The following is a 57055-nucleotide window of genomic DNA, read 5'->3' on the forward strand; positions in this document are numbered from 1 at the left end:
GCCAACTTCTGCCGACGAATTTCTGACGCAGGACACTAGTCCGGTCGCCGAGGTCCGCGGTCGCCTGGGCCTGCCAGCTGCCTAGTCCAGTCGCCCGGGCCGCGGCCGCCCGGGCATGCCAGCTGCCTAGTCCGGTCGCCGAGGTCCGCAGTCAACTGGGCCTGCCAGTTGCCTAGTCCGGTCGCCGAGGTCCGCGGTCGCCCGGGCCTGCCAGCTGCCTAGTCCAGTCGCCCGGGCCGCGGCCGCCCGGGCATGCCAGCTGCCTAGTCCGGTCGCCGAGGTCCGCAGTCAACTGGGCCTGCCAGTTGCCTAGTCCGGTCGCCGAGGTCCGCGGTCGCCCGGGCCTGCCAGCTGCCTAGTCCAGTCGCCCGGGCCGCGGCCGCCCGGGCCCGCCAGCTGCCTAGTCCAGTCGCCCGGGCCGCGGCCGCCCGGGCCCGCCAGCTGCCTAGCCCAGTCGCCCAGGCCCGCAGTCGCCCAGGCTCGCCAGCTGCCCGGGCTCGCCCGGCACTTCGATCTGCCTTCCGATCAACCGGCCCGGCCGACCAGCCCGCGCCGCCCCACCGAAATCCGGCCAGCCAGACCCTGCCGGAACAGCCGCTTATTTATTCACCTTGAACGATTTCAGGATCTCGTCCTTGTCCGCCGCGGTCAGGTTCCGGTACCCGTCGATGGTCAAGGTCGGATCCATCAGGTAGTAGCAGATCACGGCGGTCACCGGTTTCCCGCTGGAATCCTTGGCGGGCAGCGCCACGAAGACCATGCCGTTGTCGAAATCGGGATCGGTGTTGACACCGCCGTCGCAGTCGGCGACTCCGTGGTGCGCGGGACGGACGGAATACTTGTACCCCTGGACCCCATCGATGTTCACCTCTCCCCATCGGCCGTGCTCGCCGTTGTTGACGTCTTGGAATTTGAAGCCGGTGGTCATCTCGTAGAACGACGGGATGATCTGCTGGAACAGCTTCAGCGCCGCGTCCTTGCCGGCACTGGCGCTGGCCGGGTACGCGGCGGTGAAGATGGACGCCTTGGTGACCTGGGCCTGGGAGGGTTTCCCGTCCTTCGTGCCGTGGCAGTCGCCGATGCCGTACTGCAGCATCTTCCATTCGCCGCCGCCCATGGTCAGCCGGGCGGAGAAGGGGGTCCACTCGTCGCTGACCTCGTACTGAAGGCCGGCCGCGTCGTCCGCGACCGGCTGGACTCCGGTGATGTGCGTCCAGTTGACCACGACGACGAGTGCGAGAAAAGCCGCGCCGAGAGCGAATACGAGGCCGGACGGGATGAACACCAACAGCTTCTTCTTGCGGCTCCACTTCTTCCGCGGCTTCTTGCCGGTCTCGTCGCCCTCCGGACCGGTGTGCGGCGAAGAAACGCCGACGGGATTCCACTGTTCCGCTGCTGGCCCGGGAGGTCCCTGGGGAAAGTGCGGCCGCGTCGGCGGTTGTCCCGGATACCCGCCCTGCCCCTGACCGGGATACCCGGGATGCCCGGAATGCTCCGGATAACCCGGACGGCCGGCTTGCCCTTGAGGGTTCTGATACGGCGGATACCCGCTTGGCTGCATTGCGCGATTCCTCCCCTGGCCGCCTTCCGGCGCATCGCGGAAGTGCGTGTTGATCAAGGAAGCTTATGAGGTCCGGGAGCGGCTGTACCGCGTTCGGCGATAGTCGGCGCCGCCCGGGCCGGAGGCAACCGGGGGCGGTCCGCGCCGGGCGCCACGGACCGGCGGCCACGGGGAGTCCGGAAGGCCGCGGTCCGTCGGGGACCGTCCCGGCCACCCGCCCGACAGCGTGAACCGGGGCACCAAGACCGATCAAGCCACTGGTCCGCTCCCGCCCCCTGGCACCGCGGGAGCCCGCGCCCCGTTTCCGGTCCTCACCCGGCTGAGCTGGGTTCTTAATCGATTCTTGACGTCTCCCGGCAGTGGTGGAAGTCTCGTCAGGGCAGTCCGGGGCAACGGGGCCCGCACGCTAGGGTTGCACCGATTCCGGAAGTCGCAGAAGTCGTCCGGGGCGGGCGCCCCGGGGAACTTCCGCAGTGACCAACTTCAGCGGTCGGCGGCCGGCGCGCCGCCGCCGTGATCAACACCAGAGGAGTGGCAGCAGTGACCGTTCGCGTAGGTGTCAACGGCTTCGGCCGGATCGGCCGCAACTTCTTCCGTGCCGTGAAGGCGAGCGGTCACGACATCGAGGTCGTCGCGTTCAACGACCTCGGCGACGTCGCCACCATGGCCCACCTGCTCAAGTACGACTCGATCCTCGGCCGCTTCCCGGGCGAGGTCAGCGTCTCCGACGAGGGCATCGTCGTCGACGGCAAGACCATCAAGGCCCTCGCCGAGCGCGACCCGGCCAACCTGCCCTGGGGCGACCTGGGCGTGGACGTCGTCGTCGAGTCGACCGGCTTCTTCACCAACGCCGACGCCGCCAAGGCGCACATCGCCGGCGGCGCGAAGAAGGTCATCATCTCCGCGCCCGCCAAGGGCGAGGACCTGACCGTCGTCCTCGGCGTCAACGACGACAAGTACGACGGCTCGCAGACGATCATCTCGAACGCGTCCTGCACCACCAACTGCCTCGGCCCGCTGGCCAAGGTCCTCAACGACGCCTTCGGCATCGAGCAGGGCCTGATGACCACGATCCACGCCTACACGCAGGACCAGAACCTGCAGGACGGCCCGCACAAGGACCTGCGCCGCGCCCGCGCCGCCGCCCTGAACGTCGTCCCGGCCTCCACCGGCGCGGCCAAGGCGATCGGCCTCGTGCTGCCGGAGCTGCTCGGCAAGCTGGACGGCTACGCGCTGCGCGTCCCGGTCCCGACCGGCTCGGCCACCGACCTCACCGTCACCCTCAAGAAGTCCGCCACGGTCGAGGAGATCAACGCCGCCTACAAGGCCGCCGCCGAGGGCCCGCTGGCCGGCATCCTGAAGTACTCGGTCGACCCGATCGTGTCCTCGGACATCGTCACCGACCCGGCGTCCTGCATCTACGACTCGCCGCTCACCAAGGTGATCGGCGACCAGGTCAAGGTCGTCGGCTGGTACGACAACGAGTGGGGCTACTCCAACCGCCTCGCCGACCTGATCAAGCTCGTCGGCTCGAAGCTCTGAACCTGATGAGCGTCAAGAACCTCGACGACCTGCTGGGCGAGGGCGTTCAGGGCCGCTACGTGCTGGTGCGCAGCGACCTGAACGTCCCGCTCGACGGGTCGGCCATCACCGACGACGGCCGGGTCCGCGCCGCGCTGCCGACGATCAAGAAGCTCGCCGACGCGGGCGCGAAGGTCGTCGTCACCGCGCACCTCGGCCGCCCCAAGGGCGAGCCGGACCCGAAGTTCACGCTCGCCCCGGTCGCGAAGCGGCTCAGCGAGCTGCTCGGCGCCGAGGTCCCGCTGGCCGGCGACCTCGTCGGCGAGTCGGCGAAGGCGCTGACCGCCGGTCTGGCCGACGGCAGCGTCGTCCTGCTGGAGAACGTGCGTTTCGACGCCCGCGAGACCAGCAAGGACGCCGTCGACCGGTCCGAGCTGGCGGCCGAGCTGGCCGCGCTGACCCCGGGCGGAGCGTTCGTCTCCGACGGCTTCGGCGTCGTGCACCGCAAGCAGGCCTCGGTCTACGAGATCGCCGCGGTGCTCCCGGCGTACGCGGGCGGCCTCGTGCTGGCCGAGCTGGACGTGCTGAAGAAGCTCACCGACGACGTCAAGCGGCCGTACGTGGTCGCGCTCGGCGGCTCGAAGGTGTCCGACAAGCTCGGCGTCATCGCGAACCTGCTCACCAAGGTCGACCGGCTGCTCATCGGCGGCGGCATGGCGTACACGTTCCTCAAGGCCAAGGGCTGCGAGGTCGGCACGTCGCTGCTCCAGGAGGACCAGCTCGACCAGGTCAAGGGCTTCCTCGCCGAGGCCGAGAAGCGCGGCGTCGAACTGGTGCTGCCGGTCGACGTGCTCGCGGCCGACGGGTTCGCCGCCGACGCGGCGCACGAGGCCGTCGACGTCACCGCGATCCCGGCCGACCGCATGGGCCTCGACATCGGCCCGCGCAGCGCCGAGCTGTTCGCGCGGAAGCTCGCCGACGCGGCGACCGTCTTCTGGAACGGCCCGATGGGCGTCTTCGAATTCGAGGCGTTCGCCGGCGGCACCCGCGCGGTGGCCGAGGCGCTCGTCAAGAGCGACGCGTTCACCGTGGTCGGCGGCGGCGATTCGGCCGCCGCGGTGCGGCAGCTGGGCCTGCCCGAGGACGGCTTCTCGCACATCTCCACCGGCGGCGGCGCCTCGCTGGAGTACCTGGAAGGCAAGGAGCTGCCCGGCGTGGCGGCGCTGGAGGGGAAGAACTAAGTGGCACGCAAGCCCCTGGTGGCAGGCAACTGGAAGATGAACCTCAACCACCTCGAGGCCATCGCCCTGGTGCAGAAGATCGCCTTCGCGCTGCCGGAGAAGTACTACGCGAAGGTGGACGTGGCCGTGCTGCCGCCGTTCACCGACATCCGCAGCGTGCAGACGCTCGTCGACGCCGACAAGCTCTCCCTCACCTACGGTGCGCAGGACCTGTCGCCGCAGGACTCGGGCGCGTTCACCGGCGACATCTCCGGCCCGATGCTGGCGAAGCTGGGCTGCAGCTTCGTCACCGTCGGGCACTCGGAGCGGCGCGCGATCCACGGCGAGACCGACGAGCTGGTCAACAAGAAGGTCAAGGCCGCGCTCAAGCACGGCATCACGCCGATCCTGTGCGTGGGCGAGGAGCTCGAGATCCGCGAGGCGGGCGAGCACCTCGAGCACACCCGCAACCAGCTGATCGAGGGCCTCAAGGGGCTCAAGGCCGAGCAGGTGCAGGCCGTGGTGATCGCGTACGAGCCGGTGTGGGCCATCGGCACCGGCAAGGTCGCGACCGCCGCCGACGCCGAAGAGGTCTGCAAGTCCCTGCGCGGGACGCTCTCGGAGAAGTACGGCGACGAGGTCGCCACCGCGGTCCGCGTGCTCTACGGCGGCTCGGTGAAGTCCGGGAACGTCTCCGAGCTGGTGGCCGCGGACAACATCGACGGGGCGCTGGTCGGCGGCGCGAGCCTCGACGGCGAGGAGTTCACCAAGCTCTGCGCGCTCGCCGCCGGTGGCCCGCTGCCCTGATCGTGGGCACTACCGGGTAGCCTGTGTGTTCGGTCCGTCACTAGAGCAGTGGACGAGTCCAGGGGTACGGTGAAGATCCGCACGCTGTGCGGGTTCGGCCGTACCCCTGCATGCTCCGACAAGCACAGAGGATGACATGAAGCTGTTCCTGCAAATCCTGTTGATCGCCTCCAGCGTCCTGCTGGTGGTGGCCGTGCTGCTGCACCGCGGCCGGGGCGGCGGCCTGTCGTCCCTGTTCGGCGGCGGGATGCAGTCGAGCCTCGCGGGGTCCAGCGTCGCCGAGAAGAACCTCGACCGGATCACGCTGCTGCTCGGGGCCATCTGGCTGATCAGCATCGTGGGTCTCGGCCTCCTGCTCAAGGTATGACCGGGTCCCCGGAAGGGGACTTGCGATCGGCGTGCCTATTGGGGGGCGCGCCGCCGATTCCAACGGGTGAGGATTCATGGTTGGCGGTAACGCGATTCGCGGCACCCGCGTGGGTGCCGGTCCTTCGGGCGAATCGGAGCGGGGTGAATCGGCGCCACGGCGCCGGGTGTCGTATTGGTGCGCGAACGGGCACGAGGCTCGCCCGTCGTTCGCGATGGACGCGGAAATCCCCGACGAATGGGACTGCCCGCGCTGCGGGCTCCCGGGCGGTCAGGACGAGCAGAATCCGCCCGCCGCGCCTCGTACCGAGCCGTACAAGACACATCTGGCTTACGTGAAGGAACGCCGCAGCGACGCCGACGGCGAGGCCATCCTCGCCGAAGCGCTCGAGCGCCTCCGCCAACGCCGCGAATTGATCTGAGGCACGGTTTCTCCGGGACCACCGGCTTCCCGTCCGCGAGGGCGAGGGCCGGTGGTTTTTTAGTTCCCGGGGGTGGTCTGGACCGAGGCAGGTCCAGACCATCCCCGGGGCGCTCCCGTGCGGTGGGGATGCCTCGGCGGTCTGGACCGCGGCCGGGTCCGGCCGTTCGGTTCGGTGGGGATTGGCTGTCGTCCGGGCGGTCCAGCCGGGCGAGAAGACGGGCGGGGACCTGTGGTGCGGTCCGGAGCGCGGGGCGTCGCCTGCGTGGTCCGGACCTTCAGGACCTCCGCAGGCCCGGAGGCAACCGGTTTGCGCCGGGGGAGTGGCTGTCGCCCGGGCGGCTCAGCCCGGCGGAGAAGCTCCCGCTCGGACCGCCGGGACTGGATGCCGCCCAAGTGGTCCAGACCGCCCAGGGGTAGGTCTAGACCTCCGGAAAGGCCCGATTCCCGCCCTGTCGCCAGCAAGACCCGGCGCGGCCAAGGCTCTTGACCGGTCCAGACCAATCCTCGCCAGGTTCAGCGGTCCAGCGGATACCGTGCCCGCACCCGGAATCCGCCGTCCTCCGTCCCGGACGTTTCGAAGCTTCCGCCCAGCAGGCGGGCGCGTTCGGCGAGTCCGGTGAGTCCGTGGCCGCCCGACGGGAAGGCCTCGCCCGCACGGCAGGCGCGGGCGTTCTCCACCTCGATGTCCAGCGCGCCGCTCGCCGCGTGGATGCGGATGGTGGCCGTCGCGCCGGGGGCGTGCTTGTGGACGTTCGTCAGGCATTCCTGCACCGTCCGGTACGCCGCCGCCGAGACCTGGCTCGGCAGGGTGTCCGGGAGCTGCTCGACGGTCAGCTGCACCGGGACGTCGCACTCGCGGATCAGGTGGTCCAGCTCGCCGATGCCGGGCCGCGGGCCGTCGTCGCCGGAGCCGGAGCGCAGCACGCTCACCAGCGAGCGCAGTTCCTCGAGCGTCCGCGTCGACAGCTGGCGGATGACCTGCGCCGTTTCCAGCGCCGGACCGTCCTTCGCCTGTGCCTGCAGCGCGCCGGCCTGCATGGCGATCAGCGTGATCTGGTGCGAAACCACGTCGTGCATCTCGCGGGCCAGCCGGGCGCGTTCCTCGGCGCGCACCGCGTCGGCGTGGAAGCGGCGTTCGCGGTCGCGGCTCTTGGCCAGCTCGCGCAGTTTCGCCGAGATCTCCGCGCGCGCCCCGATCAGCAGGCCGATCGCGATCGGCATCCCGGCCACCAGCACGCCGTAGATCCCGTCGAGGACGTGTTCGCGCCAGCTCAGTTCCGCGAACTCCGACAGCGGCCACCGCACGAACCGGCAGGTGAACACCAGTCCCGCGCCGACCCAGGTCTGCCAGTGCAGCTGCCGCCGGGTCGCGAGCATGCCGAGGTTGAGCATCGACGCGAGCTGCGCCCATCCGGCGAAGAACCCCGGTGCCGCGGCGAGCACCGCGAGGAACGGGAACCGCCGCCGCACCACGACCGCGAGGCACGCGGCGGCCGACAGGTAGAGCGAATAGGGCTGTGCTTTCGGCGGCACGACGAGCCAGACGTCGAGCACCGCCAGCAGCACGACCACCGCTTCGACGGCGATCGTCGCGACGAGGGGCTTCCGGAACACGGCGAACGCCCCGGTCAGGCTGACTCGCCTGTCCCGCCGGGCGGCTCCCGCGGCGGAGCTGCTCATCGAGATGCCAGGAATCGAGAGTCCCTCAGTGCTCATCGCGGCGACCCCATTCGTCTTGTGGACTTAGTGATGAGATGCTCCGGCCACCCGATCGGGACGCGCGGCGGTGAACAAATGTGCGGATGCTAACGGGAACGTGTGTGTTGCCAGTAAGTTTCACCCAGAGTGGTTCTTGTGGTGTTGTAATCTCCACAACTGCTCCAACAGGATGAACATAGCGCGGTCGACATCACCTTGTGTCGATCACATCACCTTATGTTCACCATACGGCGGTTCCCACATACTGGTGAGCCGCTTTTTGGCGCAGTGTCAGTTACTCCGTTTGCCGCCCAGGTCGACGCCGGGTCCGTGCCACGCGTACAGGGGAGAGATCACCCGTGCGGGTGGGTGGGACGTGTCGCTGCGCAATCGAAGGCCGCCGCGTCGTGGCGAGCACGGACGCGGCGGCCGGGTAAGCGGGCGGGCTGAGGCTTACGCGGGCGTCTCCGCGGTCGCGACGAGAACCGCGCGGCCGAGCACGTGGCCGAACATGGTGAACCCGAGGACGGCGGGCGTCGCGTCGGCCGGGACGCCGATCGACGCGACATCCAGGGCGTGCACGACGACGAAGTAGCGGTGTTCGCCGTGACCGGCGGGCGGGGCCGCGCCGATGAAACGGGCGGCACCCGCGTCGCCGCGCAACTGGAACGCGCCCTCGGGGAGTCCGGAGCCGGTGTCGTCGCCCGCGCCTTCCGGCAGGTCGGCGACGGTGGCGGGGATGTCGGCGACGGCCCAGTGCCAGAAGCCGGAACCGGTCGGAGCGTCGGCGTCGTACACCGTGACGGCGTAGCTCTTCGTGCCTTCCGGAGCGCCGGACCAGGACAGTTGCGGCGACGTGTCCTTGCCGCCGGGCACGCCGAAGATCCCGGAGAACTGCTCGGCGGACCAGGCCGCGCCGTCGGCGACGGTCGTGCTGGTGACGGTGAAGCTCGGCACCTCGGGAAGGTGCGCGAACGGGGAGTTGGCGGACATGGGTTCCTCTCAAGGGAAGCGGTACGTCATCGACTATAACACTAATAATCGATGATTTGAGGGATCGTCTATCCTGAGGGCATGAAGCAGATGCTGTCCGAGCAGATCTACGACCAGGTCCGCGACGCGATCATGCGCGGCGAGGTCGAGCCGGGGCAGGCGCTGAAACCGCAGGAACTGGCGGCGCGGTACGAGGTCAGCCTGGCCGTGGTGCGGGAAGCGCTGGTGCGGCTGGTCGGGGAGGGCCTGGCGGAACGGCTGACGAACCGCGGGTTCGCGGTGCCCTCGCTGGCGGATCGGCGGTGGCAGGAGATCGTCGAAGCGCGCCAGACGGTCGAGCCCGCGATGCTGCGGTTGTCGGTCGCGCGCGGAGACCTGGAGTGGGAGACGCGGGTGCGCGCGGCGGGGCATCGGCTCGCCCGGACGCCGATGTATGTGCCGGACGAAGGCAGCTACTACTCCGCCGCTTGGGCGGAGGCGCACCGGTTGTTCCACCGCACGCTGCTCGACGGCTGCGGGAACGCGGTGCTGCTGGAGAATTTCGACCGGATGTGGATGGCGAGCGAACTGGCCCGGCGCTGGACGGTGCACCCGGCGTACCGGCTGCCGGTGGAGGACGTGCTCGCCCAGCACGAGGCCTTGGAACGGGCCGCGCTGAGCCGGGATCCGGAGGAGGCGGCGGGACTGCTGACGGACCACCTCGGGGCGACGGCGGCGCTGCTGACGGGGGCGGAGGCGGCGGGGGAGTAGGGGATTCCTTGCGGCGCGAGGGAGATGGGTCCGGCGGGAGTTGCTGGCAGGCGCTGCTGATCGGAGGGCAGTCGGCGGATTCGTTGCCGCGCAACGGATTCGGGCGCGGCAGGAATGTGCGGGAGTTGCTGGCGAACCATTCGGCGGCGATGCTGCGCGGCGGGAGAGTAGCGGATTCGTTGCCGCGCGGCGGAGAAGAACTCAGCGGCAATGCGCGAGGAGTCGCTGGCGAGCCATTCAGCAACCGCCTTGCACCGCAACGAAAAAGGCTCCCCGCGCCACACGCGCGAGGAGCCCTTCCCGGCAAACCGTCTTACTCGGCAGGCGGCTGATACACCTTCGTCAGCTTCCCGGCTGCCTCGCGGTCGAGGAGCCACAGCGTCCGCCGGTAGCCGCGGGCGCCCGAGACGGGGATCTGCGTTTCCGGCGCACCGGCCAGTGCCTGCGCGACCGCGTCCGCCTTGGCGGTTCCTGCCGTCATCAGCCACACCTCGCGGGCGCGGCGGATGGCGGGCAGCGTCAGCGATACGCGCGTCGGCGGGGGCTTCGGGCAGTCGCGGACCGGCACTACCGAGCGCTGCGTTTCGCGCACCTCGGCGGTTTCCGGGAACAGCGACGCCGTGTGGCCCTCGCCGCCAAGGCCCAGCAGCATGATGTCGAACTCCGGGACATCCGCGCCGGGGCCCGCCGCGTCGGAGAGGACCTTCGCGTAGGCCTCGGCGGCAGCGTCGACGTCGTCGCCGAATTCGCCGTCCGACGGGGCCATCGCGTGCACCCGCTCCGGAGCCAGCGGCACGTGGTCGAGCAGGGCCTCGCGGGCGCCCTTCTCGTTGCGCTCGTCCGAATCCGCCGGGACGAACCGTTCGTCGCCCCAGTAGATGTCCAGCCGCGACCAGTCGATCGCGTCCCGCGCGCTCGACTCCCGCAGTTCGCGCAGCACGGCGATGCCGGTGCCGCCGCCGGTGAGCACCACCGACGCGGTGCCGCGGGCCGCCTGCACGTCGACGATCCGGGTCACCAGGCGGGCCGCGGCGGCCGCGGCGAGCAGGTCCGGGTTTTCGTAGACGACGACCTCGGTCCGGCTCATGAGCTGCTCTTTTCCGCCGTCTTGCGGGCCGTCTTCGGCTTCGCGGCCGCAGCGGGCTTAGCGGCGGCGGCGGGCTTGGCGGCAGCGGGCTTCGACCCGTTGGAAGCGGCGATCTTGTGCAGCCCGTGCAGCGCCGCCTCGTAGATCTCGTCCGGGTCGAGCCGCCGAAGTTCCTCGACGAGGCATTCCGGGTTGCTGCGCCGCTGCAACGCGATCCGCCGCGTCGGCTGGCCCGGCTGGGTCAGCGTGCCGACCCGCCCGTCCGGCCGCGTCAGCTCCACCGCGCCCGACTTCCGCTCCAGCTTCACCGAGATGATGCCCTGCGCGCTCGAGCTCTTGACCCGGTGCACCGGAGCCTTGAGGTACTCGGCGAGCCAGCCCGCGAGCAGTTCGGTGGACGGCGAATCGGCCTCGCCGGTGACCGTCGCGCTCGTGATCTTCTCGTACGGCGGCAGGTCCAGCGCCGACACCAGCTGCGCCCGCCAGCGGGTCAGCCGAGTCCACGCCAGGTCGGTGTCACCCTCCACATAGGACTTCGCGCGCGTGGTGAGAGACCTTATCGGGCTCTTTTCCGCGGCCGAGTCGGTGATCCGCCGCTGTGCCAGCTGCCCGAGCGGGTCCTCCGCGGGAGCCTTCGGACCGGCGCCCGGCCACCAGGTGACGATCGGCGCGTCCGGCAGCAGCAGAGGCACCACGGCGCTCTGCCCCTGCGCGGCCAGCGGACCGTACAGCCGCAGCACGATGACCTCGCTCGCGCCGGCGTCGCCGCCCACGCGGATCTGGCCGTCTATCCGCGCCGCGGCCGTGCGCGCGCCCTTCGCCACGACGATCACCCGCGACGGGTGCTCGCGGCTGGCGTCGTTCGCGGCCTCGATGGCGTCCTCGAGCTTGGCGTCGTCGTCCGCGACGATCACCAGCGTCAGCACCCGGCCGAGCGCGACCTGGCCGCCCTGCTCGCGGATCTCCACCAGTTTCTTGTTCAGCGCCGACGTCGTGGTCGACGGCAGGTCGATGATCACGGACGCCTCCAGTGCCTGCCGGTACGCTCCAGCATTTCGTCAGCCGACTTCGGTCCCCAGCTGCCCGGCGGGTACTGCTCCGGCGCGGTGCCGAGCTTCGCCCAGTGCGACAGCACCGGGTCGAGGATCTCCCACGACAGCTCGACTTCCTCGTTCACCGGGAACAGCGACGGCTCGCCCAGCAGCACGTCCAGGATCAGCCGCTCGTAAGCCTCCGGCGACGATTCGGTGAACGCGTGGCCGTAGCCGAAGTCCATCGTGACGTCGCGGACCTCCATCGTGGTCCCCGGCACCTTCGACCCGAACCGCAGCGTGATGCCCTCGTCCGGCTGCACGCGGATGACCAGCGCGTTCTGCCCCAGTTCCTCGGTGGAGGTGGAGTCGAACGGCAGGTGCGGCGCGCGCTTGAACACGACCGCGATCTCGGTGACGCGGCGGCCGAGCCGCTTGCCGGTGCGCAGGTAGAACGGCACACCCGCCCAACGGCGGTTCTGCACCTCCAGCGTCACCGCGGCGTACGTCTCGGTCTTCGAGTCCTTCGCGAACCCGGCTTCCTGCAGCAGCCCCGGCACCTTCGTGCCGCCCTGCCAGCCGCCCGCGTACTGCCCGCGCGCGGTGGTCTGGTCGAGCGGCAGCATCGGCTTGGTCGCCGCCAGCACCTTGGCCTTCTCCGACCGCAGCGCCTTCGGCTCGAACGACAGCGGCTCGTCCATCGCGGTGAAGGCGAGCAATTGCAGCAGGTGGTTCTGGATGACGTCGCGCGCGGCGCCGATCCCGTCGTAGTACCCCGCGCGGCCGCCGAGGCCGATGTCCTCGGCCATGGTGATCTGCACGTGGTCGATGAAGTTCGCATTCCAGATCGGCTCGAACAGCTGGTTCGCGAACCGCAGCGCCAGGATGTTCTGCACCGTCTCCTTGCCGAGGTAGTGGTCGATGCGGAACACCGACTCCTCGGGGAAGACGTCGTTCACGATCGCGTTGAGCTCCTTGGCGCTCTTGAGATCGTGCCCGAACGGCTTCTCGATGACCACGCGCCGCCAGGTGTTCTCGTCGGCCTGCGCGAGGCCCGACCGCGCCAGCTGCTTGGTCACCACGGGGAACGCGCCCGGCGGGATCGACAGGTAGAACGCGGTGTTGCCGCCGGTGCCGCGTTCCTCGTCCAGTTCGCGCACGGTCTTCGCGAGCCGGTCGAAGGCGTCGTCGTCGTCGAAAGTGCCCTGGACGAACCGGATTCCTTCGGCGAGCCGGTTCCACACCGACTCCTTGAACGGCGTCCGCGCGTGCTCGCGCACCGAATCGTGCACCAGCTCGCCGAAGTCCTGGTGTTCCCAGTCCCGGCGGGCGAAGCCGACCAGCGAGAACCCGGCGGGCAGCAGCCCGCGGTGCGCGAGGTCGTAGATGGCGGGCATGAGCTTCTTGCGCGCCAGGTCGCCGGTGACGCCGAAGATCACCAGGCTCGACGGCCCGGCGATCCGCGGCAGCCGCTTGTCGCGGGGGTCCCGCAGCGGGTTGCGCCAGGTGGTCACTGAGCGGCCTCCTGCACTGCCCGCACGAGCTCGGCGAGCCCGGCGGCGCGGTCGGTCAGGTGCAGCCGCAGCACCGGGCGCCCGTGCTCGGCGAGCACCTGCCCGTCGCCGAGCGCCTGCGCGTGCTGGAGCTGCCCCAGCGTGTACGGGCGGTCCGGCACCGACAGGTCGTCCTCGACGGCTCCGGTGATCTGCAGGAAGCTGCCGTTCTGGTGGCCGCCCTTGTGGTACTGCCCGGTGGAGTGCAGGAACCGCGGGCCCCAGCCGAACGTGGTCTGCACGCCGGTCCGCTTGGCGATTTCGCCGCGCAGCAACGAAGTCGACGCGTCGTCCAGCCGGTCGAGGTAGGCCTGCACGGCGATGTACCCGCCGTCGGCCACCGAACCGAAGAACGCGCGCAGGACGTCGGCGAGCTTGCCGTCCGTCGAAACTCCTTCGCTGCCAAAGACTTCGACGGCACCGTCCACAGTGGCCGGTTCCTCGCCGCCCTTCAGCTTCTCCGGGTCGTCCAGCAGCGCACGCGCCGCCTTCTTGGCCGCCTCGACGTCCGGCTGGTCGAACGGGTTGATCCCGATCAGCCGTCCGACGAGCGCGGTCGCGAACTCCCACAAGAGGAACTGCGCGCCGAGCGGGCCGGTCACTGAGATCTGCGCCGCGCCTTCCGGGGCGCCGATCGCGACCGCGGTCGCGTCCTTGCCGTGGTCGGCGAACCCGGGTGCGTCCGGGCCCTCGACGGCCACCGGCAGCAGGCCGGTGCCGAGCTTGCCGGTGGACTCGGCGATCAGCTGCTCCGCCCAGTCCGGGAAACCCTTGATGCCCGAACCGGTGTCGGCCAGCACGACCTTCTCCGCACCGGCTTCGTGCGCCGCGCCCCACGCCGCCGCCAGCTGCACGGCCGGGTTCTCGGGCGCGTCCTCGGCGAGCGTTTCCGCCACCGACGCCGCCTGGTCGAGCAGCCGCGCGACGTCCGCGCCCGCGAGACCGGCCGGCACGAGGCCGAACGCGGTCAGCGCGGAGTAGCGGCCGCCGACGTGCGGGTCGGCCAGGAAGGTCTTGCGGTAGCCCTCTTTCTCCGCCAGCTCGGAGAACGGGGAGCCGGGATCGGTGACGACGACGATGCGCCGCGCCGCGTCGATCCCGGCGTCCGCGAACGCCTTGGCGAAGATCCGGCGGTGGCTGTCGGTCTCGACGGTGCCGCCGGATTTCGACGACACCACGATGACGGTGCGCTCGAGGTCGCCCGCGAGCGCGTCGGCCACCTGGCCGGGGTCGGTCGTGTCGAGAACCGTGAGCGGGACGCCGGCGGTGGCGGTGATGACCTCCGGCGCGAGCGACGAACCGCCCATGCCGGCGAGCACCACGCGGTCCACGCCCTCGCTGCGCAGTTCCGCGCGCAGCGCTTCGATTTCCCCGATCAACGGACGCGACGACTTGTGCAACGTCGTCCAGGACAATCGGATCGACGCTTCGGACTCGGCGTCCGGACCCCACAGGGTGGAGTCCTTGGCGGCGAGCTTGGCAGCGGCGCCGTCGGCGGCCAGCCGCTGCGCCAGCGGCGCTGCCTTTTCTGCCAGTTCGGCGTCGACGATCACGACGCCGGTTTCGTCCCCGCTCATGGTCTCTGGTTCAGCCCCTCGCTTTGTTCAGCTGCCCGGTCACCGTGTCCAGCAGTTCCTGCCAGGACTTCTCGAACTTCTCGACGCCTTCGGTCTCCAGCGTCACGAACACGTCCGGCACGTCGATGCCGGCCGCCGACAGCTTGTCGAAGATCGCCTGCGCCTGCTCGCCCTTTCCGGAAACCGTGTCGCCGGTGATCTCGGCGTGGTCGGCGACCGAGTCCATGGTCTTCTCGGGCATCGTGTTCACGACGTCCTTGACCACGAGCTGGTCGACGTACCGGGTGTCGGAGTAGGCCGGGTCCTTCACGCCGGTGGAGGCCCACAGCGGACGCTGCGCGTTCGCGCCCGCCTCGGCGAGCGCCTTCCACTGGTCCGTGGCGAACAGCTTCTCGAAGGCCGCGTACGCGAGCCGCGCGTTGGCGATGGCCGCCTCGCCCAGCAGCGCCTTGGCCTCGTCGGTGCCGATCGCATTCAGCCGCTTGTCGACCTCGCTGTCCACGCGGGACACGAAGAACGACGCGACCGAGTGGATGCCCTTGAGGTCGTGGCCGTTGGCCTTCGCCTGCTCGAGACCGGCGAAGAAGGCCTTGATGACGGCCTCGTAGCGCTCGACGGAGAAGATCAGCGTGACGTTGACGCTGATGCCCTCGGCGAGCACCGCGGTGATCGCGGGAAGGCCCTCTTCGGTCGCCGGGATCTTGATCATCACGTTCGGCCGGTCGACGGTCTTCCACAGGTCCTTGGCCTCGGCCACCGTCTTGTCGGTGTCCTTCGCCAGGCGCGGGTCCACCTCGATGGACACGCGTCCGTCGACGCCGTTCGTGGCGTTGTACACGTCGCGGAACAGGTCCGCGGCGTTGCGCACGTCGGTGGTGGTCAGCTCCCGGACGGTGCCGTCGAGGTCCGCGCCGCGCGCGGCGAGGTCGTTGACCTGCTCGTCGTAGGCGGCGCCCTTCGACAGCGCGTTCGCGAAGATCGTCGGGTTGGTGGTCACGCCGACGACGTGCTTGTCGCGGATGAGCCCGGCGAGGTTGCCCGAGTTCAGGCGCTCCCGCGAGAGGTCGTCCAGCCAGATCGAGACGCCTGCTTCGGACAGCTGCGCGAGTCGGTCAGTCATGATTGCACTCCCTTCAGTTCTTGGTGTTGGCGATCGAGCGGCGGGCGGCGTCGACCACGGCTTCGGCGGTGAAGCCGAACTCGCGGAAGAGCGTCGCGGCGTCGGCCGAGGCGCCGTAGTGCTCGATCGACACGTTCTCGCCGGCGTCGCCGGTGAAGCGCTGCCACGGCATCGCGATCCCGGCTTCGACCGAAACGCGGGCCTTGACCGTCGGCGGCAGGACGGCGTCCTTGTAGTCCTGGTCCTGCGCGTCGAACCACTCGACGCACGGCATCGAGACCACGCTGGCGGGGATGCCGTCGGCCTCGAGGGTCTTGCGCGCCTCGACGGCCAGCTGGACCTCGGAACCGGTCGCGATCAGCACGACCTCCGGGGCGCCGTTGGACGCCTCGGCCAGCACGTAGCCGCCCTTCTTGACGCCCTCGGCGTTCGTGCCCTCCAGCACCGGCACGTTCTGCCGGGTCAGCGCGAAGCCGGACGGGTGGTGCACGTCCTCCAGCACGGCCTTCCACGCGTACGCGGTCTCGTTGGCGTCCGCCGGGCGGACGACGTTGAGGCCCGGGATGGCGCGCAGCGCGGCGATCTGCTCGATCGGCTGGTGCGTCGGGCCGTCCTCGCCGAGACCGATCGAGTCGTGCGTCCACACGTAGATGACCGGGGCCTTCATCAGCGCGGCGAGCCGGACCGGCGGGCGCATGTAGTCGGAGAAGGTGAGGAAGGTCGCGCCGTACGGGCGGGTGCCGCCGTGGAGCGCGATGCCGTTGAGGATCGAGCCCATCGCGTGCTCGCGGATGCCGAAGTGCAGCGTGCGGCCGTACGGGTTGGTCTTCCACATGTCGGTGCCGGCCGCGGCCGGGCCGAACGAGTCGGCGCCCTTCATGGTGGTGTTGTTGCTCTCCGCGAGGTCCGCGGAACCGCCCCACAGCTCGGGCAGCGGCTCGGCCAGCGCGTTGAGCACCTCGCCGGAGGCCTTGCGGGTGGCGATGCCCTTGGCGTCGGGCTCCCACGACGGCAGGTTGTCCGCGAAGCCCTCGGGCAGCGTGCGGGTCGACAGCCGGTCGGCCAGCTTCTTGCGCTCCGGGTTCGCCGCGGCCCACGCCTCGAAGCGCTCCTGCCACTCGGCGCGCTGCTTCTCGCCGCGTTCGATCGCCTGGCGGGTGTGCGCGAGCACGGCCTCGTCGACGTCGAAGTTCTTCTCCGGGTCGAAGCCCAGCGCCTTCTTGACGCCCGCGACCTCTTCCGCGCCCAGCGCCGCGCCGTGCGCCTTGCCGGTGTTCATCTTCGTCGGGGCCGGGTAGCCGATGATCGTGCGCAGCTGGATGAAGGACGGCCGCGTGGTCTCGGCCTGCGCCGCCTTGATGGCCGCCTCGATCGCGACGACGTCCTCGCCGCCCTCGACGGTCTGCACGTGCCAGCCGTAGGCCTCGTAGCGCTTCGCGACGTCCTCGGACAGCGCGATGTTGGTGTCGTCCTCGATGGAGATCTTGTTGTCGTCGTAGAAGACGATCAGGTTGCCCAGCTCCTGGCGGCCCGCGATGGACGAGGCCTCGGAGGTGACGCCCTCTTCGATGTCGCCGTCGGAGGCGATCACGTAGATGTGGTGGTCGAAGATGCTCTCGCCGGCGGGGGCGTCCGGGTCCAGCAGGCCGCGCTCGCGCCGCGCCGCCATCGCCATGCCGACGCCGTTCGCGAGGCCCTGGCCCAGCGGGCCGGTGGTGGTCTCGACGCCCTTGGTGTGCCGGTACTCCGGGTGGCCCGGGGTCTTGGAGCCCCAGCGGCGCAGCTGCTCGAGGTCTTCCAGCTCCAGGCCGAACCCGGCCAGGTACAGCTGGATGTAGAGGGTCAGGCTGGAGTGCCCGGCGGAGAGCACGAACCGGTCGCGGGCGGGCCACTCCGGGTCGGCGGGGTCGTGCCGCATCGTGCGCTGGAACAGCGTGTACGCCAGCGGCGCCAGGCTCATCGCAGTGCCCGGGTGCCCGCTGCCGCATTTTTCGACGGCGTCCGCGGCCAGCACGCGGGCGGTGTCCACGGCGCGGGTGTCGGTCTCGGTCCAGTCGGCCGGCACGTTGCGCCGGAGCAAGGGGTTGGTCTCGCTGCTAGAGGTTTCGGACACTGAACTCGAACTCCTGCGTCGGTGAAGTGGTGGCTGTATTCCGTGCGTGCCGCTCAAGTGCTGCGGTGTGCGCCCTCAGTTATCTCAATCGATCCCGAAGGGACGATATTCCTGCTGGCGGCGCTGTGCAGGCGGAGCGAGCGGCCCGTCGCTGTCACCCTAGTGCGTACGCGTGCGCGCGAGCGCGGGCGCGCACCCTGCGGGTGAGGTGATCCTGCCCGCCTGTCTGTCTCCGGCTACCCGCCGCGGGCCGTCCCGACTCATCGCGGCCCGCCGCGGCGGACGTGACGGAGGGAACACCGCCGGGCGTGTCCCGGACCCGCGGGCGTCGGGCCGGTCCGTCACGTCTAACATCGATCGCGGGCCAGGCACGGAAGTTCTCCATGAGCACCACCTCTTCTTCCGCGCCGCCCGGCCCAGGACTGACTCAGGGAGAGAAATGTCGTTGGTGAACGCTGCGCACGGACGCAGTGAAGACACCAGCGCCGTACCCCCGGACGGCGGACGGCCGAGCGGGGCCCGGCGAAGCTTCCGCCAGGTGGCCGGCGCGTACGCCGCGCTGGCGAAGCCGCGCGTGATCGAGCTTCTCCTCGTCACCACGATCCCCGCGATGTTCCTCGCCGGGCGCGAGGTGCCGAACCCGTGGCTGGTGGTCGCGACGCTGGTCGGCGGCACCATGGCCGCCGGCAGCGCGAACGCGCTCAACTGCGTGATCGACAGCGACATCGACAAGGTCATGAACCGCACCAAGCGGCGGCCGCTGGTCAAGGACGCGGTGCCGAGGCGCAACGCGCTGATCTTCGGCCTCGTCCTGGGCATCGCCTCGTTCGCCGTCCTGTACTTCACGGTGAACCTGCTGGCGGCGGTCCTCGCGATCGCGACCATCCTGTTCTACATCTTCGTCTACACCCTCGGCCTCAAGCGGCGGACGTCGCAGAACGTGGTCTGGGGCGGGGCCGCGGGCTGCATGCCGGTGCTGATCGGCTGGGTCGCGGTCACCGGCACCGTGCAGTGGCCTGCGTTCGTGATGTTCGGCGTGATCTTCTTCTGGACGCCGCCGCACACCTGGGCGCTGGGCATGAAGTACCGCGACGACTACGAGCGCGCGGGCGTGCCGATGCTCCCGGTCGTCGCGACCGCCGAGCACGTGGCCCGGCAGATCGTCATCTACTCGTGGGTGATGGTCGCCTGGACGCTGCTGCTGCTCCCGGTCACCAGCTGGCTGTACGCGACCTTCGCGATCCTCGCCGGCGGCTGGTTCCTCTTCTACGCGCACCGGCTGCAGGCCGCCGTGCACCGCGGCGAGGAGACCAAGCCGATGGCGCTGTTCCACCGGTCGAACACGTACCTGATGATCGTGTTCGTCGCGCTGGCGGTCGACTCGGCGATCGGCTTGCCGGTCCTCGGCCTGCCTTTCTGACCCGACCCGTTCGCACCCGATCCGCGCCGGGCAGGAATGGCCCGGGATCCTCGCCGGTTGCACTCTTCCGGCCCCGATCCCGACCTGAAAGCAGGACCTTTCCTTGCCCGAGGAACCGGCCTACGAAGCCGAGCTGCGCCGCGAGCAGGCTTATGTCGACGCGCTGTTCGCGAAGCTCGACGCCGAACGCACCCAGACCCAGCGCCGCCTCGACGAGACCCTGCGCCAGACCGGCGGGACGCCGCAGGCGCGGACCGAACGCGAAGCCGCCACGAACCTGCACAGCGACCGGCTCGCCCAGCTCGGTTCGGTCGAACAGGGGCTGTGCTTCGGCCGGCTGGACTTCGGGCCCGGCAGCGCCTCCGAAGACACCGAGGAAACCGCCTACATCGGACGGCTCGGGCTGTTCGACGAGGACGACGACTACCGGCCGCTGCTGATCGACTGGCGCGCGCCGGTCGCGCGGCCCTTCTACCTCGCCACCGCCGCTTCGCCGGACGGCGTGCGCCGCCGTCGCCACCTGCGGTCGCTGAGCCGTCGCGTCACCGGGTTCGACGACGAGATCCTCGACCTGACCGCCGCCGACCAGGGCCAGGACCTCGGGCTCGCCGGCGAGGCCGCGTTGCTGGCCGCGCTGGAGCGCCGCCGGACCGGCGAGATGGCCGACATCGTCGCCACCATCCAGGCCGAACAGGACCGGATCATCCGCGCGCCGCTCGGCGGGGTGATGGTGGTGCAGGGCGCGCCGGGCACCGGCAAGACCGCGGTCGCGCTGCACCGCGCGGCGTACCTGCTCTACACGCACCGCCAGCAGCTGACCACGCGCGGCGTGCTCGTCGTCGGCCCGAACTCGACCTTCCTCCGCTACATCGGCCAGGTGCTGCCGTCGCTCGGCGAGACGGGTGTGCTGCTGTCGACCATCGGGCAGCTGTGGCCGGGCCTGGACGCGGACGGAGTCGAGTCGCCGGAAGCGGCCGAGGTGAAGGGCCGGCTGGTGATGGCCGAGGTGCTCGCCAAGGCGGTCCGCGACCGGCAAGGTGTACCCGATCCGGTGATCGAGATCGAGCACGAACGCGAGATCCTCAAGCTCGACCGGAAGACCTGCGCGCAGGCCCGCACCCGGGCCCGCCGTTCGCGCCGGCCGCACAACCTCGCGCGGCGGCTGTTCGTCTCCGACGTGCTCGACGCGCTCACCCGGCAGGCCGCGCGTGCGCTGGGCGAGGACTTGCTGGACGCGCAGGATGTCCAGGACATCCGTGCCGAGCTCGCGTCGAGCCCCGCGGTGGCCGCCGCGCTGAACTCGCTGTGGCCGAAACTCACGCCCGCGGGCCTGCTGGACGACCTGTTCGCCGAGCGCGAACACCTCGACCGGGCGGCGGGCGAGCTGCTGTCCGAAGAGGACCGCAAGCACCTGGAGAGCGGTCGCGACGCGAAGTGGACGCCCGCCGACGTGCCGCTGCTCGACGAACTGGCTGAACTGCTCGGCAGCGACGACTCCGAGGAAGAGGCCGAGCAGAAGCGCCAGGAACGCGTCGAGCGCGCGTATGCCGAAGGCGTGCTGGACATTCTCGAGCAGGACGAGGAAATCCAGGACGAGGAGATCCTGCGGGTGTCCGACGTGCTGGACGCCGAACTGTTCGCCGAACGCCAGCAGGCGCGCAGCGAGCTGACCGCGGCGCAACGGGCGGCGCAGGACCGGACGTGGACGTTCGGGCACGTGATCGTGGACGAGGCGCAGGAACTGTCCGCGATGGACTGGCGCCTGCTGATGCGCCGCACGCCGAACCGGTCGATGACGCTGGTCGGCGACGTCGCGCAGACCGGGGCCGCCGGGGGAGCGCGGACCTGGGACGAGGTGCTGTCGCCCTACGTCGCGGACCGCTGGCGGCTCGAGCAGCTGACGGTGAATTACCGCACCCCGGCGGAGATCATGGCGGTCGCGGCGGGCGTGCTCGCCGAACTCGACGTGGACCTGGCCGCGCCCGCGTCGGTGCGGGAGACCGGGGTGCCGCCGTGGGGCGTGGAGGTCGCTTCGCTGGACGAGGAACTGCCGTCGCTGGTGGCCGCGGAACTGTCCGCTGTGGACGGTGGGACGGTCGCGGTGCTGGTGCCGGGTTCGCGCGTGGACGAGGTGCGGAAGCTGCTTCCGGAGGACGACCGGCTGAGCGTGCTGACCGTCGATCGTTCCAAGGGACTGGAGTTCGACGGGGTCGTGCTGGTGTCGCCGGACGAGATCGTGGCTGGCTCGGCGCGCGGGCTGAACGACCTGTACGTGGCGCTGACCCGGGCGACGCAGCGGCTCGGCGTGGTGCGGACTGGTCCGGCGGTGGCTGCGCTCGGCGGGCTTGGTTAATCGCCAGAGTCCGCTTTCGGGTGTTCCTCACGGAAAGTGTTGACCACGCCGCCGTCAGTGCATACCGTCACTGAGGAGCGAGGTCGCGAAATGGCGTATTCGGATGGTCTGGTCTACGTGGGCCGAGTCAGGCAGTGGGACATTGACAACGGGTGGGGAGTTGTCGAATCCGACAGTTTCAGCGATCCGATTTGGGTGCACTACTCGGTTGTCGATCCGGCGAGCTGGGGCGTGCTCGACAGCGGATTTCGCCAGCTCTACGTGGGCGACGAAGTCCGATTGATCGTCGAGCACGCCGAGCAGGACGATTTTCGCCTGCGGGCTTCGTGGATCATGTCGACGAAGGAGCGCGGGAATGGGCCGGAAGAAAGCCGCTGAGGCGGTAGCCGTCGGCGCCGCCGTCCTGGCAGCGCTGGCGCTGGCGGCCGGGACGGCGAGTGCGGACCACTACCACACCTTTACCCAGGACAACACCACGTTCGACGCGACGGATGCGAACGGGCGGTTCACCGGCCAGGCGGTGACATTCCCTGGGAGGGAAGTTCCGATGGCGTGGTCTTTCCGGATCTCGCCCGCCGTCCAGGCTATCGCGGTGAGCTCGATGAACTGCACTGCCGGTCATATGCAGCTCCCGTACCACGATGCCCACAGCAATATCCCGGTCGACTATTTTTGGCATTCGACGGTCCAGGGAAACAAATCCGACAACACTCCCTACGACCTCTACGGGTCCTGTGTCTTCAAAGTGAAGAACAACGGGACCGCGAACTTGAAATTCGTCTTTCACTACCTCATGCTGTGCGGACCTTGCGGTCCTCGCCCGGCGACCTGGCCCGAGCAGCGTTTGTCCACGCGTCTGGACATCGATTACCGACGGTGATCCCGAGCGGGGCGGCGTGAGCGCCGGGACTGCTGCCACCCCGCTCCGGGCCAGGCCGAGTCAGGGAATCAGCAGCAGCTTCCCGGTCGTCCGGCGTCCCTGCAGGTCCTCGTGGGCCTTGCGGGCGTCGGCGAGCGGGTAGCGGCCGCCGATGCGGACGTTCAGCGAACCGTCCTGCACGGCGGCGAACAGTTCGCCGGCGCGCCAGTCGAGTTCCTCGCGCGTGCGCAGGTAGTGGCCGAGCGTCGGGCGGGTCAGGAAGAGCGAGCCGCCGGAGTTGAGCCGTTGCGGGTCGACCGGCGGCACCGGGCCGCTGGCCGCGCCGAACAGCGCCAGGGTGCCGCGGATCTTCAGGCTCGCGAGGCTGCTATCGAAGGTGCTCTTGCCCACGCCGTCGTAGACCGCGGCGACGCCTTCGCCGTCAGTCAGCTCGCGGGTCACGGCGGCGAAGTCCTCGCGGTCGTAGCGGATCACGTGGTCCGCGCCGGCGCCGCGGGCGAGCTCGGCCTTCTCGTCGGTGGACACGGTGCACAGCACTCGCGCGCCGCGCGCCTTCGCCAGCTGCACCAGCAACAAACCGACGCCGCCGGCTGCCGCGTGGACGAGGATGTCGTCGCCCGCCTGGACTTCGTAGGTCGAACGCACCAGGTAGTGCGCCGTCATGCCCTGCAGCATCGTGGCGGCGGCGAGCTCGTCGGACACTCCGTCCGGCACCTTCACCGTGGCGCTCGCCGGGACCACCGCGCGCTGGGCGTAGCTGCCGAGCACGCCCTGCCAGGTCACACGGTCGCCGGGGGCGAACTCGGTGACGCCCTCGCCGGTCTCCACGACGGTCCCGGCGCCCTCGGAGCCGAGGACGAACGGCAGGTCGATCGGGTAGATGCCCTGGCGCTGGTAGGTGTCGATGTAGTTGACGCCCGCGGCGGCGAGGTCGACCAGCAGCTCGCCCGCGCCGGGCGGGCCGGGCTCGATCTCGGCCAGTTCCAGCACTTCCGGGCCGCCGGTCCGGGTCACCTGCACTGCGGTCGGCATCGTTCCTCCTCGAGATGGGCGCGTCTGGCGTCCACTATGGCCGAGAACACGGTCGGGCCGCGGGGGCGGGGGTCTCGGGTTAAGCTCCGGACGTGGCTGAGGAGACCGAAAACACGCCGACCGCGCCGACTGCCCGCCAGCTGGCGTCCGCCCGCGACTTCGTGGCGAAGCACGGGAAACCGTCGCGCGCCGTGGTCGAGAACATCGGCCTCGCCGGCGCGCGGGTCGTGCTCGTGGGCCCGGACGGGGCGATGGGCGACGTGCTGGTCGCCGGCGTCGAAACCGGGAACACGCTGGTCGAGCAGGTCGACGACCTCGAGGCCGCGGAGTGGGACAGCGAAACCGTGAAGACGGTCAAAATCGGTGCCGCGCACCGGCGCAAGATGGCCGGGCCGCGAGCAGGCCGGTGACCAGCTCGGCGATTTTCGTCGGCTGCGCCGCGCTGCCCGAGGGCGACGGCGACGAGGCCGCGGTGCTGCCCGCGCTCGCGGACCTCGGATTCACCGTGAGCTGGGCGGCCTGGGACGCGGCCGCGGACTTCGCCTCGGCGGACATCGTCGTGCTGCGCGCCGCCTGGGACTACCCGGAGCGGCGCGAGGAATTCCTCAGCTGGTGCGAGGACGTGCCCGGGCTGAGCAATCCGGCCGCGGTCGTGCGGTGGAACACGGACAAGACGTATCTCGGCGAACTGCTCGACGCCGGGGTGCCGACGGTGCCGGTCGAGATCGTGCCGCCGGGGGAGAAACCGCGCTGGCCGAAGAAGCCGTTCGTGGTGAAGCCTTCGGTGGGCGCGGGAGGCCGCGGCGCCGCCCGGTTCTCCGCCGCCGGCGCGGACGCGGAGCAGCATCTGCGCACTTTGCACGACGAGGGCCGCACGGGTCTGGTGCAGCCGTATCAGTCCAGTGTGGACGCTCAGGGCGAGATCGCGGTGACCTATTTCGGCGGCGTTTATTCGCACGCCTTCACGAAATTCGCCCCGCTGGAGTCCTCAATGGACAGTTCCGGGCTGTACCGGGAGGAGCGCCTCGCGGCCGCCGTCCCGGCCCCGGAGGTGCGCGCGGTGGCGGAGGACGCGCTGGACGCCGCTTGCGGGCTGCTCGGGATCTTGCGGGCGGAACTGCTGTACGCACGGGTCGATCTGGTCCGCGGGGACGACGGGCGTCCGCTGGTGCTGGAGCTGGAATTGACCGAGCCGTCGCTGGGTTTCCGACACGCGGACGCGGGCGCGCCGTTGCGGTTCGCGTCGGCGGTGCGGCAGCAGTTGGCCTAGCTCGGGCAGGCTGCACAGCGTTTCGCGGGGAGACTTTGCGCTCAAGCTGAGCGGATGTGAGTCGCCCGCTTGAGCTGCGCGTTACGCAGGCTCGATTCGTGTCGGCGATGCGGCAGCAACTGGCCTAACTCAAGCCGTCCGCCGCTTGGCCGCCAGCCGTTCCGCTCGGGGCCACCGGACGTCCGTCGCCCAGCCGAGGCGTTCGAAGGCCCAGATCACCCGCGCCGACACGTCCACCTGGCCGCGCAGGACGCCGTGCCGGGCGCAGGTCGGGTCGGCGTGGTGGGAGTTGTGCCAGGACTCTCCCATGGACAGCAGCGCCAGCGGCCAGAAGTTCGCGGCGCGGTCGCGGCTCGCGAACGGGCGGTCGCCGATCAGGTGGCACACCGAGTTCACCGACCAGGTCACGTGGTGCAGGAACGCGATCCGCACCAGCCCGGCCCAGAAGAACGCCGTCAGCGCGCCCTGCCAGGTGCCGCTGAACGCCCAGCCGAGGGCGGCGGGCAGGGCGAGGCTGAGCGTGATCCACAGCCAGAAGAACCGGTTCACCAGGCGCAGGTCGCGGTCGCCGACGAGGTCGGGCGCGAAGCGGTCGGCGTTGGTGACCTCGCGCTGGAACATCCAGCCCATGTGCGCGTGCCAGAACCCGCGCAGCAGCGCCGTCGGCGAGGTGCCGAACAGCCACGGCGAATGCGGATCGCCCTCGCGGTCGGAGAACGCGTGGTGGCGGCGGTGGCTCGCGACCCAGAAGATCACCGAACCCTGCACCGCCATGCTGCCCGCGATGGCTAGCGCGATCCGCAGCGGCCGGCCCGCTTTGAACGCGCCGTGGGTGAAGTAGCGGTGGTACCCGACAGTCACGCCGAGCGTGGCGAGCACGTAGAAAACGGTCGCGAGGATCAGGTCGGTCCAGCCGATGCCCCATCCCCACACCAGCGGCACGGCGGCGATCAACGCGGCGAACGGCACGAGCAGGAACGTCTTGAGCACGAGCATCTCGGCGGTCCCGCGCCGGCCGGAGAGCAGGGGTTTGGCGGCACGGGCAGGGGCGGTCGGCATGGCGGCACCTCGGGCTTTCGGAAAGCCGGACGGCGACGACGGTAAGCCGCCGACCTGTCCGTCGGGCCGACTCGCAGTTACGCCCGGATGACCGTCAGTTCGCGGTGGCGAGTTCCCGCTTCTCGGCGGGCTCCAGCGACGTGACCGGACCCCGGTCGCGAGTGCCGGTCCACAGCACCGCCGTCACCACGATCACGAGCGCCGAGCCCAGCACGTGGAAGGACACCATCGCCTCGGGCACGCCCAGCGCGTACTGCACGGTCCCCAGAACACCCTGCAGCAGCGCGACAATCCACACCCACGCGTACCGCTGCCACACGCTCTTCGGCGCGCCGACGCGCATCAGCGTGAGCCCGAAGACCCCCAGCACGACGAGGTACGCGATCAGCAGTCCGCTGTGGATCCGGGCCAGCTGCTCGATCGGGGCGTCGAGGCGATGCGTGTTGACGTCGCCGCCGTGCGGGCCCGCGCCGGTGACCGTGGTGCCGGCGATGAGCACCGCCCACATCAGCACCGTCAGCAGCACCAGCATCTGCCGTCCCAGCTTCGGGACCAGCGGGCGCGCCGGTTCGTCTCCTTCGCGGAACGCCTTCAGCAGCAGGACCGCCAGCCACACGAGCGGCGTCGACGCGAGGAAGTGGATCGCGACCGTCCACCATTCCAGTTTCGCCAGCACCGTCAGCCCGCCGATGACCGCCTGCAGCACGACGCCGCCGGGCATCGTCCAGGCGAGCTTCACCAGCCGCTTGCGCTCCGGGTGGTCGACCTGGATCCGCCACGCGGTGAGCACGGCGAGCGCGGCCACCACGATCACGACGCCGGTCAGCATCCGGTTCGAGAACTCGATCCACTGCGTGACCGCGTCGATGCCGGAGTGCCGCACCGGCACCAGGCTGCCCGCGACGCACTGCGGCCAGGTCGGGCATCCCAGCCCGGACCCGGTCACCCGCACCACGGACCCGGTGACGCCGATGCCTGCCTGCGCGACCACCGCGGCGATCCCGACCGCGCGCTGAACCGCGGCGGACGGATACGGCAGGCGGGCGATCAAACTGCGAAGGGACACGCCGAAAGAATACTCGCGCGCGTTTTCCCGCCTGCACGCGGCGGTATTGTTCCACCCGGATTTGCCAGCGTGCGCAAGGAATCGGGTGCGGCGGCGGTCACATTCCGGTGCGAAATTCCGCGCGGAAATCGCGGTGTGGGATTCAGGTGAGTTTTGTGGTTCGCGTCGCCAGCACCCCGGCCACCGCCGCCCACACCACCAGCACCGCGGCCGGTCCGAGCGGGAACTGGCCGTCCACCAGCGCCGCGCGCATCCCTTCGGCCAGCGCGCCGGAGGGCAGCAGCGACACCACGAACCCGACCCCGGACGGCAGCGCCGACGGGGCCAGCAGAATCCCGCCCGCCAGCAGCAGCACGAACCACACGATGTTCGCCAGCGCCAGCACGGCTTCCGCGCGCAACGCGCCGCCCAGCAGCACGCCCAGCGCGCCGAACGCCAGCGTCCCCAGCACCAGCAGCACCACCGCGGAACCGATCCCGGCGGCCGACGGGGACCAGCCCAGGAAAGCCGCCACGATGCCGAGCACCACGGACTGCAGCGCCACCACGACCAGCGCCGCCACGACCCGTCCGGCCACCAGCAGCCAGCGCGGCAGCGCCGTCGCCGAAAGCCGCTTCAGCACGCCGTACCGCCGGTCGAAGCCGAGCGCGATCGCCTGGCCGGTGAACGCCGACGACATCACCGCCAGCGCGAGGATCCTCGGCGTCATCCAGTCCACTTTGGACGTCGAACCGAGCTGGCTCGCCGGGAGGATGTCCAGCAGGCTCAGGCCGATCAGCAGCGCGAGCGGAATGATCAGGGTGAGCAGCAGCTGCTCGCCGTGCCGCAGGGTCAGCGCGGCCTCGACGCGCGCGTGCGTGCGCAGCATCTTGCCGAGCGAACCGCGGCCGGGCGCGGGGGCGAAAGTGCCCGCGGGGAACGGAGAACTCATGCGCGCAGCTCCCGTCCGGTGAGTTCGAGGAACACTTCTTCGAGCGTCCGCCGTCCGACTTGCAGTTGTTCGGGCAGTACGCCCTGTTGCGCGCACCAGGCGGTGACGGCGGAAACCACCTGCGGGTCGACCGCGCCCTCCACCAGGTACGAACCGGGCGCGGTTTCGCTGACCCGGTAGCCCTCCGGCAGCGCGGCCGCGAGCAGCGTCGTGTCGAGTTTCGTGCGGGCGCGGAACCGCAGCTGCGCCGCCTCGCCCGCCTCCAGGGTCAGCGCATGCGGCGTGCCTTCGACGACCACCTTGCCGTGGTCCACGATCACCACCTGGTCGGCCAGCGTTTCCGCTTCCTCCATCAGGTGGGTGGTGAGCAGGACGCTCACGCCGTCCGCGCGCAGGGCCGCGAGCAGGTCCCAGACCAGCCGCCGCGCCTGCGGGTCCATGCCCGCGGTGGGCTCGTCCAGGAACACCAGCTCCGGACGGCCGACCAGCGCGCACGCCAGCGAAAGCCGTTGCTGCTGCCCGCCGGAAAGCCGTTTGAACGGGGTGCGCTTCGCGCCGGCCAGCCCGAGCACGTCGAGCAGCCACGCCGGATCGTGCGGGTTCGCCGCGCAGGAAGCCACTAGCCGCAGCATTTCCTCCGCGCGCACGCCTGGGTACGCGCCGCCGCCCTGGGGCATGATGCCGACGCGGGGGCGGAGCCGGGAGCTGTCCGCGACGGGGTCGAGGCCGAGCACGCGAACGCGGCCCGCGTCAGGTCTGCGGAAACCCTCGCAAATCTCGACAGTGGTCGTTTTTCCGGCGCCGTTCGGCCCGAGCAGGGCCAGCACGCAGCCACGCTCCATGCGCAGGTCGATGCCGTCGACCGCGGTGGTGGAGCCGTAGCTTTTCGCCAAGCCGGAGATCTCGACGGCGGGGTTGTCCACAACGAATCACGATACGACGTCGGCGGGCGCGCGCGGTGCTGGGGACGCCGGAGGTGTCCTGGACAACAGCAGCGGCGAAACCCGGTGCACGATCGCGAGGCCGGCCAGCGTCACCAGAGCGGCCGCGCCGTAGGCCCACGGCAGGACGTAGGAGCGGCCGTCGAAGGTGCCGCCGGTGGGCGGCAGCAGGAACGGCAGCCCGGCGCTGATGACCGTGGCGACGACCCGGAACCGCGACGTCCCGGCCGCGGCGGCGAGCGGGATCACCGCCCACAGCAGGTACCAGGGCTGGAGGTTGATCTGCAGGATCATCGCCGCGCCCAGCGAAACGCCGAGCCCGATGATCGGCCGGTACCGCCATTTGAAGCTGGCCCACAGGAATTTGATCGTGACGGCCGCGGTGATCGCGTTGCCGAGCGTGCCGAGGATCGGCACCAGCGCGTCGGTGTGGTTGCCCAGCCCGAGCGTGATGCCGAGGACGCCGCTGAGGTTCGCGATCTCGGCGGTGGGGGAGATGAACGACCGCACCAGCCCCGGCGTGCTCGCCGTCGCGCCGATCCAGCCGAAGCCCAGCCCGGTGCCGACGCAGATCGCGGTGAGCACCACGCCGAACAGCAACGCCATCGGCGCGCCCGCCCACACCAGGTCCTTCAGCCGCCCGTGCCATCTGCGCGCGACCATCACCGACAGGAACGGCAGCGCCAGCACCGCCGGGATCTTCACGGTGGCGCCGACGGTGATGATGACGACGCCGAGCGCGATGAAGAGCAATTCGCCCTTCGCCAGCGGCGGCGGACTGTCTCCCTTCACCCGCACCGGCAGCCGCCGGATGCCGATCTCCAGCCCGGCCACCATGAGCCCGATGGCCAGCGAATCGTTGTGCGCGCCCGCGACGAAATGGAAGATCAGCAACGGGTTCGCCGCGCCGAGCCACAGCGCGGTGGCCGGCTGCACGCCGAACCGCCGGGCCAGCCGCGGCACCGCCCACACGATCAGCAGCACGCCCACCATCGCGAGGCCGCGCTGCAGGAGCACGCCGACGACGATGTTGTTGCCGCCGACCGGGGCCAGCCACCCGCCGAGCCGCAGCAGCAGCGGGCCGTACGGGGCGGGGGTCTCGCGCCAGATGTTGGTGACGCCCGCGGTGAGCGGGTCCGCGACGCCGAGCGCCTGCGCCGGGCCGAGCTGGTACGGGTCCATGCCGCGGTGCACGATCTCGCTCTGCGCGAGATAGCTGTAGACGTCGCGGGAGAACAGCGGCGGGATCAGCAGCAGCGGCGCGACCCACATCGCGACGGTGCGGGCGAGCTGCCCGCTGGTGGCCAGCCGCGCGCTCGCCGGACGGGCGAACCGGGCGAGCATGAGCCAGCTCAGCACCAGGATGCCCATCCCGGAGAACGCGATCGCGAGGGAGACCGTCGGGATCCGGATGAACAGCCGCAGCACCGGCAGGTCCTGCACCGGGTTGATCACCGGCGCGGCGCCGGCTCCGAGCGAGCCGAGCGCGAGGAACAGCGAGCCGACCGTGCCGAAGCGGCGGACCGCGTCGAGGCCGCGGGTCTCGGCGGCGTTCAGCGGATCGGTGCGGCGCGGGCCGACCGGCGACGGAGCGGGCTCGGGCAGCGCGGTCGCGGTTCCGCCCGGATCACCGGATACGTCCGGTTCCGGTGCCTGTTGGTCCGGGTGCTCGCCGACTGCCACGCCCGGAAGCGTATCGAGTCCGGTTCGCGCGGAGTATCGAGCCGTTCGGTCCCGGTGCGGGGTCGGGTTCGTTGTTCGTGAGGGCCACCCTGAGGGAATCAGATTCCGTCAGGGTTCCCCTCACGGACCTGGGGCGGGTGCGGCCGCGGCGAGCCGGATTCTGCGTGAGTCGGGTCACTGCCCGACACCCCGCCTTTGCCCGGCGGCCGGAAATAAGACACACTTGTGTTGTGAAAAAGAACGGGACCACCGGCGAGGGGCGCGGCGAGCAGCCGCGCACCGCGGCTGTCGGCGTTCCCGTGCAGGTCAGCGCCGCGAACGTGGCCGAGGGGCGCACCCGGCACGAGGTCGCCCGGCTGCTGCTGGAGCAGGGCCCGATGACCGCCGTGGTGGTCGCCGAGCAGCTCGGGATCAGCCCGACGGCGATCCGGCGGCACCTCGACGCGCTGCAGGCCGACGGAGAGGCCGAGACCCGCGACGCCCCCCGCAAGGGCCCGCGCGGACGCGGCCGCCCGGCCAAGCTGTTCCTGCTCACCGAAGCGGGCCGCGCCCGGTTCGGGCACGCCTACGACGACCTCGCGGTCTCGGCCATCCGCTTCCTCGCCGAGCACGCCGGCCCGGACGCGGTGCGCGCGTTCGCCGAGCGCCGGGTCGAGGGGCTCGTCGGGCCGCACCGGCAGGCGATCACCGGATCGGCTGATCCGGTCGAGCGCGCCGAGGCCCTCGCCACCGCGCTGAGCAGGGAGGGCTACGCTGCCTCGACCCGTCAGGTCGGGGCGGGCGCCCCCGCCGCGAACGTCGGCGCGCAGCTGTGCCAGCACCACTGCCCGGTCGCGCACGTCGCCGCGGAATTCCCGCAGCTGTGCGAGGCCGAGACGGAAGCGTTCGCGAAGCTGCTGGGCACCCACGTCCAGCGGCTGGCGACCATCGCGCGCGGAGACAACGCGTGCACCACACACGTACCCGCCGGACCGGCGGGTATCCCGGCCCATCCCGAGCCGGACCGCACGACGCCCGGACCAGCGGCCCCGCCGCCCGAAGGGCACGCACCACGGATCCCGAATGGAGGGAAACCCGCATGACTGCCGCTGCCGAGCAGCGCACTCCCACCACCGAGCCGTTGAGCCAGGAAGAGACCATCGCGTCCCTTGGCAACTACGCCTTCGGCTGGGCGGACTCCGACGAGGCTGGCGCCAGCGCCCGCCGCGGCCTGAACGAGGATGTCGTCCGCGACATCTCCGCGAAGAAGTCCGAGCCCGAGTGGATGCGCGACGCCCGATTGAAGGCGCTCAAGCTGTTCGACCTCAAGCCGATGCCGAACTGGGGCGCCGACCTCTCGGGGATCGACTTCGACAACATCAAGTACTTCGTGCGGTCCACCGAGAAGCAGGCGGCCAGCTGGGAAGACCTGCCCGAGGACATCAAGAACACCTACGACAAGCTGGGCATCCCCGAGGCGGAGAAGCAGCGCCTCGTGGCCGGCGTCGCCGCGCAGTACGAGTCCGAGGTCGTCTACCACCAGATCCGCGAGGACCTGGAGGAGCAGGGCGTCCTGTTCCTGGACACCGACTCCGCGCTCCGCGAGCACCCGGAGATCTTCCAGGAGTACTTCGGCTCCGTGATCCCGGCGGGCGACAACAAGTTCTCCGCGCTGAACACGGCGGTGTGGTCCGGCGGCTCGTTCATCTACGTGCCGAAGGGCGTGCACGTCGAGATCCCGCTGCAGGCCTACTTCCGGATCAACACCGAGAACATGGGCCAGTTCGAGCGGACGCTGATCATCGTCGACGAGGACGCCTACGTCCACTACGTCGAGGGCTGCACCGCGCCGATCTACCAGTCGGACTCGCTGCACTCCGCGGTCGTCGAGATCATCGTGAAGAAGGGCGCCCGCTGCCGCTACACGACGATCCAGAACTGGTCGAACAACGTCTACAACCTGGTCACCAAGCGCGCCAAGTGCGAAGAGGGCGCGACCATGGAGTGGGTCGACGGCAACATCGGCTCCAAGGTGACCATGAAGTACCCGTCGGTCTTCCTCATGGGCGAGCACGCCAAGGGCGAGGTCCTCTCGGTCGCGTTCGCGGGCGAGGGCCAGCACCAGGACGCCGGGGCCAAGATGGAGCACCTCGCGCCGCACACGTCCTCGACCATCGTGTCGAAGTCGGTCGCGCGCGGCGGCGGCCGGACCTCCTACCGCGGCCTGGTCAAGGTCGCGAAGCGGGCGCACCACTCGCGCTCCAGCGTGGTCTGCGACGCCCTGCTGGTGGACACGATCTCGCGGTCGGACACGTACCCGTACGTGGACATCCGCAACGACGAGGTGTCCATGGGCCACGAGGCCACCGTGTCCAAGGTCAGCGAAGAGCAGCTGTTCTACCTGATGTCGCGCGGCCTCGACGAGGCCGAGGCGATGGCGATGATCGTGCGCGGGTTCGTCGAGCCCATCGCGCGCGAGCTGCCGATGGAATACGCGCTCGAGCTGAACCGCCTGATCGAGCTGCAGATGGAAGGGTCCGTCGGCTAAATGTCCGTGGCAGAGAACAACGTCTCCGAAGCCATCCGCGAGGGGGCCGTCATCCCGGCAGCCTCCCGCGCGGAGCGCTTCACCTCCTACGACGTCGAGGCCTTCGAGGTCCCCGGCGGGCGTGAGGAAAACTGGCGCTTCACGCCGATGAAGCGCCTGCGCGGCCTGCACGACGGTTCCGCCGTCGCCTCCGGCGAGATCACGCTGGAGACCGAGGCCGCGCCCGAGCTGAAGATCGAGACCGTCGGCCGCGACGACTCCCGGCTCGGCCAGGCGGGCGTGCCGAGCGACCGCATCGCCGCGCAGGCGTACTCCTCCTTCGCCAAGGCCACCGTCGTGACGGTGCCGAAGGAGACGAAGGCGTCGACGCCGTCGGTGCTGCGCATCCACGGCCCGGGCGAGGGCCAGGTCGCCTACGGGCACCTGCAGGTCCGCGCCGAGGCGTTCGCCGAAGCCGTGATCGTGCTCGACCACGTCGGGTCCGGCACCTACGCCGACAACGTCGAGTTCGTCATCGGCGACGGAGCCAAGGTCACCGTGGTCAGCGTCCAGGACTGGGCCGACGACGCGGTGCACGTCTCCGAGCAGCACCTCAAGCTGGGCCGCGACGCCGCGCTGCGGCACACCGTGATCACCCTGGGCGGAGACCTGGTCCGCATCTCGCCGACCGCGACCTTCACCGACAAGGGCGGCGACGTCGACATGCTCGGCGTCTACTTCGCCGACGGCGGCCAGCACCAGGAGCACCGGCTCTTCGTCGACCACGCGGTGCCCAACTGCAAGTCGCGGGTCGGCTACAAGGGCGCGCTGCAGGGCGAGGGCGCGCACGCGGTGTGGATCGGCGACGTGCTGATCCGGGCCGCGGCCGAGTCCACCGACTCCTACGAGTTCAACCGCAACCTGGTGCTCACGCCCGGGGCGCGCGCGGACTCGGTGCCGAACCTGGAAATCGAGACCGGCGAGATCGAAGGCGCCGGCCACGCGAGCGCGACGGGAAGGTTCGACGACGAGCAGTTGTTCTACCTGCAGTCGCGCGGAATCGCCGAAGAAGCCGCCCGCCGCCTGGTCGTGCGCGGGTTCTTCCACGAAATCCTGGTGAAGATCGACGTCCCCGAGGTGCGCGAGCGCCTCGAAGCCGCGATCGAGGCCGAACTCGAAGCCGTCGGCGCCTGACGCCCTCCACCGCAGACTTTAGGAAACGAAGAATGGCTACCCTGGAAATCAAGGACCTGCACGCGTCGGTGACCACCGACGAAGGCGCCAAGGAGATCCTCAAGGGCGTCAACCTGACCATCCGGTCGGGCGAGACGCACGCGATCATGGGCCCGAACGGCTCCGGCAAGTCCACCCTGTCCTACGCGATCGCCGGCCACCCGAAGTACACGGTGACCTCCGGCGAGGTGCTGCTGGACGGCGAGAACGTGCTGGAGATGAGCGTCGACGAGCGCGCCCGCGCCGGCCTCTTCCTCGCCATGCAGTACCCGGTCGAGGTGCCCGGCGTCTCGATGTCGAACTTCCTGCGCACCGCGGCCACCGCGGTCCGGGGCGAGGCTCCCAAGCTGCGCCACTGGGTCAAGGAGGTCAAGGAGGAGATGGGCAAGCTCGGCATCTCCCAGGAGTTCGCCGAGCGCTCGGTGAACGAGGGCTTCTCCGGCGGCGAGAAGAAGCGCCACGAGATCCTGCAGCTGGCGCTGCTCAAGCCGAAGTTCGCGATCCTCGACGAGACCGACTCCGGCCTGGACGTCGACGCGCTGCGCGTCGTGTCCGAGGGCGTCAACGAGTACAAGGCGGGCAACGAGGTCGGCGTCATGCTGATCACGCACTACACCCGCATCCTGCGGCACATCACCCCGGACTTCGTGCACGTCTTCGCCGACGGCCGCATCGTCGAGTCCGGCGGCCGCGAACTGGCCGACGAGCTGGAGGAGAACGGCTACGTCAAGTACGTCGGCTCCGCCGAGCCGGCCAAGGCCTGACGTTCCCCGCGCCCCGTTCCCGACGACACCGAGAGAGAGGAGTTGGCTCGATGACCACCACGGCTTCGAACAGCCCGACCAACTCTGTTCCCCTTGACGTGGCGGCACTGCGTGCCGACTTCCCGATCCTGACGCGCACCGTGCGCGACGGGAAACCCTTGGTGTACCTGGACTCCGGAGCGACCTCGCAACGGCCGGTGCAGGTGCTCGACGCGGAACGGCGGTACGTGTTCACGTCGAACTCGGCCGTGCACCGCGGCGCCCACCAGCTGTCCGAAGAGGCCACCGACGCCTACGAATCCGCGCGTGCCAAGACCGCGGAATTCGTCGGCGCGGACCCGGAAGAGCTGGTGTTCGCCAAGAACGCGACCGAGGGCATCAACCTCGTGGCGTACGCGATGAGCAACGCCGCCACCGCCGGACCGGAAGCGGAGCGTTTCCGGATCGGCGAGGGCGACGAAATCGTCATCACCGAGATGGAGCACCACGCGAACCTCGTGCCGTGGCAGCAGTTGTGCCAGCGCACCGGGGCGACGCTGAAGTGGTTCAAGGTCACCGCCGAGGGCCGCCTCGATCTGTCCGACATGGACAGTGTGATCACGCCGCGCACCAAGGTGGTCGCGTTCGCACACCAGTCCAACGTGCTCGGCACGGTCAACCCGGTGGCCAAGCTGGTGGCCAAGGCGAAAGAGGTCGGCGCGCTGACCGTCCTCGACGCCTGCCAGTCCGTTCCGCACTTCCCGGTGGACTTCCACGCGCTGGACGTCGACTTCGCGGTGTTCTCCGGGCACAAGATGCTGGCCCCGTCCGGAATCGGCGTGCTGTACGGCCGGACCGAACTGCTGTCCGCGATGCCGCCGTTCTTGACCGGCGGTTCGATGATCGAGCTCGTCACGATGGAGCGCACCACGTTCGCCGCGCCGCCGCAGCGGTTCGAGGCCGGGGTGCCGATGACGTCGCAGGCGATCGGCCTCGGCGCGGCGGTGGACTACCTGTCCGCCATCGGGATGGACCGCGTCGCGGCGCACGAGCACGAGCTGGCCGCGGCCGCGATCGCGGGCATCAGCGCGATCCCGGGCGTGCGCATCGTCGGGCCGACCGACCTGGAGGACCGCGGCGCCACCGTCGCGTTCGTGATCGACGGCGTGCACCCGCACGACGCCGGCCAAGTGCTCGACAGCCTCGGCATCGCCGTGCGGGTGGGGCACCACTGCGCGTGGCCGCTGCACCGGGCCTGCTCGGTGCCGGCCACCGTGCGGGCGAGCTTCTACCTGTACAACACGCTGTCCGAAGTGGACGCTCTGGTCGCCGGGATCCGCGAGGCGCAGAAGTTCTTCGGGGTGGCCCAGGACGGGGCCGAGAAGTGAACCTGGAGAGCATGTACCAGGAGATCATCCTGGACCACTACAAGAACCCGCACGGGCGCGGCCTGCGCGATCCGTTCGACGCGGAGTCGTTCCAGGTCAACCCGACCTGCGGCGACGAGATCACCTTGCGGGTGAAGGTCAGCGACGGCAAGGTCGAGGACGTGTCCTACGACGGGCAGGGCTGCTCGATCAGCCAGGCGTCCGCGTCGGTGCTCACCGACCTGGTCGTCGGGCACACGGTCGACGAGGCGTTCACGACCATGGACGCGTTCGTGGAACTGATGCAGGGCAAGGGCAAGGTCGAACCGGACGAGGACGTACTGGAGGACGGCGTCGCGTTCGCCGGCGTCGCGAAGTACCCGGCGCGCGTGAAGTGCGCCCTGCTCGGCTGGATGGCGTTCAAGGACGCGGTGTCCAGCACCACCACAGGAGCTGAGAAGGCATGAGCGAAGAGACGGCCACCGACCCGCGCGAGGGGCGCACCGCCGCGGACCTGCCCGAGCAGTCCGCCGCCGTCCCCGCCGACATCGCCAAGATCGAGGACGTCGAGGAAGCGATGCGCGACGTCGTCGACCCGGAGCTCGGCATCAACGTCGTGGACCTCGGCCTGGTCTACGACATCCGGGTCGAGACCGACAACACCGCGACGATCGACATGACGCTCACGTCCGCGGCGTGCCCGCTCACCGACGTGATCGAGGACCAGACGTCGGCCGCGCTGACGTCCGGCGGTCTCGTGAACGACTTCCGGATCAACTGGGTCTGGATGCCGCCGTGGGGCCCGGAGAAGATCACCGACGACGGTCGCGAGCAGTTGCGGGCGCTCGGTTTCACTGTCTGACGGTTCGTGCTTCGAGAAGGCCGCTCCCGGTTCGCCGGGGGCGGCTTTCGGCGTATCCGGGCTGGTGCGTTCGGGCGCTGCCGGGCGGAACGCCGGATTCTGTCGGGGGTGGGTGCTATTACTGGTCAATGACCGAACCCGACTCCGAATCCGTGCGTTCTTCCGAGCAAAGACCCAGCCGCGGCCTGGCCGTGGGAGCGGTGTCCGTGGCCGCGGTGAGTTTCTCGCTCGCGGTGCTCACCTGGCTGGCCTGGCTGCTGGTCCGGCCCCGGATGCTGACCGCCGGGGTGTATCCGCTCGTGGCCGAGGTGTTCGTCCTGGTGCTCGGTGCGTTGTGGTTCCTGGCGCTGCTGGCCGGGGTGCTGGCGGTGGTCCTGGGGCGGCTCGGGGGAGGACTGCGCTACGGCGGCGACCTGGCCCGCAAAGGCGCGCTGCTGGGCGGGCTGACGGTGGTGGTGGCGCTGGCCGGGACGGTCGCTTTCACGGTTAGTCCTGGGTTGATGCCTGCTTATGGGGATGTTGGGCGGCCGCTTAATTCGATCCTTCGGGAGTAGGGGTTGTATAACGGCCTATACGGGGGTGGGTGGTTGTGTGTCCGTTGTGGATAGAGGGGGGTTGGTCGTCTGCGCGGTTCTGGGCTGCGTGACGGATTCGCGGGGCCGGTTGATCCTCGCTCGGTGATCGATGGGTTTCTGGCACCGCCGCTGGTTTTCTGCGTGCTTCGCCGGTTTTCGGCGGTGTTGGTGCGTATGCCGTTGCGCAGGGGTATTTCACTCTGCTGGGCCGGGTGATGCTTGGCGTGACTTGCTGTGGTGGTGAGGGCGTCGCGGTTTCGGGCGGCTCGTCGCCTGGGGGCGACATTGCGCCTGTTGGTTGCGTGGGGCACCCCGAAGCCCGATTGTGCTGACGGGCGGTGGGTGCTTGTCAAGGCGGGAAAGATGCCTTGACAAGCACCCACCGCCCGCAGGGAGGCTTCGTATCGGGGTGCGGGGGAGGGGCTGGGTGCCTCGATGGTTGGGTGCATCGGCTGCGGGTCGGGCTGGGTGCTCGGTGCGTGGGTGCGTCGGCTGCGGTTGGTGGGTGGGGTAGCGCCCCAATGTGGCGTTGGGTGCGTGGGATGCACCCAATGTGGCGTTCGGTGCGTCTGACGCACCCAATGCCGCATTGGGGCGCACCGGAGTTGGTCGTGAGGGGAACCCTGGGGGAATCTGGGTTCGTGAGGGTTCCCCTCANACCGGAGTTGGTCGTGAGGGGAACCCTGGGGGAATCTGGGTTCGTGAGGGTTCCCCTCACGTACTTCGCCGAGCAGGGTTGGGGCGGGGGTCAGCGGGTTCGGGGCCGCCGTCCGGAGCGTCGGAAGACGACGAACAGCAGTCGCAACCCCGCCAGTGCGCTGATCATCAGCAGGTTGTAGCCGAACACGTGGTTGAGCGTCAGTCCGGGCACCAGTTGCGGGCCACTCGAGCTGGACAGCAGCAGTACGGCCATAAGTCCGGTTGCGATGCCGACCAGGGCCAGCAGTACCTCGTGCACCAAGCCGGTCACCAGGTCGCGGTCGCGTTCGTCGGAGAGCAGGCGCATGTTCACCGACAGTCTGCCTTCCTCCAGTGCCGCGCCGATTCGGTCGACGCGGCGGGGGAGGCGGCGCAGCACCGGCAGCAAGGCGGTGAATTCGTCGGTGACGGTGCGGCGCAAGGTGTCCGGGCGCAGGCCGATGCGTTCGGTGGCGAATGCGCGGGATTCGGCGACCAGGTCGAAGTCCGGGGCTAGCGTCGCGAGGGTGCCTTCCATGGTCGCCAAGGCGCGGAATACTGCGGCGATCGGCGGCGGGACGGCGAGGCGGAAGTCGGCTATGACGCGGAACAGGCCGGTGAACAGGTCGAGACCGGGTGTCCGGCCGGGGCCGAAGTGTCGGGCCAGCAGGGCGCCGAGGGCGCGTTCCAGGCGTTGTTCGTCGAGATCGTCCGGGCGGTTGACGATTTCCAGCAAACCGTCGCGGACGCCGGCTGGGTCGCCGCGGTCGATGGCTGGCAGCAGGGCTTGCAGGCCGGCGCGCAGGCCGGTGTCCAGGCGGCCGACGGAGCCGAAGTCGAGCAGGCCGAGGGTGCCGTCTTCGAGCAGCAAGACGTTGCCCGGGTGGGGATCCGCGTGGAAAACCCCGCCGAGCAGCACTTGGTCTAGCAGGCCGCGCAGGAAAGTGCGGGCGAGTTCTTCGCGGGAGTGCGCGGAACCTGTGGCGAGCGGTTTGCCGTCCAGTCGGCGCATCACCAGAACGCGCTCTGTGGACAGTGCTTTGTGGACAGTCGGCAACGTGACGCCGGGGACCGGATGTGCGGCGATGGCTTCGATGTTCGCGGCTTCGGTGCGGAAATCGAGTTCGTCCTCAAGGGATTCGGCGAAGCCGTCGGCCAGTTCCCGGACACCGAGCGAACGTGCCCAGCCGGCGCGTTCGTACAGCACGGCGGCTAGGCGGCGGACGATGTCGATGTCGCGTTCCACCTGCTCGCGGATCCCGGGCCGCTGCACTTTCACGACGACCTCGGCGCCGGACCGCAGCCGGGCGCCGTAAACCTGCGCGATCGACGCTGCGGCAAGGGGTTCGTCGTCGATGTGGGCGAAGGCGGTGACGTCGATTTCCTCCCGCAGCAAAGCGCGCACCTCGTCTTCGGGCGCGGGCGGGACCTGATCGTGCAGCTTGCTGAGTTCGCGGATGTACACCGGCGGCAGGAGATCGGCGCGGGTCGAGAGCAGTTGGCCGAGCTTTACGAACGTCACGCCCGCTTCTTCCAATGCCAGCCGCAGCGATCGCGCGAGTTTCGCCGAGCCGTCAGGTCCCGCGGTGCGGCGGCCGGTGAGGAACGAGCCGAGGCCGTGGCGGATGGCGATGCGCATGATCCGCGAGTAACGACGGGCGCGGGACGCGCGGGATCGCAGCGAGCGCATCCGGGCGAACAGTCCCGATCCGCCGGACGGAACCGCGAGTTCGGCGACGAACAGGACCAGCAGGGTCACCGCGAGCGCGCTGCCCGCCAACGGGATCAGCAGTCCGATCGCGACCCCGGCGTTGGTGAGCACGGCGATCGGGAACAGTCGGACGGCAGTGCCCGCGACGAGCCAGCCGGCCAGCGCGGCGCCGAGCGCGCGGACGAGACCGACGCGCACCCCGAGCACTTTGCGGGCCGCGGCGACGAGCGGCCACAGCACGACGACGTAGGCCACCAGGCCGAGCAGCAGCGTTTGCATGCCGAAGAGCACACCAGCACGGCGGCGCGTGCGGATCCAGCCGGGGCGGGACGGGCCTCCCTCTCGCGGGGGAGCGCCCTACTTTCGGACGTAGTCGGCCCCGGTGGTGAACTTCTAACGTCATCGAGCGGACAAAGGGTTGCTTGCTTTCCCCGATGAGTACGGAGGACACGATGCACGCACGAGGGTTCCGGCGGATCGCCGCACTGGCCACGGTCGCCGCCGTGCCGCTCGGCTTCGGCCTGGCGACCGCACCCGCCGCGTCCGCCGCCGCGGCGACCACCGTCTACTACAGCTCGGCAGGCGCGCCGGACTACCTCGCGCAGATCGACCAGGGCGCGGCGAACTGGAACGCCGCGGTCACCGACGTGCAACTGGTCAAGGACGAGGGCAAGGCGACGATCACCATCCACGAGGTGCACAGCGGCGGCTCGTACACGCAGACCGACGGACACGGCAACGGCGACGTCTACCTGGACACGAGCCAGGTCGCGGAGGGCTACGACCCGACCCGCATCGCCGCGCACGAACTCGGGCACAACCTCGGGCTGCCGGACCACTACGAAGGGCCGTGCACGGAACTGATGTCGGGGCACGGTCCGGGCACGTCGTGCACCAACGCGAAGCCGGACGCGCAGGAGTCGGCGAAGGTGCAGCAGTTGTGGGCCAACGGAGTCCGCGCCGCGGGCACGCGGGTCACGACGACTGTCTACTGAGGACTGCGCGCGGGCCGGAGCGGACCCGGCCTGCGCGCTCTCATTCGGCTTGCTGCCGGAAGAACAGGCACGCGCAGGGAGCACGATCTCGGCCGGGGGTTACGTCGACTGTCTACTGAGGACTGCGCGCAGGCCGGAGCGGACCCGGCCTGCGCGCTCTCATTCCGCGTGCAGCACGAAGAACAGGCAGCTCGGGCTGACGCACAGCATCCGGTAGTCCTCCGGGAACAGCTTTTCCGCCTCCGGAACCGGTTTCGGCTCGCTGAGCACCGCAATCCGGAACCCGGCCGCCGTGAACGCGTCGGTCATCGCGTGCACCGGCCGGTTCCAGAAGCTCATCGGCATGGTGCGGCCGTCGATTTCCCAGGTCTCGGTCCACTCGTAGGTGGCCGAGTAGTCGGTCTGCTGCCCGGCTTGCCGCTGCAGCAGGTGAATGGCAAACGGATGGTCGACCACCACGATCAGCCGTCCGCCGGGCTTGAGGATGCGGTGGAACTCGCCGAGCGTCGGGCCCCAGTCTTCGAGGTAGTGCAGCACCAGTGAGGCGACGACGTCATCGAACGCGTTGTCCGCGTAGGGGAGCGGCTCGGCCACGTCGGCGATGCGCAGGTCCACATCCGGTCCTAGCCGCTCGCGGGCGATGTCGAGCATGCCGCTGCTGAGGTCGAAACCGGAGACTTCCGCGCCGCGATCGCGCAGCGCGACGGTCAACGGCCCGGCGCCGCAGCCCGCGTCGAGAATCCGCCGCCCGGCCACGTCCCCGGCCAGCGCCAGCACGGCGGGCCGCTCGTAGTAGGCGTTCTGGATTTCGGTGTCCGACCATCGGGTGTAGGTGTCGGCCAGCAGGTCGTAGTCGTTGACGACGGTGCTCTCTTCAGGCGGCATGCGGTCCACGGTGCCAGAAAATCGGCCGCCGGGTCCCGCCCTGGAGGGAGGCGTCCGCTGGCGCCGCCTGTCAGGATTGGCGGGTGCGTTTCTTCCGTCCGCTGGTCAGCGGGGTCACCTATCGCCGGTGGGTGTACTTGATCCTCGGCGCCGCGCTCAGCGTGCCGTACCTGCTGCTCGCCATGGTCGCGATGCCCGCGCTGGTGCCGTTCGCCACGATGATGGGGTGGGCGAGCCTCGCCGGGTTCGTCGTGATGCTCGTGGTGCTGGCCGCGACCGCGTTCCTGCCCGCGGTGCGCGTGCTGGAGGCGGCGGCGGTGCGGGAACTGCTCGCCCAGCCCGCGCCGGGACGCGGACGGCTGCGGTGCGCGACGATGTTCGTGCTGCACGTCGTGACCGGTCTGTGCACCGGTCTCGCGACGCTCGCGGTGCCTGCCGGGTTCGGCTTCGCGATCAACGCGGTCTTCACCGGTCGGCTTGTCGACACGCCGGATTTCCACCTGACGGTTCCGCGCGGCTGGGCTTCGGCGTGGCTGCCCGCGGCGTTCGTGGCGGCTTTCGTCGTGCTGATCTACGTCGTGTGGGGTCTCGGCGGAGTGCTGCGCCGCGTGGCCGCCCGGTTGCTCGGCTGGTCCGCCGCCGAACGCATCGCGCAGCTCGAACGCCGCACCGACCAGCTCGCCGAACGCACCCGGCTCGCGCGCGAACTCCACGATTCCGTCGGGCATGCGCTTTCGGTGGTCACGCTGCAAGCCGGGGCCGCGCGGCGGACGTTGCACACTGACCCCGGTTTCACCGAGGAAGCGCTCACCGCGATCGAGGAATCCGCCCGCACCGCGCTCGACGACCTCGACCACGTGCTCGGCCTGCTCCGCGACGAAGCACGCGACCGGACGCCGCACGCGGGTCTCGCCAATCTGCCCGCGCTGATCACCGTGACACAGCAGTCCGGCACGGATTGCCATGCCGAAGTGGAAGGCGACCTCGCGAAAGTGCCGGCGGTGGTTTCCCGCGAGGTGTACCGGATCCTGCAGGAATGCCTCACCAACGCGGTGCGGTACGCGGGCAAGGTGCCGGTCACCGTCGCGCTGGCGGTCGCGGACGGGCAGCTGCGGGCGGCGGTGGCGAATCCGCTCGGCTCGGCCCGGCCGTCGCGCGCCCGCGGCGGACGCGGTCTGCGGGGCATGGCGGAGCGGGCGGAACTGGTGGGTGGCAAGCTGTCCGCGGGACCGGTCGGCGATAACTGGGAGGTCGTGGTGACGGTGCCGTGGGGGAACCGGTGAGCGTGCGGGTCCTGCTGGTGGACGACGAACGGCTGATCCGGGCCGGGCTGCGCGCGATCGTGGACAGCGAACCGGACCTGACTGTGGTCGGCGAGGCGTCCGACGGCGCGGAGGTGCCGGGTCTCGTCGGGCAGCTGCGGCCGGACGTCGTGCTGATGGACGTGCGGATGCCCGCGGTGGACGGGATCCGCGCGACGGAGCATCTTCTGTCCACTGTGGAGGATCCGCCGAAGGTGATCGTGGTGACCACCTTCGAAAACGACGACTACGTGTACGACGCGCTGCTCGCCGGGGCGAGCGGATTCCTGCTGAAACGCGCGCGCCCGGAGGAGATCGTCGCCGGGATCCGCACGGTGCTGGCGGGGGATTCGCTGTTGTTCCCGGCCGCGATCCGGGGCATGGCCGCTCGCCGCGCGCCGGGTGCCGCCGCCCCGCTGGACTTCCTGACCGAACGGGAACGCGACGTGCTGCGGCTGATGGCGGCGGGACTGTCCAATGGGGAGATCGCGGCGGAGCTGTTCCTGGGGCTGCAGACGGTGAAAACGCACGTCGGGAATGTGCTGTCGAAACTGGGCGCGCGGGACCGGACGCAGGCGGTGATCCGGGCCTACGAGTCGGGATTCGTCAGGCCGACCGGCTGATCGCGACGTCCCGGCCGATGCCGCGCAGGACTTCGACGCGGTCGCTGCCGGGGCGGCTGAGGACCCAGCTCGAACCCGGAACCGCTTTGGCGCGTTTCTTCAGCGGTGCGAGGAGCCGGGAAGCGTCCCGATAGGACGGAATGGCGCCGCTGCCGCACACGAGCGTCGCCAGGGAAACCGTGACCGGCATGCCTTCGGCGGACCAGTGCGTGTCCAGCAAAGCCGCGGCGACCGTGCCGATCTCGTCGACGTCGCACACGATCAGGAAGTCGTCGCCGCCCACGTGGCTCACGCGCATCCGCGGCAGCCGCCGGGCGAGGTCGGTGAGCGTTTCGCCCAGGGCGCGGATCAGGTCGTCGCCCGCGGCGAAACCAGCGTTGTCGTTGACCGATTTGAAGGCGTCGACGTCCAGCCACGCAGCCACGAACTGCTCGCCGCTCGCGATCCGGCGTTCCACGTCGCGCGCCGCCGCTTCACTGCCCGGCAGCCGGGTGAGCGGGCTGAGCGTGACCGCCTCCTCGACCTTCGCCTCGGCGACCCCGCGCACGACCTCGGTCACCAGCACCACGCCGAGACAGTGCCCGGACGCGTCGACCACTACGACGTCGTCGCCGGTGCGGCCCCAGTCGGCGTCGGTGACCAGTTCGAGGAATTCCAGCGCGCTCGCGCCCGCCTCGATCAGGTGCGGTTTGTCCGCCAGCCGGGCGGCGGGCCGCTTCGCGTGCAAGGCGTGTCCGTACGGACCGGTGATGGTGACGAGGAACCGGGTCCGGTCGACTGACCACTGTGGACGGTTGTCCGCGTCGACGCCGACCACGCCGCTCGGCGCGTCCGCGGCGGCGAGCACCTCGCGGACGTCGTCGCAGGTCGCGTCGACCGGCAGGGTCGTGGCCGGGCGCAGGAAGTCTCCGACGCGCGGGGCCTGCGGCGGCGCGGGCGTGCGCCGGTCCTCCGGGATGACCGCGCCGGATGCGGGCGCGGACCGGTGCGCGGCGGGCGGCGCGAGCAGGTTGCCCTGCGCGATCCGGACGCCGAGGCTCTGCGCCGCGTCCAGCTGCGACTCGGTTTCGATGCCGGTCGCGACCAGCCGGATGTTCGTGCGCGTCGTGAAGTGCAGCAGCGCCTCGACGACCGCCGTCGACGCCGGGTCGCCGGGCAGGCCGCGCAGCACGCTGCGGTCGAGTTTCACCAGGTCCACCGGCGACTGCGCGAGCAGCGCCAGCGGCAGGTCGCCGCGGCCGAGGCCGTCGAGCGCGAGCCGGAAGCCCTGTTCGGTGAGCGCGCGCATGCCGTCGAGCAGACGGCCGGTGGGCAGGTGCGTGAACGGCGGTCCGACCTCCAGCACCACGTCGCGGGTGCGCCGTCCGGCCGCGCCGAGTTCGGCGATCAGCTCGTCGAACGCCTCCAGCGGCGACGCGAGCGTGCGGGCGGAGACGTTGAGGTGCAGCGGGAGCGCGCTGGGCCGCTCGGCCTCCTGGCGCACCGCGGCGGCGGCCAGCCCCAGGTCGACCTCGGTGAGCTTGCCCGCGCGGCGGGCCTCGGCGAGCAGTTCGTGCGCCGTGCCCCGGCCCGGCCGGGCCAGCGCTTCGTACGCGACGACCCCGCCGGTGTGCAAGCTGTACATCGGCTGGAAGGCGAATCGGACCGCACGCAGCGTCGTCACGGACGCGATACTCGCACCGCCGAAGGGGGCCGCGAAACCGTTGTCAGCTGATGTTCACCGGCGCGGCACTTCGGCCACCGGATCGGAGTAACAAAATGCTTTTCCCGTTCGCTCGATCGGGCAAGGCAAAAATCCCGGCACGGACTCAGCCGAGCAGCCGCCGGCGCAGCCGGGCGGGGGCGGCGCGGAACAGGTTTGCCATGGTCGAGGCGGTGCCGGGCAGGTCGGCGCGGCCCGAGGTGAACGCGCGCTGTGCCGGGATCGGGAGCTCGAAGAACAGGTCGAAAAATTGCGCTGACTGAGCGGGTGACATTCCGCACAATGCACGGAGTCCGTGGCGGCGCAAGGCATGCACAGCACGGGCTTCCGGCGGCCACAATGCCTTCCGGGCAGCGCCGGCCGCGGCCGCCGGACCTGCGTCGAACGCGTCCGCCAGAGCTTCCGCGACGCGGGGAGCGAGCTGCAGTGCGGTCGCGAGGCTGAAACCGGTCGCCGGGTGCACGAGCGCGCCCGCGACCCCGAACGGCACCGCCTGGCCGCGCTTCGGCAGCGGGACGTCGAGCACGATCCGCACCTGTTCGACCCGGCCCGCCGGACGGATTCCCGCTGCTTTGAGCCGCGCGTGCAGCCGCTGGGCCAGTTCGGACACCGGGAGCCCGGGTTTGCGGGCCAGCGAGGTCTCCTCGACCAGCACGGAGCCGTCGCCGAGGGGCAGGAGGTAGCGGAAGCTGTCGGTGCCGTCGCGCCAGTCCATGAAGACAGCAGTGTCAGGCGGGGCTAGTCGCTCGGCCTGGTCCGCGGGCAGCACGAGCCCGTACGCGGTCTGCTCGGCGCGCGGAGCCCGGAGCTTGGGCGCACCGGACGCGTCGACGAACACGGCGGCTGCGAGCCGTCGACCGTCGGCGAGCAGGACCGTCGAACCGTGCGGACCGTGTTCCGCGCCGGTCACCTTGCCCGTGATGACCTCAACCTTCGGTTCGGTGAGCCACTCACGCAGCCCGGTGTTGTCGAGCACCCGGTAAGCCCGGTCGACGCGGTGCTCGCGGGTCCCGAACGCCAGCGTCGTCGCCGGAGCCGCGGCGATCGCTTTGCCCGGCAGCTCCGGCACTTCGTCTGCCCACAGTCCGTAAGTGTTCGGCCACTTTCGGTACGGATCCGGGTCGAGCACGGCCGTTTCCAGTCCCCGCCGGGCGCACGCGGCCGCCAGCGCCCGTCCGGCGGGGCCGCCGCCCGCCACCAGCACGTCGGTCATCCCGCAATCCTGCCGGACGGCCGGATACGGTGGGACGCATGGACGAGACCGATCCGAGGGCAGCGCGGCGGGACCCGCAGGACGGGACCGGCGGGTTCACCGATCTGGCGACCAGCCCGTTCCGCGTCGACCGCGACCGGATCACCGCGTCGCCGTTCTTCGCGCGGCTCGGCGGGGTCACCCAGGTGGTCAGCGCCGGCGGCGCCGGGCTGCTGCACAACCGGCTGACGCACAGCCTGAAGGTCGCGCAGGTCGCGCGCGGGATCGCGGAGCGGATCACCGGATCGAGCGAGTCGGCCGAACTCGCGGCGAAACTCGGCGGCTGCGACCCGGACGCGTGCGAGGCCGCCGCGCTGGCGCACGACCTCGGGCACCCGCCGTTCGGGCACCTCGGCGAGCAGATCCTGGACCGGATCGCCCGGCACCGGTTCGGCCTGGCCGACGGTTTCGAGGGCAACGCGCAGTCGTTCCGCATCGTCACGACGACCGACGTGCGCGGCCCGTCCGCCATCGGGCTGGACCTGACGACCGCGGTCCGCGCCGCGGTCCTGAAGTACCCGTGGGCGCGGCTGCATTACCCGCAGCCGCATCCGACCGCGATGCCGCTGCCGCCCCGCGGCGCGGCCGAGCCGGATGACGCTCCCGGCACCGGCGCGAGCAAGTTTTCCGCCTATGTCACGGAATTGGACGACTTCGAGCAGTCGCGGGCCCCGTTCGCCGGGCGGATCGAGCCGTGGCAGCAGACGGTCGAAGCGTCCGTTATGGACACTGCCGACGACATCGCGTACGCGATCCACGATCTGCAGGATTTCCACCGCATCGGCGTCCTGCAGCACGCCCCCGTCGCCGCCGAACTGGGGGAGTGGCTGGCGCACGCGGTCGAGCTGGCCTCTTTGGACGATGCCCGGCTGACCGCGGAGATTCGCCGCCCAGGCCGTTCCCTGGAGCGGATGCGCCGCCGCATGCACCTGAAGGACAGCTGGATCGTGGATGACGACGCCTTCGCCGCGGCCGTCGCCCGAGTCCAGCGAGAACTGGTCGACGGCCTTCTCGCGGACGGCTTCGACGGCTCGACCGAAGCCGAACAAGCGACGGCCGCGTTCTCGGCGAGCTGGATGGCACGGCTGGTCGACGGGGTCTTCGTCCTGTCGTCGCCCCCGACCCGGTCCGGGCATGTGTCGCTGCGTCCCGCGCAGTGGCACGAGGTGCAGGTCCTGAAGTTCGTCCACCGGCGGTTTGTGTTGCTGCGCCCCGATCTCGCCCTGCACCAGCGCGGCCAGGCCAGTCTGGTCACGACGCTGGTCGACGCGCTGGACGCGTGGCTCCTGGACCGCGACGAGGCGTCCCGCTTGCCGCGCCGGCTGCACGACCTGATGGAACTGGCGCACGGCGAGTACTCGGACCTCGCCCGGGTCGCGCCGGAACTGCTGGTGGGCGCGACGGGCGAACGAATCGAGGGCGCGGACGCGGTGCGCGGACTGGCCCGGGGACGCGCGGTCGTGGACTTCGTGGCTTCGCTGACCGACAAGCAAGCGGTGACCCTGCTGGACGCTCTGTCGGGCCGGTCGAGCCAGCCTTGGTCGGATTCCTTTGTGCTGTAAATAGGTTGCGTTCGCCGGGGCCGGTCAGCACGGTAGGCAGATGCCGTTGACGATCCGGGACGCCGGCGCCGACGATTGGCCGGGGATCTGGCCGATCATCCGGGACGTGGTGACCGAGCAGCAGACGTTCCCCTACGACCCGGCGATGAGCGAATCCGAAGCCCGTCAGCAGTGGCTGGTCGCAGCCCCGGCGCGGGTCGTGGTCGCGGCCGACGGGGACCGGGTGCTGGGCACGGCGAACATGTACGCCAACCGGCCGGGCCCGGGCAGCCACGTCGCTTCGGGAAGCTTGATGGTGTCCAGGGACGCCCGAGGCCACGGCGTCGGGCGGGCGTTGGTGGTGGACTTGATCGCTTGGGCCCGGCGGACGGGGTTCGCGGCGATTCAGTTCAACGCGGTGGTGGAGACCAATGTTCATGCGGTTCGGTTGTATGAGAGTTTGGGGTTCGTGACATTGGGGATCGCACCGGGGGCGTTTCAGCATCCGGTGGAGGGGCGGGTGGGGTTGCGGATCATGTGGCTGGAGTTGTGAGCGTTGTATCGGCTTCTGTCCGAAGCGGACCGTCCGGGGTTTGCGCTGGCCTTCGAATCGATGTCCGGCTTCCTCAGCGAGGGCCGGGCTGCTGGGCTGGTAACTATCGAAAACGTGGTCGGCGCGGCTGAGGCGATCCCGGTGACTGTCGAGGACGCGGAGATCGAGGTGGTCGACGGCGCTGGCAAGGCCATCGGCCACTACTGGTTCGGCCGCCTGGAATTGCGGCCGAAGAACCTTGTCCGGACACCGGATGGATCGGTGCACCTCGAAGTTCCGTTTCCTGACGGTTGGCCTTATCCGCACGCGCAGGCGATCTGGTCGCGATGGCGCCGCGGCTCGATCCTGCCCGGCGAGTGGACGCGGTATCCCGCGGCCCAGCACGGCGACTGGCTGCACGTCGTGCAAAACGCGTGGTTCTTCTCCGGGAAGCGCGCGATGCGCTACAACACGGGCGACATCGTCATCGACGGGCAGGGCTTGTCCTCCGAGGACTCGTTCTATTGCGCCCTCGGCGAGGCGGCGAACGGGCCGGGCGGTTACTTCGGCAGCAACTTGGACGCACTCGACGACTGTCTCCGCAGCGAACCCGCTTCAAGTCCGCGCTATCCGGTGGTCTGGCACGCCGCGGCGGAATCCCGCCGAACCTTGGGCGATGCGTTCGTGGAGGCGGTCGCGGAAGTGTTCGCCGACCACGGCATCGAACTGCACGAGCGGTGAATCCGCTGTCCAGTAAAGCCTCGCCAGGACAACCGAGGCGGCAGCAGCTCCGCCGAACGGCCTACGACGTCCGGCGGGCAACGGATATTGCCTCACCAACGTCACTCCAACGGCCGTTTTTCCCGGACAGAAGTGGTACTTAGCTGGATCCAGCCGGTGATCACCGGCGTTGGCCAGCGTGAGTCGGGGCACGCGGTGTGAGATCGGAGGGCGCACGTGCGTCGTACCCGTTCACCTGGAGCCTCGACAAGAAGACGGACGGGCGTGGTCGCCGCGGCGGTGCTTGCCGCCGGGCTGGTGACACCGCCCTTGGCCGATGCGCAGGAGTCTACTGTGGACTCCACTGCGAAAAGTCAGATCGCCGCATTGCAAGCGGTGAAAGCAGGACAGACCGCGACTGAGTCCAAAATAGACAGTAAACTGCTCGTCCAGGAGAAGATGCGCACGCGGAGCCTGAGCGCGGCCGCGTTGCCCGGAATCGGCAAGACCGCGGACAAAGCACTGGTCGACATCCGGGTCACGAAGGTCAGCGACGGGCTCGTCAACGACCTGCGCAAAGCCGGGGCCGAGGTGCGTGCGGTGTCGAGCACGGCGGCGAGCATCCGGGCCGACGTGCCGTTGGCCGCATTGCCGGAGATCGCGAAGCGCGGCGACGTGAAGCACGTCGAAACCGCGGATCAGGCGATGACAGCGCGGCAGCGGGAAAACAAGAACGGCACGGAAACCAAGCAGCAGAAGGCCGATCGGATCGACCGGCAGCTCAAGGAAGCGATCGGGACCAAAACGCAGGTGGTCAGCGCGGGCGACCGGGCGCACAACGCGGACACGGCGCGTCAGCAGTTCGGCGTGACCGGCACCGGCGTGAAGGCGTGCGCGCTGTCCGACGGCGTCGATTCCCTGGAGGTTTCCCGCACCAAGGGCGAGCTTCCGGCGGTCGATGTCCTGACCGGACAAGCAGGCAGCGGCGACGAGGGCACCGCGATGCTGGAGATCATCCACGACCTCGCGCCGAACGCCAAGCTCGGGTTTGCGACGGCATTCACCTCCGACGCGAGTTTCGCCGACAACATCCGCAAGCTCCGTTTCGAAGCGCATTGCGACGTCATCGTCGACGACGTCATTTACTTCAAGGAATCCCCGTTCCAGGACTGGATCATCGCGCAAGCGGTGAACGACGTGACGGCCGACGGCGCGCTTTATTTCTCCTCCGCCGGCAATGAAGGCAATGTCGCCGACGGCACCGCGGCGCACTGGGAAGGCGACTTCGTCGATTCGGGAGTCTCGATCGGCAAGTTCGCCGGCACCGCGCACAACTTCGCGGGCGCAGCCGGAAAGCAGGTGTACGAACCGATCTCGGACGCGTCGTCGGCGAGCATCCCGGTGACGCTGCACTGGTCCGACCCGATCGGCGCGGCCTCGGACGACTACGACCTCTACCTCCTCGACGCGCGCGGCAACGTCGTGAGCTTCAGCCAGGACGTCCAGAACGGCACCCAGGACCCGTACGAGCAGCTGGCGACCCCGCTGTTCGGCGGCACCGGGCTGCGGCTCGCCGTGGTGAAGTTTTCCGGGGCGAGCCGGTATCTCTCGCTGACCGCGTTCGGCAGCCGGTTCCGCGATTCCGCGGACGGGCTCAAGGCGTACTCCACGCCGGGTGCGGTCGTGGGCCACGCCGCGGCGCGCAAGGCGTTCGCGGTCGCCGCGGCACCGGCCGAGGCGGCGTTCGGGCGGCCGCTCGAACCGGGCGACCCGGCGAACCCGACCGGACCGTATCCGGCGGCGTATTCCGCTGCCAGCAAGGCGGAACGGTTCAGCTCGGACGGTCCGCGGCGCATGTTCTACGAAGCCAACGGAACGCCGATCACGCCGGGCGACGTGTCGTCGACCGGGGGAGAGGTCCGGCAGAAGCCGGAAATCACCGCGGCGGACGGCGTGCACACCTCGGTGAGCGGGTTCGACCCGTTCTTCGGCACCTCGGCGGCCGCACCGCACGCGGCCGCGATCGCGAGCCTGGTGCTGTCCGGCAACCCCGGACTGTCCTCTTCGGACATTCGCGAGGCGTTCCTCAAGACCGCGGTGGACATCGAAGCGCCCGGCACAGACAACCTCACCGGCGCCGGAGTGTTGCTGGCGGACAAGGTGCTCGCGTACACCGGAGCCAGCCCGCAGCCGTACGCGGAAGCGGGGCAGCCGACGGTCCGCGGACCCAGCGGCGGCAGCACGCTCAACCCCGGTGACACCGCGACTGTCACGCTTCCGGTGAAGAACACCGGCGACGGCACCGCGGTCTCCACGAGCGTCGTGCTCACTTCGCCGACCCAGGGCGTCACGATCGAGCCGAGGGCGAAGTCGTACGGCACGATCAGCCCGGGACAGACCGGAATCAACGACTTCACCGTCACGGTTCCGGCAAGCCAGCAGCTGGGCTCGCCGGTGGTGCTCAGCGCTAAGGTGACTTTCGCGGGCTCGTACTCGCCGCGCACCAGCACGTTCTCGCTGCCGGTCGGCACGCCGTCGCCGGTTTCGCAGGCGTTCGCCTACGCCGGTCCGGCGGTCGCGATCCCGGACAACTCGCCGCTCGGCGCGTCGGTCCCGCTCGTGGTGAGCGGCGTCGGTCCCGCGTCGAAGGTGTCGCTCTCGATCGACGGCGCCACCTGCACCACGGCGGAGAAAGCGACCACGGTCGGCATCGACCACACCTACGTCAACGACCTGGTCGGCACGCTGACCTCGCCCTCCGGCGCGACGGCGACGCTGTTCCAGAAGGGCGGCGGCAGCGGGAACAACCTCTGCCAGGTGGTCTTCGACGATTCCGCGACCAAGCTGTTCAGCTCGACCGGGTCCGGGGACGCGCCGTACACCGGCACCTACCGGCCGGTCGCGGCGCAGAGCCAGCTCGGCGCTTCGGCGGACGGCACGTGGACGCTCAAGGTCGTCGACACCACCGGCGGCGACACCGGTTCGATCCGCAGCGTTTCGCTGCACGTCAACGGGTACGTCTCGGCCGGGCATCCGGCGGACGTGCACAAGACGGTGACCACGGGGCCGGTGCGGCCTCAGCTGGCCTGAGCGATGCGGGGCCGTCGCACCGCGCGGCGGCCCCGTACCGTTTCCGGCATGGCACGGCAGGTCGCAGGCGGCGGACGGGCGGTGGAAGTCCCGCCCGAACGGCTCGACGGCTGGTTCGCGCGCTTCGCCGAACGAAACCACGGCGTGCGTACGACCGTTCTCGCCGCGACGCACGTGCAAGTCACCGCTGAGAACGGCACCACAGCCACCGCGACTGTCCCGTTTGGACCGTTGCGCGAGCAGGGCGAATACCCCGGGCTGGTGGTCGAACCCTTGCTCCGCCACGTGCAGACACTGCGGCTGATCGCGCTGCTGTTGGTCCGGAAAGGCGGACACTCGCTCGGACTCGCCTACGACGGCCGCGTAGTCCTCTCCCGAACCGATCGCCACCACGTGCAAGGCCGAACCGCTGCGGGCGGCTGGTCGCAGCAACGCTTCGCCCGCCGCCGCGATGGCCAGACGCGGGCCGCGCTCCGCTCAGCCGCCCAGGACGCGTACGAAGTTCTGCTGCCTCGACTGTCCGAAGTGGACGCTGTGGTGCTTGGCGGAGACCGTCGCGCGCTCGACCAACTGCGCTCCGACCGACGCCTCGCCGAGTTGTTCGACCGGGCGGAGCCGCGGGTGCTGGAGATTCCCGAGCCCGGCTATGAGGTGCTGGCCGAAGCAGCACAGCGAGCGCGTGCCGTCCACCTCGTGGTGAGGGATCGAACACCGGGACCCGAGTGAATCCGGACACGGCCGCGAAAACCGTTCGACGCCGACCCGTACACTGGGTTCGTGGTCAACAGGGCATTGGTGCGGATCCAGAGAGAGTAGCCGCCCGCCCCGCATCGCACGCGGTGCCGGGGCGCTCCAGCACGTCCACCTGACCGCCCCCGTATCCGGGAGTTCTCTTGATCACGGCCACTGGCCTTGAGCTGCGCGCCGGTTCGCGCATCCTGCTCAACGGCGCCACCCTCCGCATCCAGTCCGGCGACCGCATCGGCCTCGTCGGCCGCAACGGCGCGGGCAAGACCACCTCGCTGAAGGTCCTCGCGGGCGAGGGCGAACCGCACGCCGGCGACGTCCGGCGCAGCGGCGAACTCGGCTATCTGCCGCAGGACCCTCGCGAGGGCGACCTGTCGGTCACCGCGAAGGACCGCGTGCTGTCCGCGCGCGGGCTCGACACCCTGCTGCGCGACATGGAAAAAGCGCAGACCTCGATGTCCGAGCTGGTCGACGACAAGCAGCGGGACAAGGCGATCAACCGCTACGCGCGGCTCGAAGAGCGGTTCTCCTCGCTCGGCGGGTACGCCGCGGAGAGCGAAGCGGCGCGGATCTGCTCGAACCTCGGCCTCGCCGACCGCATCCTGTCCCAGACGCTCAGCACGCTGTCGGGCGGGCAGCGCCGCCGCGTCGAGCTGGCGCGGATCCTGTTCGCCGCCGCTGAGGCGGGCGCGGGCGGCAAGTCCGAGACGATCCTGCTGCTGGACGAGCCGACCAACCACCTCGACGCCGACTCGATCAACTGGCTGCGCGGCTTCCTCAAGCAGCACGACGGCGGGCTCGTGGTGATCAGCCACGACGTCGAACTGCTCGGCGACGTCGTGAACAAGGTCTGGTTCCTCGACGCGACGCGCGGCGAGATCGACATCTACAACATGAGCTGGCAGCGCTACCTCGACGCGCGCGCCACCGACGAGAAGCGCCGCCGCCGCGAGCGCGCGAACGCCGAGAAGAAGGCGTCCGCGCTGCAGGCGCAGGCCGCGAAGCTCGGCGCGAAGGCGACCAAGGCCGTCGCGGCCAAGAACATGGCCCGGCGCGCGGAGCAGATGCTGTCCTCGCTCGACGAGACGCGCCAGGCGGACAAGGTCGCCCGGATCAAGTTCCCGGACCCGGCCTCGTGCGGGCGCACGCCGTTGACCGCCGACGGATTGTCCAAGTCGTACGGTTCGCTCGAGATCTTCACCGGCGTGGATCTGGCGATCGACCGCGGCTCGAAGGTCGTCGTGCTCGGATTGAACGGCGCCGGAAAGACGACATTGCTCCGGTTGCTCGGCGGAATGGAAACCCCGGACACCGGATCCGTCGAACCGGGTCACGGATTGCGTTTGGGCTATTACGCACAGGAACACGAAACGCTCGACCACGACGCGTCGGTGTGGGAAAACATCCGCCATCTCGCACCGGACACCGGCGCGCAGGAGCTGCGGAACCTGCTCGGCTCGTTCCTGTTCACCGGCGAACAGCTCGACCAGCCCGCCGGAACCCTGTCCGGCGGCGAGAAGACCCGGCTCGCGCTCGCTGGACTCGTGTCCAGTCAAGCCAATGTGCTGCTGCTCGACGAACCGACGAACAACCTGGACCCGGCCAGCCGCGCCCAGGTTCTCGACGCGCTGCGCAGCTTCGCCGGCGCGGTCGTGCTGGTGACGCACGACCCGGGCGCGGTCGAGGCGCTCGAACCCGAGCGCGTGATCCTGCTTCCGGACGGAACCGAGGACCACTGGTCCGCGGATTATCTGGAACTTGTCCAGCTTGCCTGACCGAGTGCGTCCGTTCGGGTGCTGACCGTGTCGGGCAAAGCACTGGAATGGCCCAATGTGATCGCGGTTTCGATCGTTTTACGGCTGTCGTCTGGCAATCCGGCGCGTAGTGTTCGATCATTGCCCCGGCAGGGGCCGTGAATGGCCCGGAACAACCACTCGGCGGGAAGGCGATCGACGTGGCTGATCTCAAGAAAGGCGCGCGGATCACCGGCAACACGCGCGACAAGCTGGCCGCTGACCTGAAGAAGAAATACGAGAAGGGCTCGAGCATCCGGGCTCTGGCCGAATCCACCGGACGGTCCTACGGGTTCGTCCACCGGGTGCTGTCGGAGTCCGGGGTCCAGTTGCGGGGGCGCGGCGGGGCCACGCGAGTCAAGAAGAAGTAGCGTCAGCGCGGCCGCTGCGCGGGGGGCGCACGGTCGGAGAGGCCGTCCGGAAGGTCAGCGCGGCGCCGAGGAGTACCAGCGGGTACACGAGGTAGCCGTACCGGGTGGCCGGAGTAAGCAGGATCAACGCGCCGAGTCCGACGGCGGTTCGCGTCAGTGCAGCGGATCCCGTCGCGGGGGGCCGGCGCGCCAGCCAGATCAGCATCGCCACCGCCGCGACACCCACCAGCACCAGGGAAATCACGGTGCCGGCCGGTCCGGCCTGCGCGATCAGATGCCCGGGCAGCGGGCTCGCCGCGGGGGAGCGGACCGCGCCCATGCCGAGCGGGAAGCGGATCACGTGCTCGGTGAACGCCGCCGGGTTCGCCAGATACACCGGCAGATGCAGCGCGATCGTCGCCGCGGCCAGCGCGCCCGCGAAGCGACCTGTTGCCGCCCAAGGATTTTCGCCGCGAGCCCGCTGCCAAACGAAGACCGCGAGCACCGCGGCGGCGGGCGCGACGATGAGTTTCGCGCTGATCACCAGCGCCAGCACGAGCCCGGTCCATCCTGGACGGCCGGACGCGGCCAGTGCGAAGGTCAGCACGAGCAGGCCCACGATCGCGAGGTCCGGTCCGGCGACCGCCCAGGTCAGCGCGGTCAGCGGACAGGCGATCGCGAGCTGTGCGGCGAAAACCGGGATCCGGGGCCGGTTCAGCAGCCGCCAGGACGCGTACGCGCAGAGCACCGCGGCCAGCGCGAACATCCACCGCGCGTCGGTCAGTGCATTGAGGACCGGACTGCCGCCGAACAACGCGCGCGGCAGCCCGAAAACGGTCATCACCGGCCCGTACGGCGTGTAGTCGTTCACTTCCGGTGCGCGGTGGAGCGCGGTGATGTCGATGTACGGGGTTCCGTGCCGCAGCAACAGATCCGCGCTGCGCTCGATCACCCAGACCTCGGGCTGCGCGGCCCAGGAGAACGGGGTGATCAGCCAGTCCGTTCCGGTCAGCCGCCGGATCACGAGCGTCACCAGCGGTGCGCACATCGCGAGCACGACAACCGCGCCGATACCGATCCAGCGCGACCCGAATTTGCCGTTAGTTTGCATTCCGCGGCGCGCGGAAATCGTCAGCCAGGCGCTGTGCGCGGCGGCCAATCCGTATCCGGCGACGGCGAAATTGCCCCAGATCCGATAGCCGTAGAACTCCGAAGCGAGCGCGGTGCCGAGCGCGAAGGCGAAGCAGCCGAGATAGAAGACGAGATCCCAGGCGGCGACGCGCACGGGATGGGTTTCCCCGGCACGCGCAGGGGCCATCAGCAGTTGCACCCGCGTTTCCTCCCCCGCTCGCCGACCCCGAAGCGCCAGGCTACCGAGCCGGGCCGCCCCGTC

At 70.1% G+C, this 57055-nt stretch carries 50 protein-coding genes and 1 pseudogene; 31 read left to right on the forward strand and 20 right to left on the reverse strand.

The genetic code is table 11. From position 1 onward, the window contains the following. Positions 1-598: 598 nt before the first annotated feature. The gene (locus EIZ45_RS42575; protein WP_134669683.1) at positions 599-1561 is read right to left on the reverse strand and encodes a hypothetical protein; all 963 of its coding nucleotides are present in this window, start codon (positions 1559-1561) and stop codon (positions 599-601) included. A 540-nt stretch (positions 1562-2101) separates the two neighbouring features. Here EIZ45_RS42575 and gap point away from each other — a divergent pair. The 5 genes from gap (at position 2102) to EIZ45_RS42600 (ending at position 5897) form a co-directional block, all read left to right on the forward strand. Continuing rightward, positions 2102-3103, forward strand: a complete 1002-nt coding sequence (gene gap / locus EIZ45_RS42580; RefSeq protein ID WP_037814640.1) for a type I glyceraldehyde-3-phosphate dehydrogenase — start codon at positions 2102-2104, stop codon at positions 3101-3103. Between the two features lie 5 nt (positions 3104-3108). Further along, positions 3109-4323: a phosphoglycerate kinase gene (gene pgk, locus EIZ45_RS42585; protein ID WP_037814642.1), complete on the forward strand. Its 1215-nt coding sequence runs from the start codon at positions 3109-3111 to the stop codon at positions 4321-4323. Beyond that, positions 4324-5109, forward strand: a complete 786-nt coding sequence (gene tpiA, locus EIZ45_RS42590) for a triose-phosphate isomerase (protein WP_037814643.1) — start codon at positions 4324-4326, stop codon at positions 5107-5109. A 136-nt stretch (positions 5110-5245) separates the two neighbouring features. Then, positions 5246-5476, forward strand: coding sequence for a preprotein translocase subunit SecG (gene secG, locus EIZ45_RS42595; RefSeq protein WP_033292761.1), 231 nt, complete (start codon positions 5246-5248; stop codon positions 5474-5476). A gap of 76 nt (positions 5477-5552) precedes the next feature. Then, positions 5553-5897 carry an RNA polymerase-binding protein RbpA gene (locus EIZ45_RS42600; RefSeq protein WP_009075886.1) on the forward strand — a complete coding sequence of 115 codons (345 nt, stop codon included), beginning with the start codon at positions 5553-5555 and terminating at the stop codon, positions 5895-5897. Between the two features lie 515 nt (positions 5898-6412). On the opposite strand, the gene EIZ45_RS42605 is transcribed toward EIZ45_RS42600, so the two are convergent. Then, positions 6413-7615 (reverse strand): sensor histidine kinase, encoded by a 1203-nt coding sequence (locus EIZ45_RS42605; protein WP_162836018.1) that lies wholly within the window; start codon positions 7613-7615, stop codon positions 6413-6415. A 435-nt stretch (positions 7616-8050) separates the two neighbouring features. Next, positions 8051-8590: a YbhB/YbcL family Raf kinase inhibitor-like protein gene (locus EIZ45_RS42610; protein ID WP_134669681.1), complete on the reverse strand. Its 540-nt coding sequence runs from the start codon at positions 8588-8590 to the stop codon at positions 8051-8053. 90 nt (positions 8591-8680) lie between these two features. Here EIZ45_RS42610 and EIZ45_RS42615 point away from each other — a divergent pair, with 90 nt between their 5' ends. Next, on the forward strand, positions 8681-9340 hold the full coding sequence (locus EIZ45_RS42615) for a GntR family transcriptional regulator (protein WP_205670303.1): 660 nt from the start codon (positions 8681-8683) through the stop codon (positions 9338-9340). A 313-nt stretch (positions 9341-9653) separates the two neighbouring features. Here the strand turns inward: EIZ45_RS42615 and pgl are convergent, their stop codons facing one another. Genes pgl through tkt form a run of 6 tightly spaced genes read right to left on the reverse strand, consistent with a single transcriptional unit; the run spans position 9654 to position 17821 of the window. Then, positions 9654-10427 carry a 6-phosphogluconolactonase gene (gene pgl / locus EIZ45_RS42620; protein ID WP_134669677.1) on the reverse strand — a complete coding sequence of 258 codons (774 nt, stop codon included), beginning with the start codon at positions 10425-10427 and terminating at the stop codon, positions 9654-9656. Next, on the reverse strand, positions 10424-11446 hold the full coding sequence (gene opcA / locus EIZ45_RS42625) for a glucose-6-phosphate dehydrogenase assembly protein OpcA (RefSeq protein WP_134669675.1): 1023 nt from the start codon (positions 11444-11446) through the stop codon (positions 10424-10426). Before opcA ends, pgl begins: the two co-directional genes overlap by 4 nt. After that, the gene (gene zwf, locus EIZ45_RS42630; protein WP_037814653.1) at positions 11443-12972 is read right to left on the reverse strand and encodes a glucose-6-phosphate dehydrogenase; all 1530 of its coding nucleotides are present in this window, start codon (positions 12970-12972) and stop codon (positions 11443-11445) included. Before zwf ends, opcA begins: the two co-directional genes overlap by 4 nt. Next, positions 12969-14588: a glucose-6-phosphate isomerase gene (locus EIZ45_RS42635; protein ID WP_134669673.1), complete on the reverse strand. Its 1620-nt coding sequence runs from the start codon at positions 14586-14588 to the stop codon at positions 12969-12971. The genes zwf and EIZ45_RS42635 overlap by 4 nt, the downstream gene beginning before the upstream one ends. 10 nt (positions 14589-14598) lie before the next feature. Further along, positions 14599-15711: a transaldolase gene (tal, locus tag EIZ45_RS42640; RefSeq protein WP_134669671.1), complete on the reverse strand. Its 1113-nt coding sequence runs from the start codon at positions 15709-15711 to the stop codon at positions 14599-14601. Positions 15712-15721: 10 nt separating this feature from the next. After that, on the reverse strand, positions 15722-17821 hold the full coding sequence (tkt, locus tag EIZ45_RS42645) for a transketolase (protein ID WP_134669669.1): 2100 nt from the start codon (positions 17819-17821) through the stop codon (positions 15722-15724). Positions 17822-18260: 439 nt separating this feature from the next. Between tkt and EIZ45_RS42650 the strand changes: the two genes are divergently transcribed. From EIZ45_RS42650 to EIZ45_RS42665, 4 genes are all read left to right on the forward strand, one after another. Continuing rightward, entirely contained in the window at positions 18261-19241 is a 981-nt protein-coding gene (locus tag EIZ45_RS42650) for a heme o synthase (RefSeq protein WP_037814661.1), read from the forward strand. A 103-nt stretch (positions 19242-19344) separates the two neighbouring features. Continuing rightward, positions 19345-21594, forward strand: a complete 2250-nt coding sequence (locus EIZ45_RS42655) for an AAA family ATPase (protein ID WP_134669667.1) — start codon at positions 19345-19347, stop codon at positions 21592-21594. Positions 21595-21684: 90 nt separating this feature from the next. Next, positions 21685-21972 (forward strand): cold-shock protein, encoded by a 288-nt coding sequence (locus EIZ45_RS42660; RefSeq protein ID WP_134669665.1) that lies wholly within the window; start codon positions 21685-21687, stop codon positions 21970-21972. Then, positions 21950-22474 carry a hypothetical protein gene (locus EIZ45_RS42665; RefSeq protein WP_134669663.1) on the forward strand — a complete coding sequence of 175 codons (525 nt, stop codon included), beginning with the start codon at positions 21950-21952 and terminating at the stop codon, positions 22472-22474. Before EIZ45_RS42660 ends, EIZ45_RS42665 begins: the two co-directional genes overlap by 23 nt. A 60-nt stretch (positions 22475-22534) precedes the next feature. Here EIZ45_RS42665 and EIZ45_RS42670 read toward each other — a convergent pair whose 3' ends face one another. After that, positions 22535-23506 (reverse strand): quinone oxidoreductase, encoded by a 972-nt coding sequence (locus EIZ45_RS42670; protein ID WP_134669661.1) that lies wholly within the window; start codon positions 23504-23506, stop codon positions 22535-22537. A 92-nt stretch (positions 23507-23598) separates the two neighbouring features. Here EIZ45_RS42670 and EIZ45_RS42675 point away from each other — a divergent pair, with 92 nt between their 5' ends. Together EIZ45_RS42675 and EIZ45_RS42680 are read left to right on the forward strand one after the other, a co-directional pair. Beyond that, positions 23599-23916, forward strand: coding sequence for a hypothetical protein (locus EIZ45_RS42675; RefSeq protein ID WP_134669659.1), 318 nt, complete (start codon positions 23599-23601; stop codon positions 23914-23916). Continuing rightward, positions 23913-24776 carry a RimK family alpha-L-glutamate ligase gene (locus tag EIZ45_RS42680; RefSeq protein ID WP_134669658.1) on the forward strand — a complete coding sequence of 288 codons (864 nt, stop codon included), beginning with the start codon at positions 23913-23915 and terminating at the stop codon, positions 24774-24776. Before EIZ45_RS42675 ends, EIZ45_RS42680 begins: the two co-directional genes overlap by 4 nt. A 129-nt stretch (positions 24777-24905) precedes the next feature. Here the strand turns inward: EIZ45_RS42680 and EIZ45_RS42685 are convergent, their stop codons facing one another. From EIZ45_RS42685 to mptB, 5 genes are all read right to left on the reverse strand, one after another. Then, positions 24906-25835, reverse strand: a complete 930-nt coding sequence (locus tag EIZ45_RS42685; protein ID WP_134669656.1) for an acyl-CoA desaturase — start codon at positions 25833-25835, stop codon at positions 24906-24908. A gap of 94 nt (positions 25836-25929) precedes the next feature. Continuing rightward, entirely contained in the window at positions 25930-26901 is a 972-nt protein-coding gene (locus tag EIZ45_RS42690; protein ID WP_134669654.1) for a heme A synthase, read from the reverse strand. A 142-nt stretch (positions 26902-27043) separates the two neighbouring features. Beyond that, positions 27044-27832 (reverse strand): ABC transporter permease, encoded by a 789-nt coding sequence (locus EIZ45_RS42695; RefSeq protein WP_043827456.1) that lies wholly within the window; start codon positions 27830-27832, stop codon positions 27044-27046. Then, positions 27829-28755: an ABC transporter ATP-binding protein gene (locus EIZ45_RS42700; RefSeq protein ID WP_037814674.1), complete on the reverse strand. Its 927-nt coding sequence runs from the start codon at positions 28753-28755 to the stop codon at positions 27829-27831. The genes EIZ45_RS42695 and EIZ45_RS42700 overlap by 4 nt, the downstream gene beginning before the upstream one ends. Before the next feature lie 6 nt (positions 28756-28761). Continuing rightward, the gene (gene mptB, locus EIZ45_RS42705) at positions 28762-30378 is read right to left on the reverse strand and encodes a polyprenol phosphomannose-dependent alpha 1,6 mannosyltransferase MptB (protein WP_134669689.1); all 1617 of its coding nucleotides are present in this window, start codon (positions 30376-30378) and stop codon (positions 28762-28764) included. Positions 30379-30686: 308 nt separating this feature from the next. Here mptB and EIZ45_RS42710 point away from each other — a divergent pair, with 308 nt between their 5' ends. From EIZ45_RS42710 to EIZ45_RS42745, 8 genes are all read left to right on the forward strand, one after another. Continuing rightward, positions 30687-31538, forward strand: a complete 852-nt coding sequence (locus EIZ45_RS42710) for a helix-turn-helix transcriptional regulator (protein WP_370318243.1) — start codon at positions 30687-30689, stop codon at positions 31536-31538. Then, a complete protein-coding gene (gene sufB, locus EIZ45_RS42715) occupies positions 31535-32983 on the forward strand; it encodes a Fe-S cluster assembly protein SufB (protein ID WP_037814676.1) in 1449 nt (482 codons plus the stop codon). The genes EIZ45_RS42710 and sufB overlap by 4 nt, the downstream gene beginning before the upstream one ends. After that, positions 32984-34156, forward strand: coding sequence for a Fe-S cluster assembly protein SufD (gene sufD, locus EIZ45_RS42720; RefSeq protein WP_134669652.1), 1173 nt, complete (start codon positions 32984-32986; stop codon positions 34154-34156). Positions 34157-34188: 32 nt separating this feature from the next. Next, positions 34189-34959: a Fe-S cluster assembly ATPase SufC gene (gene sufC / locus EIZ45_RS42725; RefSeq protein ID WP_037814678.1), complete on the forward strand. Its 771-nt coding sequence runs from the start codon at positions 34189-34191 to the stop codon at positions 34957-34959. A 50-nt stretch (positions 34960-35009) separates the two neighbouring features. Continuing rightward, positions 35010-36326 carry a cysteine desulfurase gene (locus tag EIZ45_RS42730; RefSeq protein ID WP_037814680.1) on the forward strand — a complete coding sequence of 439 codons (1317 nt, stop codon included), beginning with the start codon at positions 35010-35012 and terminating at the stop codon, positions 36324-36326. Further along, a complete protein-coding gene (gene sufU / locus EIZ45_RS42735; RefSeq protein WP_037814681.1) occupies positions 36323-36772 on the forward strand; it encodes a Fe-S cluster assembly sulfur transfer protein SufU in 450 nt (149 codons plus the stop codon). The genes EIZ45_RS42730 and sufU overlap by 4 nt, the downstream gene beginning before the upstream one ends. Then, positions 36769-37167: a metal-sulfur cluster assembly factor gene (locus EIZ45_RS42740; protein ID WP_037814682.1), complete on the forward strand. Its 399-nt coding sequence runs from the start codon at positions 36769-36771 to the stop codon at positions 37165-37167. The genes sufU and EIZ45_RS42740 overlap by 4 nt, the downstream gene beginning before the upstream one ends. A gap of 128 nt (positions 37168-37295) precedes the next feature. Continuing rightward, a complete protein-coding gene (locus tag EIZ45_RS42745; RefSeq protein WP_043827463.1) occupies positions 37296-37721 on the forward strand; it encodes a hypothetical protein in 426 nt (141 codons plus the stop codon). Positions 37722-38490: 769 nt separating this feature from the next. Here EIZ45_RS42745 and EIZ45_RS42755 read toward each other — a convergent pair. Next, a complete protein-coding gene (locus EIZ45_RS42755) occupies positions 38491-40410 on the reverse strand; it encodes an AarF/ABC1/UbiB kinase family protein (protein ID WP_134669648.1) in 1920 nt (639 codons plus the stop codon). A 173-nt stretch (positions 40411-40583) separates the two neighbouring features. Between EIZ45_RS42755 and EIZ45_RS42760 the strand changes: the two genes are divergently transcribed. Continuing rightward, positions 40584-41126, forward strand: coding sequence for a snapalysin family zinc-dependent metalloprotease (locus tag EIZ45_RS42760; protein ID WP_134669685.1), 543 nt, complete (start codon positions 40584-40586; stop codon positions 41124-41126). Between the two features lie 159 nt (positions 41127-41285). On the opposite strand, the gene EIZ45_RS42765 is transcribed toward EIZ45_RS42760, so the two are convergent. Then, the gene (locus tag EIZ45_RS42765; RefSeq protein WP_134736116.1) at positions 41286-42011 is read right to left on the reverse strand and encodes a class I SAM-dependent methyltransferase; all 726 of its coding nucleotides are present in this window, start codon (positions 42009-42011) and stop codon (positions 41286-41288) included. A gap of 83 nt (positions 42012-42094) precedes the next feature. Here EIZ45_RS42765 and EIZ45_RS42770 point away from each other — a divergent pair, with 83 nt between their 5' ends. Together EIZ45_RS42770 and EIZ45_RS42775 are read left to right on the forward strand one after the other, a co-directional pair. Continuing rightward, the gene (locus EIZ45_RS42770) at positions 42095-43294 is read left to right on the forward strand and encodes a sensor histidine kinase (RefSeq protein ID WP_043833249.1); all 1200 of its coding nucleotides are present in this window, start codon (positions 42095-42097) and stop codon (positions 43292-43294) included. Next, positions 43291-43935, forward strand: a complete 645-nt coding sequence (locus EIZ45_RS42775) for a response regulator (protein WP_043833251.1) — start codon at positions 43291-43293, stop codon at positions 43933-43935. The genes EIZ45_RS42770 and EIZ45_RS42775 overlap by 4 nt, the downstream gene beginning before the upstream one ends. On the opposite strand, the gene EIZ45_RS42780 is transcribed toward EIZ45_RS42775, so the two are convergent. After that, positions 43919-45598, reverse strand: coding sequence for a GGDEF domain-containing protein (locus EIZ45_RS42780; RefSeq protein WP_043833253.1), 1680 nt, complete (start codon positions 45596-45598; stop codon positions 43919-43921). The genes EIZ45_RS42775 and EIZ45_RS42780 overlap by 17 nt on opposite strands. Before the next feature lie 145 nt (positions 45599-45743). Next, a complete protein-coding gene (locus EIZ45_RS42785) occupies positions 45744-46850 on the reverse strand; it encodes a lycopene cyclase family protein (protein WP_134669644.1) in 1107 nt (368 codons plus the stop codon). 38 nt (positions 46851-46888) lie between these two features. Here EIZ45_RS42785 and EIZ45_RS42790 point away from each other — a divergent pair, with 38 nt between their 5' ends. The 8 genes and pseudogenes from EIZ45_RS42790 (at position 46889) to EIZ45_RS42820 (ending at position 55683) form a co-directional block, all read left to right on the forward strand. Continuing rightward, entirely contained in the window at positions 46889-48451 is a 1563-nt protein-coding gene (locus EIZ45_RS42790) for a deoxyguanosinetriphosphate triphosphohydrolase family protein (RefSeq protein ID WP_134669642.1), read from the forward strand. 40 nt (positions 48452-48491) lie between these two features. Further along, positions 48492-48983 carry a GNAT family N-acetyltransferase gene (locus tag EIZ45_RS42795; RefSeq protein WP_134669640.1) on the forward strand — a complete coding sequence of 164 codons (492 nt, stop codon included), beginning with the start codon at positions 48492-48494 and terminating at the stop codon, positions 48981-48983. 60 nt (positions 48984-49043) lie between these two features. Next, positions 49044-49703 (forward strand): barstar family protein, encoded by a 660-nt coding sequence (locus EIZ45_RS42800; protein WP_134669638.1) that lies wholly within the window; start codon positions 49044-49046, stop codon positions 49701-49703. Between the two features lie 438 nt (positions 49704-50141). Next, positions 50142-52772 carry a S8 family serine peptidase gene (locus tag EIZ45_RS42805; RefSeq protein ID WP_370318244.1) on the forward strand — a complete coding sequence of 877 codons (2631 nt, stop codon included), beginning with the start codon at positions 50142-50144 and terminating at the stop codon, positions 52770-52772. A gap of 48 nt (positions 52773-52820) precedes the next feature. Next, on the forward strand, positions 52821-53498 hold the full coding sequence (locus EIZ45_RS42810) for an acVLRF1 family peptidyl-tRNA hydrolase (RefSeq protein WP_167756711.1): 678 nt from the start codon (positions 52821-52823) through the stop codon (positions 53496-53498). A gap of 158 nt (positions 53499-53656) precedes the next feature. Then, positions 53657-54244, forward strand: a pseudogene (locus EIZ45_RS47775) (ATP-binding cassette domain-containing protein); the annotation flags it as partial. Positions 54245-54358: 114 nt separating this feature from the next. Next, the gene (locus tag EIZ45_RS47780) at positions 54359-55294 is read left to right on the forward strand and encodes an ABC-F family ATP-binding cassette domain-containing protein (protein ID WP_370318245.1); all 936 of its coding nucleotides are present in this window, start codon (positions 54359-54361) and stop codon (positions 55292-55294) included. 179 nt (positions 55295-55473) lie between these two features. Then, the gene (locus tag EIZ45_RS42820; RefSeq protein WP_003071237.1) at positions 55474-55683 is read left to right on the forward strand and encodes a helix-turn-helix domain-containing protein; all 210 of its coding nucleotides are present in this window, start codon (positions 55474-55476) and stop codon (positions 55681-55683) included. Here the strand turns inward: EIZ45_RS42820 and EIZ45_RS42825 are convergent. Next, entirely contained in the window at positions 55670-56980 is a 1311-nt protein-coding gene (locus EIZ45_RS42825) for a glycosyltransferase 87 family protein (protein WP_134669632.1), read from the reverse strand. The genes EIZ45_RS42820 and EIZ45_RS42825 overlap by 14 nt on opposite strands. Between the last annotated feature and the right edge of the window lie 75 nt (positions 56981-57055).

It is taken from the genome of Amycolatopsis sp. CFH S0740, assembly GCF_004522315.1.
GTDB classification, from domain to species: domain Bacteria; phylum Actinomycetota; class Actinomycetes; order Mycobacteriales; family Pseudonocardiaceae; genus Amycolatopsis; species Amycolatopsis nivea.

What these genes read in the sequence shown, in the direction of transcription:
- EIZ45_RS42575 (WP_134669683.1), bottom strand. Translation starts at nt 1,561, where the DNA reads ATGCAGCCAAGCGGGTATCCGCCGTATCAGAACCCTCAAGGGCAAGCC.
- pgk (WP_037814642.1), top strand. Translation starts at nt 3,109, where the DNA reads ATGAGCGTCAAGAACCTCGACGACCTGCTGGGCGAGGGCGTTCAGGGC.
- secG (WP_033292761.1), top strand. Translation starts at nt 5,246, where the DNA reads ATGAAGCTGTTCCTGCAAATCCTGTTGATCGCCTCCAGCGTCCTGCTG.
- EIZ45_RS42600 (WP_009075886.1), top strand. Translation starts at nt 5,553, where the DNA reads ATGGTTGGCGGTAACGCGATTCGCGGCACCCGCGTGGGTGCCGGTCCT.
- EIZ45_RS42605 (WP_162836018.1), bottom strand. Translation starts at nt 7,615, where the DNA reads ATGAGCACTGAGGGACTCTCGATTCCTGGCATCTCGATGAGCAGCTCC.
- EIZ45_RS42610 (WP_134669681.1), bottom strand. Translation starts at nt 8,590, where the DNA reads ATGTCCGCCAACTCCCCGTTCGCGCACCTTCCCGAGGTGCCGAGCTTC.
- EIZ45_RS42615 (WP_205670303.1), top strand. Translation starts at nt 8,681, where the DNA reads ATGCTGTCCGAGCAGATCTACGACCAGGTCCGCGACGCGATCATGCGC.
- pgl (WP_134669677.1), bottom strand. Translation starts at nt 10,427, where the DNA reads ATGAGCCGGACCGAGGTCGTCGTCTACGAAAACCCGGACCTGCTCGCC.
- EIZ45_RS42635 (WP_134669673.1), bottom strand. Translation starts at nt 14,588, where the DNA reads ATGAGCGGGGACGAAACCGGCGTCGTGATCGTCGACGCCGAACTGGCA.
- EIZ45_RS42650 (WP_037814661.1), top strand. Translation starts at nt 18,261, where the DNA reads ATGTCGTTGGTGAACGCTGCGCACGGACGCAGTGAAGACACCAGCGCC.
- EIZ45_RS42660 (WP_134669665.1), top strand. Translation starts at nt 21,685, where the DNA reads ATGGCGTATTCGGATGGTCTGGTCTACGTGGGCCGAGTCAGGCAGTGG.
- EIZ45_RS42665 (WP_134669663.1), top strand. Translation starts at nt 21,950, where the DNA reads ATGGGCCGGAAGAAAGCCGCTGAGGCGGTAGCCGTCGGCGCCGCCGTC.
- EIZ45_RS42670 (WP_134669661.1), bottom strand. Translation starts at nt 23,506, where the DNA reads ATGCCGACCGCAGTGCAGGTGACCCGGACCGGCGGCCCGGAAGTGCTG.
- EIZ45_RS42685 (WP_134669656.1), bottom strand. Translation starts at nt 25,835, where the DNA reads ATGCCGACCGCCCCTGCCCGTGCCGCCAAACCCCTGCTCTCCGGCCGG.
- EIZ45_RS42695 (WP_043827456.1), bottom strand. Translation starts at nt 27,832, where the DNA reads ATGAGTTCTCCGTTCCCCGCGGGCACTTTCGCCCCCGCGCCCGGCCGC.
- sufB (WP_037814676.1), top strand. Translation starts at nt 31,535, where the DNA reads ATGACTGCCGCTGCCGAGCAGCGCACTCCCACCACCGAGCCGTTGAGC.
- sufD (WP_134669652.1), top strand. Translation starts at nt 32,984, where the DNA reads ATGTCCGTGGCAGAGAACAACGTCTCCGAAGCCATCCGCGAGGGGGCC.
- sufC (WP_037814678.1), top strand. Translation starts at nt 34,189, where the DNA reads ATGGCTACCCTGGAAATCAAGGACCTGCACGCGTCGGTGACCACCGAC.
- EIZ45_RS42730 (WP_037814680.1), top strand. Translation starts at nt 35,010, where the DNA reads ATGACCACCACGGCTTCGAACAGCCCGACCAACTCTGTTCCCCTTGAC.
- EIZ45_RS42740 (WP_037814682.1), top strand. Translation starts at nt 36,769, where the DNA reads ATGAGCGAAGAGACGGCCACCGACCCGCGCGAGGGGCGCACCGCCGCG.
- EIZ45_RS42745 (WP_043827463.1), top strand. Translation starts at nt 37,296, where the DNA reads ATGACCGAACCCGACTCCGAATCCGTGCGTTCTTCCGAGCAAAGACCC.
- EIZ45_RS42755 (WP_134669648.1), bottom strand. Translation starts at nt 40,410, where the DNA reads ATGCAAACGCTGCTGCTCGGCCTGGTGGCCTACGTCGTCGTGCTGTGG.
- EIZ45_RS42760 (WP_134669685.1), top strand. Translation starts at nt 40,584, where the DNA reads ATGCACGCACGAGGGTTCCGGCGGATCGCCGCACTGGCCACGGTCGCC.
- EIZ45_RS42765 (WP_134736116.1), bottom strand. Translation starts at nt 42,011, where the DNA reads ATGCCGCCTGAAGAGAGCACCGTCGTCAACGACTACGACCTGCTGGCC.
- EIZ45_RS42785 (WP_134669644.1), bottom strand. Translation starts at nt 46,850, where the DNA reads ATGACCGACGTGCTGGTGGCGGGCGGCGGCCCCGCCGGACGGGCGCTG.
- EIZ45_RS42790 (WP_134669642.1), top strand. Translation starts at nt 46,889, where the DNA reads ATGGACGAGACCGATCCGAGGGCAGCGCGGCGGGACCCGCAGGACGGG.
- EIZ45_RS42795 (WP_134669640.1), top strand. Translation starts at nt 48,492, where the DNA reads ATGCCGTTGACGATCCGGGACGCCGGCGCCGACGATTGGCCGGGGATC.
- EIZ45_RS42800 (WP_134669638.1), top strand. Translation starts at nt 49,044, where the DNA reads ATGTCCGGCTTCCTCAGCGAGGGCCGGGCTGCTGGGCTGGTAACTATC.
- EIZ45_RS42805 (WP_370318244.1), top strand. Translation starts at nt 50,142, where the DNA reads ATGCGCACGCGGAGCCTGAGCGCGGCCGCGTTGCCCGGAATCGGCAAG.
- EIZ45_RS42810 (WP_167756711.1), top strand. Translation starts at nt 52,821, where the DNA reads ATGGCACGGCAGGTCGCAGGCGGCGGACGGGCGGTGGAAGTCCCGCCC.
- EIZ45_RS42825 (WP_134669632.1), bottom strand. Translation starts at nt 56,980, where the DNA reads ATGGCCCCTGCGCGTGCCGGGGAAACCCATCCCGTGCGCGTCGCCGCC.